Annotated in this window: 64 protein-coding genes and 1 tRNA gene (1 of these 65 running past the window's edge); 42 read left to right on the forward strand and 23 right to left on the reverse strand. The window is 29.2% G+C overall.

Translation table 11 applies throughout. The features are described 5' to 3' along the window. Positions 1-62 precede the first annotated feature (62 nt). Genes L8X33_RS05725 through mog form a run of 6 tightly spaced genes read left to right on the forward strand, consistent with a single transcriptional unit; the run spans position 63 to position 7,432 of the window. Positions 63-1,469 carry a COG3400 family protein gene (locus tag L8X33_RS05725; protein ID WP_263670207.1) on the forward strand — a complete coding sequence of 469 codons (1,407 nt, stop codon included), beginning with the start codon at positions 63-65 and terminating at the stop codon, positions 1,467-1,469. 7 nt (positions 1,470-1,476) lie between these two features. Next, positions 1,477-2,535: a 3-dehydroquinate synthase gene (gene aroB, locus L8X33_RS05730; RefSeq protein ID WP_263670208.1), complete on the forward strand. Its 1,059-nt coding sequence runs from the start codon at positions 1,477-1,479 to the stop codon at positions 2,533-2,535. Continuing rightward, positions 2,532-4,061: a mechanosensitive ion channel family protein gene (locus L8X33_RS05735; RefSeq protein ID WP_263659670.1), complete on the forward strand. Its 1,530-nt coding sequence runs from the start codon at positions 2,532-2,534 to the stop codon at positions 4,059-4,061. Before aroB ends, L8X33_RS05735 begins: the two co-directional genes overlap by 4 nt. Beyond that, the gene (gene mtaB / locus L8X33_RS05740) at positions 4,058-5,314 is read left to right on the forward strand and encodes a tRNA (N(6)-L-threonylcarbamoyladenosine(37)-C(2))-methylthiotransferase MtaB (protein ID WP_263662417.1); all 1,257 of its coding nucleotides are present in this window, start codon (positions 4,058-4,060) and stop codon (positions 5,312-5,314) included. The genes L8X33_RS05735 and mtaB overlap by 4 nt, the downstream gene beginning before the upstream one ends. After that, positions 5,304-6,902 (forward strand): AAA family ATPase, encoded by a 1,599-nt coding sequence (locus tag L8X33_RS05745; RefSeq protein WP_220566232.1) that lies wholly within the window; start codon positions 5,304-5,306, stop codon positions 6,900-6,902. The genes mtaB and L8X33_RS05745 overlap by 11 nt, the downstream gene beginning before the upstream one ends. Positions 6,903-6,904: 2 nt before the next feature. Next, a complete protein-coding gene (gene mog, locus L8X33_RS05750) occupies positions 6,905-7,432 on the forward strand; it encodes a molybdopterin adenylyltransferase (protein WP_039618174.1) in 528 nt (175 codons plus the stop codon). A 12-nt stretch (positions 7,433-7,444) separates the two neighbouring features. On the opposite strand, the gene L8X33_RS05755 is transcribed toward mog, so the two are convergent. From L8X33_RS05755 to L8X33_RS05800, 10 genes are read right to left on the reverse strand one after another with little or no spacing between them, the layout of a single operon-like run. Continuing rightward, complete coding sequence (locus L8X33_RS05755; protein WP_263660306.1) at positions 7,445-7,822, reverse strand: rhodanese-like domain-containing protein; 378 nt, start codon at positions 7,820-7,822, stop codon at positions 7,445-7,447. Next, positions 7,822-8,157, reverse strand: coding sequence for a rhodanese-like domain-containing protein (locus L8X33_RS05760; protein ID WP_263660307.1), 336 nt, complete (start codon positions 8,155-8,157; stop codon positions 7,822-7,824). Before L8X33_RS05760 ends, L8X33_RS05755 begins: the two co-directional genes overlap by 1 nt. Next, positions 8,154-9,983 carry a molecular chaperone HtpG gene (gene htpG / locus L8X33_RS05765; RefSeq protein ID WP_263670210.1) on the reverse strand — a complete coding sequence of 610 codons (1,830 nt, stop codon included), beginning with the start codon at positions 9,981-9,983 and terminating at the stop codon, positions 8,154-8,156. Before htpG ends, L8X33_RS05760 begins: the two co-directional genes overlap by 4 nt. 11 nt (positions 9,984-9,994) lie before the next feature. Further along, positions 9,995-10,363 (reverse strand): fluoride efflux transporter CrcB, encoded by a 369-nt coding sequence (crcB, locus tag L8X33_RS05770; protein ID WP_263666563.1) that lies wholly within the window; start codon positions 10,361-10,363, stop codon positions 9,995-9,997. Further along, complete coding sequence (locus tag L8X33_RS05775; RefSeq protein ID WP_263666562.1) at positions 10,360-11,049, reverse strand: lysophospholipid acyltransferase family protein; 690 nt, start codon at positions 11,047-11,049, stop codon at positions 10,360-10,362. The genes crcB and L8X33_RS05775 overlap by 4 nt, the downstream gene beginning before the upstream one ends. Continuing rightward, positions 11,027-12,232 (reverse strand): hypothetical protein, encoded by a 1,206-nt coding sequence (locus L8X33_RS05780; protein ID WP_263670212.1) that lies wholly within the window; start codon positions 12,230-12,232, stop codon positions 11,027-11,029. Before L8X33_RS05780 ends, L8X33_RS05775 begins: the two co-directional genes overlap by 23 nt. Then, the gene (gene purQ, locus L8X33_RS05785) at positions 12,226-12,876 is read right to left on the reverse strand and encodes a phosphoribosylformylglycinamidine synthase subunit PurQ (RefSeq protein ID WP_263666561.1); all 651 of its coding nucleotides are present in this window, start codon (positions 12,874-12,876) and stop codon (positions 12,226-12,228) included. The genes L8X33_RS05780 and purQ overlap by 7 nt, the downstream gene beginning before the upstream one ends. After that, complete coding sequence (gene purS / locus L8X33_RS05790; RefSeq protein ID WP_220566240.1) at positions 12,873-13,109, reverse strand: phosphoribosylformylglycinamidine synthase subunit PurS; 237 nt, start codon at positions 13,107-13,109, stop codon at positions 12,873-12,875. Before purS ends, purQ begins: the two co-directional genes overlap by 4 nt. A gap of 8 nt (positions 13,110-13,117) precedes the next feature. Then, positions 13,118-13,825: a phosphoribosylaminoimidazolesuccinocarboxamide synthase gene (gene purC / locus L8X33_RS05795; RefSeq protein WP_133318981.1), complete on the reverse strand. Its 708-nt coding sequence runs from the start codon at positions 13,823-13,825 to the stop codon at positions 13,118-13,120. A 7-nt stretch (positions 13,826-13,832) separates the two neighbouring features. After that, positions 13,833-15,149 carry a S41 family peptidase gene (locus tag L8X33_RS05800; RefSeq protein WP_318529721.1) on the reverse strand — a complete coding sequence of 439 codons (1,317 nt, stop codon included), beginning with the start codon at positions 15,147-15,149 and terminating at the stop codon, positions 13,833-13,835. Positions 15,150-15,355: 206 nt separating this feature from the next. Here L8X33_RS05800 and L8X33_RS05805 point away from each other — a divergent pair, with 206 nt between their 5' ends. The 5 genes from L8X33_RS05805 (at position 15,356) to L8X33_RS05825 (ending at position 22,184) form a co-directional block, all read left to right on the forward strand. Then, entirely contained in the window at positions 15,356-17,929 is a 2,574-nt protein-coding gene (locus L8X33_RS05805) for an ATP-dependent Clp protease ATP-binding subunit (protein ID WP_263660313.1), read from the forward strand. Positions 17,930-18,088: 159 nt separating this feature from the next. Next, on the forward strand, positions 18,089-19,228 hold the full coding sequence (locus L8X33_RS05810) for a hydrogenase small subunit (protein ID WP_133318935.1): 1,140 nt from the start codon (positions 18,089-18,091) through the stop codon (positions 19,226-19,228). A 2-nt stretch (positions 19,229-19,230) separates the two neighbouring features. Beyond that, positions 19,231-20,946: a nickel-dependent hydrogenase large subunit gene (locus L8X33_RS05815; protein ID WP_220566244.1), complete on the forward strand. Its 1,716-nt coding sequence runs from the start codon at positions 19,231-19,233 to the stop codon at positions 20,944-20,946. Between the two features lie 15 nt (positions 20,947-20,961). After that, a complete protein-coding gene (cybH, locus tag L8X33_RS05820) occupies positions 20,962-21,654 on the forward strand; it encodes a Ni/Fe-hydrogenase, b-type cytochrome subunit (protein WP_263670213.1) in 693 nt (230 codons plus the stop codon). Continuing rightward, positions 21,651-22,184, forward strand: coding sequence for a HyaD/HybD family hydrogenase maturation endopeptidase (locus L8X33_RS05825; protein WP_263670215.1), 534 nt, complete (start codon positions 21,651-21,653; stop codon positions 22,182-22,184). Before cybH ends, L8X33_RS05825 begins: the two co-directional genes overlap by 4 nt. 21 nt (positions 22,185-22,205) lie before the next feature. Here the strand turns inward: L8X33_RS05825 and L8X33_RS05830 are convergent, their stop codons facing one another. Next, positions 22,206-22,628: a PepSY-like domain-containing protein gene (locus tag L8X33_RS05830; RefSeq protein ID WP_263670216.1), complete on the reverse strand. Its 423-nt coding sequence runs from the start codon at positions 22,626-22,628 to the stop codon at positions 22,206-22,208. A gap of 126 nt (positions 22,629-22,754) precedes the next feature. On the opposite strand from L8X33_RS05830, the gene gltX reads away from it, so the two are divergent. Genes gltX through L8X33_RS05845 form a run of 3 tightly spaced genes read left to right on the forward strand, consistent with a single transcriptional unit; the run spans position 22,755 to position 25,977 of the window. Beyond that, entirely contained in the window at positions 22,755-24,050 is a 1,296-nt protein-coding gene (gene gltX, locus L8X33_RS05835; RefSeq protein ID WP_263670217.1) for a glutamate--tRNA ligase, read from the forward strand. Between the two features lies 1 nt (position 24,051). Next, entirely contained in the window at positions 24,052-24,339 is a 288-nt protein-coding gene (locus tag L8X33_RS05840; protein ID WP_012661430.1) for a YggT family protein, read from the forward strand. After that, entirely contained in the window at positions 24,340-25,977 is a 1,638-nt protein-coding gene (locus L8X33_RS05845; protein WP_263670218.1) for a lytic transglycosylase domain-containing protein, read from the forward strand. On the opposite strand, the gene L8X33_RS05850 is transcribed toward L8X33_RS05845, so the two are convergent. After that, a complete protein-coding gene (locus tag L8X33_RS05850) occupies positions 25,865-26,359 on the reverse strand; it encodes a hypothetical protein (RefSeq protein ID WP_263670219.1) in 495 nt (164 codons plus the stop codon). The genes L8X33_RS05845 and L8X33_RS05850 overlap by 113 nt on opposite strands. A gap of 87 nt (positions 26,360-26,446) precedes the next feature. Between L8X33_RS05850 and mobB the strand changes: the two genes are divergently transcribed. From mobB to L8X33_RS05880, 6 genes are all read left to right on the forward strand, one after another. Continuing rightward, entirely contained in the window at positions 26,447-26,926 is a 480-nt protein-coding gene (mobB, locus tag L8X33_RS05855) for a molybdopterin-guanine dinucleotide biosynthesis protein B (protein ID WP_220566249.1), read from the forward strand. Between the two features lie 9 nt (positions 26,927-26,935). Continuing rightward, positions 26,936-27,784, forward strand: coding sequence for a class 1 fructose-bisphosphatase (locus tag L8X33_RS05860; RefSeq protein ID WP_263670220.1), 849 nt, complete (start codon positions 26,936-26,938; stop codon positions 27,782-27,784). Then, complete coding sequence (locus L8X33_RS05865; RefSeq protein WP_133318925.1) at positions 27,784-27,978, forward strand: hypothetical protein; 195 nt, start codon at positions 27,784-27,786, stop codon at positions 27,976-27,978. The genes L8X33_RS05860 and L8X33_RS05865 overlap by 1 nt, the downstream gene beginning before the upstream one ends. A 12-nt stretch (positions 27,979-27,990) precedes the next feature. Continuing rightward, positions 27,991-29,877, forward strand: coding sequence for a methionine--tRNA ligase (gene metG / locus L8X33_RS05870; protein ID WP_263670221.1), 1,887 nt, complete (start codon positions 27,991-27,993; stop codon positions 29,875-29,877). Further along, positions 29,878-30,819 (forward strand): hypothetical protein, encoded by a 942-nt coding sequence (locus tag L8X33_RS05875; RefSeq protein ID WP_263670222.1) that lies wholly within the window; start codon positions 29,878-29,880, stop codon positions 30,817-30,819. A 61-nt stretch (positions 30,820-30,880) separates the two neighbouring features. Continuing rightward, a complete protein-coding gene (locus tag L8X33_RS05880) occupies positions 30,881-31,624 on the forward strand; it encodes a substrate-binding domain-containing protein (RefSeq protein WP_263661339.1) in 744 nt (247 codons plus the stop codon). Positions 31,625-31,665: 41 nt separating this feature from the next. On the opposite strand, the gene L8X33_RS05885 is transcribed toward L8X33_RS05880, so the two are convergent. Together L8X33_RS05885 and queC are read right to left on the reverse strand one after the other, a co-directional pair. Beyond that, the gene (locus L8X33_RS05885) at positions 31,666-32,238 is read right to left on the reverse strand and encodes a YceI family protein (RefSeq protein WP_263666556.1); all 573 of its coding nucleotides are present in this window, start codon (positions 32,236-32,238) and stop codon (positions 31,666-31,668) included. 62 nt (positions 32,239-32,300) lie between these two features. Continuing rightward, positions 32,301-32,966, reverse strand: coding sequence for a 7-cyano-7-deazaguanine synthase QueC (gene queC, locus L8X33_RS05890; RefSeq protein WP_133318920.1), 666 nt, complete (start codon positions 32,964-32,966; stop codon positions 32,301-32,303). Between the two features lie 53 nt (positions 32,967-33,019). Between queC and ybeY the strand changes: the two genes are divergently transcribed. Continuing rightward, positions 33,020-33,430: an rRNA maturation RNase YbeY gene (gene ybeY / locus L8X33_RS05895; RefSeq protein WP_220566256.1), complete on the forward strand. Its 411-nt coding sequence runs from the start codon at positions 33,020-33,022 to the stop codon at positions 33,428-33,430. 294 nt (positions 33,431-33,724) lie between these two features. On the opposite strand, the gene L8X33_RS05900 is transcribed toward ybeY, so the two are convergent. Beyond that, entirely contained in the window at positions 33,725-34,135 is a 411-nt protein-coding gene (locus L8X33_RS05900) for a PepSY-like domain-containing protein (protein WP_133318918.1), read from the reverse strand. Positions 34,136-34,248: 113 nt separating this feature from the next. Here L8X33_RS05900 and L8X33_RS05905 point away from each other — a divergent pair, with 113 nt between their 5' ends. Together L8X33_RS05905 and L8X33_RS05910 are read left to right on the forward strand one after the other, a co-directional pair. Continuing rightward, on the forward strand, positions 34,249-34,779 hold the full coding sequence (locus tag L8X33_RS05905) for a rhomboid family intramembrane serine protease (protein ID WP_133318917.1): 531 nt from the start codon (positions 34,249-34,251) through the stop codon (positions 34,777-34,779). Further along, positions 34,776-35,267, forward strand: coding sequence for a SixA phosphatase family protein (locus tag L8X33_RS05910; protein ID WP_133318916.1), 492 nt, complete (start codon positions 34,776-34,778; stop codon positions 35,265-35,267). The genes L8X33_RS05905 and L8X33_RS05910 overlap by 4 nt, the downstream gene beginning before the upstream one ends. A 421-nt stretch (positions 35,268-35,688) precedes the next feature. Here the strand turns inward: L8X33_RS05910 and L8X33_RS05915 are convergent, their stop codons facing one another. Continuing rightward, positions 35,689-35,889 carry a molybdenum cofactor biosynthesis protein gene (locus tag L8X33_RS05915; protein ID WP_263670223.1) on the reverse strand — a complete coding sequence of 67 codons (201 nt, stop codon included), beginning with the start codon at positions 35,887-35,889 and terminating at the stop codon, positions 35,689-35,691. A 93-nt stretch (positions 35,890-35,982) separates the two neighbouring features. Here L8X33_RS05915 and L8X33_RS05920 point away from each other — a divergent pair, with 93 nt between their 5' ends. Further along, the gene (locus tag L8X33_RS05920) at positions 35,983-36,666 is read left to right on the forward strand and encodes an aspartate/glutamate racemase family protein (RefSeq protein WP_263670224.1); all 684 of its coding nucleotides are present in this window, start codon (positions 35,983-35,985) and stop codon (positions 36,664-36,666) included. Continuing rightward, entirely contained in the window at positions 36,666-37,733 is a 1,068-nt protein-coding gene (locus L8X33_RS05925; protein ID WP_263670225.1) for a tyrosine-type recombinase/integrase, read from the forward strand. The genes L8X33_RS05920 and L8X33_RS05925 overlap by 1 nt, the downstream gene beginning before the upstream one ends. 34 nt (positions 37,734-37,767) lie before the next feature. Here the strand turns inward: L8X33_RS05925 and L8X33_RS05930 are convergent, their stop codons facing one another. After that, the gene (locus L8X33_RS05930) at positions 37,768-38,625 is read right to left on the reverse strand and encodes a DMT family transporter (protein ID WP_263670226.1); all 858 of its coding nucleotides are present in this window, start codon (positions 38,623-38,625) and stop codon (positions 37,768-37,770) included. An 86-nt stretch (positions 38,626-38,711) separates the two neighbouring features. Here L8X33_RS05930 and murA point away from each other — a divergent pair, with 86 nt between their 5' ends. Together murA and L8X33_RS05940 are read left to right on the forward strand one after the other, a co-directional pair. Continuing rightward, positions 38,712-39,968: a UDP-N-acetylglucosamine 1-carboxyvinyltransferase gene (gene murA, locus L8X33_RS05935; RefSeq protein ID WP_133318912.1), complete on the forward strand. Its 1,257-nt coding sequence runs from the start codon at positions 38,712-38,714 to the stop codon at positions 39,966-39,968. Then, positions 39,965-41,125, forward strand: coding sequence for a molybdopterin molybdotransferase MoeA (locus L8X33_RS05940; RefSeq protein WP_263670227.1), 1,161 nt, complete (start codon positions 39,965-39,967; stop codon positions 41,123-41,125). Before murA ends, L8X33_RS05940 begins: the two co-directional genes overlap by 4 nt. 30 nt (positions 41,126-41,155) lie before the next feature. On the opposite strand, the gene L8X33_RS05945 is transcribed toward L8X33_RS05940, so the two are convergent. Beyond that, complete coding sequence (locus tag L8X33_RS05945; protein WP_039668370.1) at positions 41,156-41,452, reverse strand: invasion antigen C; 297 nt, start codon at positions 41,450-41,452, stop codon at positions 41,156-41,158. A 108-nt stretch (positions 41,453-41,560) separates the two neighbouring features. Between L8X33_RS05945 and L8X33_RS05950 the strand changes: the two genes are divergently transcribed. The 9 genes from L8X33_RS05950 (at position 41,561) to L8X33_RS05990 (ending at position 48,677) form a co-directional block, all read left to right on the forward strand. Further along, positions 41,561-41,635: transfer RNA gene (locus tag L8X33_RS05950), tRNA-Gly, on the forward strand. A gap of 72 nt (positions 41,636-41,707) precedes the next feature. Then, the gene (flgA, locus tag L8X33_RS05955; RefSeq protein WP_263662435.1) at positions 41,708-42,376 is read left to right on the forward strand and encodes a flagellar basal body P-ring formation chaperone FlgA; all 669 of its coding nucleotides are present in this window, start codon (positions 41,708-41,710) and stop codon (positions 42,374-42,376) included. Next, on the forward strand, positions 42,373-42,951 hold the full coding sequence (locus L8X33_RS05960; RefSeq protein WP_263670228.1) for a UbiX family flavin prenyltransferase: 579 nt from the start codon (positions 42,373-42,375) through the stop codon (positions 42,949-42,951). The genes flgA and L8X33_RS05960 overlap by 4 nt, the downstream gene beginning before the upstream one ends. After that, on the forward strand, positions 42,951-43,430 hold the full coding sequence (coaD, locus tag L8X33_RS05965; RefSeq protein WP_263661347.1) for a pantetheine-phosphate adenylyltransferase: 480 nt from the start codon (positions 42,951-42,953) through the stop codon (positions 43,428-43,430). Before L8X33_RS05960 ends, coaD begins: the two co-directional genes overlap by 1 nt. Further along, the gene (gene tmk / locus L8X33_RS05970) at positions 43,421-44,005 is read left to right on the forward strand and encodes a dTMP kinase (RefSeq protein WP_133318908.1); all 585 of its coding nucleotides are present in this window, start codon (positions 43,421-43,423) and stop codon (positions 44,003-44,005) included. The genes coaD and tmk overlap by 10 nt, the downstream gene beginning before the upstream one ends. Beyond that, a complete protein-coding gene (hisS, locus tag L8X33_RS05975; protein ID WP_263670230.1) occupies positions 43,998-45,224 on the forward strand; it encodes a histidine--tRNA ligase in 1,227 nt (408 codons plus the stop codon). The genes tmk and hisS overlap by 8 nt, the downstream gene beginning before the upstream one ends. Beyond that, complete coding sequence (gene speA / locus L8X33_RS05980; RefSeq protein ID WP_263659697.1) at positions 45,221-47,050, forward strand: biosynthetic arginine decarboxylase; 1,830 nt, start codon at positions 45,221-45,223, stop codon at positions 47,048-47,050. The genes hisS and speA overlap by 4 nt, the downstream gene beginning before the upstream one ends. Then, complete coding sequence (cysE, locus tag L8X33_RS05985) at positions 47,047-47,649, forward strand: serine O-acetyltransferase (protein ID WP_133318905.1); 603 nt, start codon at positions 47,047-47,049, stop codon at positions 47,647-47,649. Before speA ends, cysE begins: the two co-directional genes overlap by 4 nt. Beyond that, positions 47,646-48,677 (forward strand): UDP-N-acetylglucosamine--N-acetylmuramyl-(pentapeptide) pyrophosphoryl-undecaprenol N-acetylglucosamine transferase, encoded by a 1,032-nt coding sequence (locus L8X33_RS05990; RefSeq protein WP_263662439.1) that lies wholly within the window; start codon positions 47,646-47,648, stop codon positions 48,675-48,677. Before cysE ends, L8X33_RS05990 begins: the two co-directional genes overlap by 4 nt. Here L8X33_RS05990 and L8X33_RS05995 read toward each other — a convergent pair. The 5 genes from L8X33_RS05995 to L8X33_RS06015 are packed head-to-tail and all read right to left on the reverse strand — an operon-like array spanning position 48,670 to position 51,911. Then, on the reverse strand, positions 48,670-49,287 hold the full coding sequence (locus L8X33_RS05995) for a YggS family pyridoxal phosphate-dependent enzyme (RefSeq protein WP_263662440.1): 618 nt from the start codon (positions 49,285-49,287) through the stop codon (positions 48,670-48,672). The two genes, L8X33_RS05990 and L8X33_RS05995, sit on opposite strands and share 8 nt — an antisense overlap. A 6-nt stretch (positions 49,288-49,293) precedes the next feature. Beyond that, positions 49,294-50,541, reverse strand: a complete 1,248-nt coding sequence (locus tag L8X33_RS06000; RefSeq protein WP_133318902.1) for an RNA polymerase factor sigma-54 — start codon at positions 50,539-50,541, stop codon at positions 49,294-49,296. Next, on the reverse strand, positions 50,541-51,266 hold the full coding sequence (gene lptB, locus L8X33_RS06005) for an LPS export ABC transporter ATP-binding protein (protein WP_039618272.1): 726 nt from the start codon (positions 51,264-51,266) through the stop codon (positions 50,541-50,543). Before lptB ends, L8X33_RS06000 begins: the two co-directional genes overlap by 1 nt. Then, on the reverse strand, positions 51,259-51,666 hold the full coding sequence (tsaE, locus tag L8X33_RS06010; RefSeq protein WP_263670231.1) for a tRNA (adenosine(37)-N6)-threonylcarbamoyltransferase complex ATPase subunit type 1 TsaE: 408 nt from the start codon (positions 51,664-51,666) through the stop codon (positions 51,259-51,261). Before tsaE ends, lptB begins: the two co-directional genes overlap by 8 nt. After that, positions 51,663-51,911: an RNA-binding S4 domain-containing protein gene (locus L8X33_RS06015; RefSeq protein ID WP_066007995.1), complete on the reverse strand. Its 249-nt coding sequence runs from the start codon at positions 51,909-51,911 to the stop codon at positions 51,663-51,665. The genes tsaE and L8X33_RS06015 overlap by 4 nt, the downstream gene beginning before the upstream one ends. A 115-nt stretch (positions 51,912-52,026) precedes the next feature. Between L8X33_RS06015 and L8X33_RS06020 the strand changes: the two genes are divergently transcribed. The 6 genes in view from L8X33_RS06020 to L8X33_RS06045 are tightly spaced (at most 11 nt apart) and all read left to right on the forward strand, a layout consistent with a single transcriptional unit that may run on beyond the window. Then, positions 52,027-53,247, forward strand: a complete 1,221-nt coding sequence (locus L8X33_RS06020) for an argininosuccinate synthase (RefSeq protein ID WP_263659699.1) — start codon at positions 52,027-52,029, stop codon at positions 53,245-53,247. A gap of 11 nt (positions 53,248-53,258) precedes the next feature. Next, entirely contained in the window at positions 53,259-53,702 is a 444-nt protein-coding gene (rplI, locus tag L8X33_RS06025) for a 50S ribosomal protein L9 (RefSeq protein ID WP_039618280.1), read from the forward strand. After that, a complete protein-coding gene (gene hslV, locus L8X33_RS06030; RefSeq protein WP_120759032.1) occupies positions 53,702-54,244 on the forward strand; it encodes an ATP-dependent protease subunit HslV in 543 nt (180 codons plus the stop codon). The genes rplI and hslV overlap by 1 nt, the downstream gene beginning before the upstream one ends. Continuing rightward, entirely contained in the window at positions 54,241-55,560 is a 1,320-nt protein-coding gene (gene hslU / locus L8X33_RS06035) for an ATP-dependent protease ATPase subunit HslU (RefSeq protein ID WP_133318898.1), read from the forward strand. The genes hslV and hslU overlap by 4 nt, the downstream gene beginning before the upstream one ends. Next, complete coding sequence (gene era, locus L8X33_RS06040) at positions 55,557-56,429, forward strand: GTPase Era (protein ID WP_263670233.1); 873 nt, start codon at positions 55,557-55,559, stop codon at positions 56,427-56,429. The genes hslU and era overlap by 4 nt, the downstream gene beginning before the upstream one ends. Then, a protein-coding gene (locus L8X33_RS06045) for a hypothetical protein (RefSeq protein WP_263670235.1) crosses the window boundary here: on the forward strand, positions 56,419-56,915 show its start. Its footprint extends 514 nt past the window's final position; the window shows 497 of its 1,011 coding nt (coding positions 1-497); it begins with the start codon at positions 56,419-56,421; its stop codon lies off the right edge, out of view. The genes era and L8X33_RS06045 overlap by 11 nt, the downstream gene beginning before the upstream one ends.

The raw sequence follows: 56,915 nt of genomic DNA on the forward strand, positions 1-56,915 counted from the left end.
TAAAACTTTAAAATATAAACTATAACTTTGCTATAATTATGCTTTATATTTTAGAGGTGTGAATGAATAAGATTTTATTACTAGCTGATGGACCTTTTGCGAAAGATTTTTTAAAGAAAATTTATAATAACAAAACCTTCAAAGAGTCTTTGAGTGTTGTGTATTATAATGATGATAGCGTAGACTTAGACTTAGAGAATGAACAAATTTCTTTTTTTAAATTTGATCCTACGAGTTTGATTAAGCTAGAAAATTTATTAAAAGAAAATTTTCATCAAGCTATTATTTATATGCAAGAAGAAGCAGATACATTAGCTTGCTATCAAAATTTAAGAAAATTACATCCAAGATTAAATATAGTTATTATGGATTTGTGGAATAGCCAAATTGATGATAATTTTTGTGAAGTAATTAATATTTATGATACTTTAAGCACAAGATTAACAGGTTGTTTGGATAATATGCCATCAACTGCTCAATTTATAGGACTTGGGCAAGGTGAGATTATGGAGGTTAAAATTCCTGCAGGGTCAAGCTTTGCTTATAGACACATAAGCTCTATTAGCCAAAAACGCTTTAAAATCGTAATGGTTTATAGAAATAATGAATTTATTCTGGCAAGACCTGGGCTTATTTTAATGCCAAATGATAGCATTTTAATCGTGGGTGATCCTAAAGTTTTGCAAAGTGTTTTTACTAATGTTAAAACAAGCTTAGGACGCTTTCCATCGCCTTTTGGAGATAATATACTTTGTATTATAGATATGAAAAAAATGAGTGAGTTTGCTATAGAAAAGCTTATTTTTGCAAGCTTGCTTTTGCATGTAAGAATTAATAGCAAAAAACTTTATTTTAAGGTGATTAATCCTACTTTAACTCCTATGTATTATAAACTTAAATCCTTGCATAAAAATAGCACTGAAGTGATATTTGACTTTGAAAGCACAAATATAAAAAACATTAAACCTTTTGTGGAAAATACTAGCATAGGTTTACTAGTGGTGGAGGATTATCTTTTTGAAAAAGAAAAAAGTTTTCTTTTTACTTTAAAACTTCCTGTGTTAAAAGCAGGTAAAGGGGATTTTGCAGATTTAAAATCTTCTGTAGTTTTAAGTTCAAATTTTGAAGATGTAGAGGGTATTGCTTCTATTATGCTTGATTTTAACAAGCAAATTCAACTAGGCCTTGCCTTGTATTACTATGCTTTAAAATTAAATAAAGCCGAAATTTTTGAATATCATCAGTATTTTGAAAGCCTTTCAAAACTTCATGATGAAAAATTACTTTTGATAGAAGAAAAAGAACATAATCCTATCAATAAATTTTCTTACAAACAAAATATATTGCATTTTGTACCATTTAATGAAAAAATTTTAGGAAACAATTTCAATAAAATTTTAAAAACGGATTTAAATACGATATATTATAAGATGAATAAAAATTATCAATTGTTTATACCATCATTGTGAGAAAATAATGCAAGTTAAGGTAAATTTAGATAAAAATACAAGTTATAATGTCTATATAAATGAGTTAGAAAAATTAAATTTTGATACTAAAGTAGTGATTTTAACTAATGAATTAGTTGCAAAACTACATTTGGATACACTTTTGAAAAAAATTCATGCTAAAGAACTTTTTGTTATAAAAATCAAAGATGGCGAAGAGTATAAAAATTTACAAACTATAGAATACATCTTAGATCAAATGTGTACTTATAGGCTAGATAGAAAAAGCTTACTCATAAGCTTTGGTGGTGGGGTGATCTCTGATATGGGTGGTTTTGTAGCAAGTATATATCAAAGAGGGATAGAATTTATCAATATCCCTACAACTTTACTAGCTTGCGTGGATGCAAGTGTGGGTGGTAAAACCGGAGTGAATAATAAATTTGGTAAAAACTTAATAGGCACTTTTTATCAGCCAAAAGCAGTGTATTGTGAGAGTGAGTTTTTAAAAACTTTACCTTTAAGAGAGCTAGCTGCAGGTATGGCTGAATTTATTAAAATGGCTGTGATTTTTGATGAAGCAATTTTATCTTTTTTGGAAAATTTGGACGAGGATAAAATTTTTAATGCTAAATTAGATGATATTATTTTAGCTCAAATCATCCAAAAAAGTATAGAACTTAAAGCTAATGTGGTTTCACAAGATGAAAAAGAAAGTGGCTTAAGAATGCTTTTAAATTATGGTCATACTTTTGCTCATGTTATAGAAAATCAAACAGGATATAAAAAGTACTTACATGGTGAAGCCGTGGCTATAGGTATGAACATGGCAAATATTCTAGCTTTAAATTTGGGGTTATTAAGCGAGCAAGAATGCCAAAGAGTACAAAAATTGCTTGTGAAATTTAAATTACCCATATCTTATAAAATTTCAAATATAGAAGAGTTTTATAATGCCTTTTTCTTAGATAAAAAAACACATTTTCAAAAGATTAATTTTGTTTTAGTTTGTGGTTTAGGAAAAGCTTGTATAAAAAATGATATATCTAAAGAAGATATTTTACACACTTTAGAGGTGTTTGCATGAAAAAAATTATATTGATTTTGCTCTTACCCTTTACATTACTTTTAGCGCAAGATGATATAGAGCATTTAGAACAAAAATTAAATGAATTACATAATAATTTAGCATATAATACTTGGATAATTAAATATAATAATTTTAACATTTACAGAAAAACTCAAGATGAAATTTTGGCTTTAGAAAAAGAAAGTTTAAAAGCTAATGAACGCAATAAAAGCATTATAGAAAGACAAATTTTAATTTTAAAAGAAAGACTAGAGCTTTTAAGTGAGTATAAAAGTGCAAATTTTTCTAAGATGGTTTTGGCACCTGAAGAAGTTGATAAAATAGATAAGCTAACTAATCCTTTAGCTATTATTTCAGCATACTCACATATAAAAAAATTAAGACGTGACAAAGAAGAATATGTCAATCTTTTAAATAGTTTTAAGCAAACTTTAGATGAGCTTATAAAAGAAAATGTTTTAGTAGCTGAAATAGCTAAATTATCTTCTAATAAAGAGCATGATGAATATTTAAAAATATCCAATCAAATGGTTAGAGATTTTTCACAAACTCTGCGTTTTGGAGAAATTTCTTATTCTGTGTATGAGAAAAAAATTCAAGAAGAGATTGAAAAAACGACAGCTTCAATTAAAATTCAGGGTGTAAGAGCTTTCAATATAGTTTTGGCTATTGTTATAGTTGTAGCCATAGCATTTTTACTCAAATTTATAGCTAGAAAATATATAGGCGATAATGATCGCTTTTATACAGCAAATAAAATCATTAATTTTATTAATATCAATGTAATTGTTTTAATTTTGCTTTTTGGATATATTGAAAATATTAGCTATTTAGTGACCGTTCTTGGTTTTGCTTCTGCTGGTTTGGCTATTGCTATGAAAGATATGTTTATGTCTATGCTTGGTTGGTGTGTGATAGTTTTTGGTGGAAGTTTTAGAGTGGGCGATAGGGTGAGAGTTTTTCAAAACAATACACATTATATCGGCGATATAATTGATATTTCGTTTTTAAGAATAACTTTGTATGAAGATATATCTTTATTAACTTATACAGATAATCGAAGAAGTGGTAGGATAATTTTCATACCAAATAACTTTATTTTTACCAATCTTATATCAAATTATACTCATCATGGGATGAAAACAATTTGGGATGGACTTGATATTACTTTAACTTTTGATTCAAATCATCAAAAAGCCTTAGATATAGTAGAAGAAATCGTTATAAAAGCTTCTAAAGGCTATACAAAAATTGCAAAAGAATCCATGAATAAATTAAGAAATGAATACAGCATTAGAAATCCTAAAGTAGAACCTAGGTTTTTTACATTTTTAGAAGGTTATGGTATGAGAATTTCTGCTTGGTATATGACAAATTCTTATGCGGCCTTGGTTTTAAGAAGTAATATAAGTAAAGAAATTATCAATGAATTTAATAAACATGATGATATAAAAATAGCCTATCCATCACAAAATTTATATATGGCAAAACATGAATTTATAGAAAATAAGGAAGATATTTGAAAAAAAAGGTATATTTTAAAACTTTTGGTTGTAGAACTAATATTTATGATACGCAATTATTAAAAACTTATATTAAAGATCATATTGTCACACAAAATGAACAAGAAGCTGATGTGATAGTTATAAATTCTTGCACGGTTACAAATGGTGCTGATAGTGGGCTTAGAAGTTATATTAATAGTGTAAAAAAAAATGGAGTTAAGGTTATACTTACAGGCTGTGGTGCTGTAAGTAAGGGAAAGGATTTTTTTGATAAAAAAGAAATTTTTGGAGTTTTAGGAGCTTCTAATAAAGATAAAATTAACGAGTTAATCTCACAGGATAAAGCCTTTTATGAGCTTGGAAATTTACGCTTTATCGATACAAAAATCGTAAGTAATTATGAAAATCACACTAAAGCTTTTGTAAAAATTCAAGAAGGATGTGACTTTGCTTGTAGTTATTGCATAATCCCAAGTGTTAGGGGTAAATCAAGAAGTATGCCAAGTGAGGAAATAATAAAACAAATCAAACTTTTGGCTCAAAATGGTTATAGTGAAGTAGTTTTAACGGGTACTAATATAGGAAGTTATGGTTTAAAAGATAAAACTACACTTGGAAAGTTACTGCAAGAAATAGGCAAGATTAATGGTATAAAAAGAGTAAGACTTGGGAGTTTAGAACCTGCTCAAATTGATGAGAGTTTTAAAGAAATTTTAGATGAACCTTGGCTTGAAAAGCATTTACATATTGCCCTGCAACACACTCATGAAAAAATGCTACGCATCATGCGTAGAAGATCACATACGCAAAATGATTTAGCATTGTTTAATGAATTAAATCAAAAAGGTTTTGCTTTAGGAACAGACTTTATCGTGGCACATCCTGGGGAAAGTGAGTTGATATGGCAAGAAGCTTTAGAAAATTTCAAACAATTTAAACTCACACATATTCATGCTTTTATTTTCTCACCACGCGATGGAACGCATTCTGCTTCTATGAGTGAGCGAATTAATGGTGATATAGCCAAAGAAAGATTAAATATTTTAAAAGATATAGTCGCACAAAATAATTATGAGTTTAGAAAAAACCAAAAAAATATTTTAGAAATTTTAGTCGAGAGTAAAAAAGATGGTTTTTATGAAGGCTATGATCAATTTTTTAATAAAATCAAAATTACAAGCAAAGAAGATATTGCTAAACAATGGATAAGTATTGAAAAATATGAATGCAAAGAAGATTGTAACTATGTAAGGTTAGAGGATGAAAAATAAAAAGATTATCTTAGCTTCATTTTTATTGCTTTGTGTTTTTATATTGATTGCATTTTTAAAAAATCAACCAGATTATATTAGCAAGGCTGCTTATGAAGAGCTTTTAGAACAAAATTTAATCCAAAAGGCTATAGTAGAAAATAATGAAATATTATTAAAAAGCAAAGAAGGAAATTTTTTAATCGCTAAAGATGTAGTGGATTTAAATGCTTTGTGGCAAAAAATTCCTTTAGAATATGCTAAAGATTATGATTTGAGTGAGTTTTTTTTGATATTTATTTTACTTGCTTTTCTCATAAGCTTTTTACTCTTTCTTAATAAAAAAAACAAAGATAGGCAAAATTTACTTTCTTTAGAAAAAAATATTTTAGAAAAAAATGAACAAAATAATACCATACAAGATGTAGTAAGTGAAGTTAAATTTAAAGATGTAGCAGGGGTTGATGAGGCTAAGGTAGAGCTTTTAGAAATCGTTGATTTTTTAAAAAATCCTCAAAAATATAAAGATTTTGGTGTGAAAATGCCAAAAGGGGTTTTGCTAGTAGGGCCTCCTGGAGTGGGTAAAACCTTGATAGCAAAAGCAGTAGCAGGTGAAGCTGGGGTGCCATTTTTTTATCAAAGTGGGGCTAGTTTTGTAGAAATTTATGTAGGTATGGGTGCAAAAAGAGTTAGAGAGCTTTTTTTAAAAGCTAAATCAAAAGCTCCAAGTATTATTTTTATAGATGAAATTGACGCAGTTGGTAAAAGTAGAGGGGATTTTTCTAATGTAGAAAGAGATAATACTCTAAATCAACTTTTAACTCAAATGGATGGATTTGAAGATAATAGTGGTGTTATAGTGATGGCTGCTACAAATAAAATCGACCTTATGGATAATGCGTTACTAAGATCTGGGCGTTTTGATAGAAGAATTTTTATATCTTTGCCTGATTTCAAAGATAGAATGCATATTTTGCAAAATTATATGAAAGAAAAAAAATCTAGCGTAGATTTAGAAAAAATTGCAAAAGCTAGTGTGGGTTTTAGTGGAGCTGCTTTGGAGACTTTAGTTAATGAAGCGGCTATTAATGCTATAAGAAGAAAATCAGATTTAATAGAAGAAAATGATTTTTTTGCAGTGCTTAATAAAGTTTTAATGGGTAAAAAAAAGATTTTTTCTCTAAGCGACAAGGAAAGAAAAATTCAAGCCACATATCAAGCAGCTAAAGCCTTGTGTGCTTTTTATTTTGATGTTAAATTTGAAAAAATTACCCTAATTGAAGATAGGTTTAAAGAATATGAAAATACTATCAAATCAAAATCAGAATTATTAAATAAAATAAAAGTTTTTTTAGCAGGTTCAGTTGCTATGGAGCTTATTTTTAATGAAAGTTACACTAATGCACAAAGTGATCTTTTAAAGGTTAAAGAATTGCTCGTTTTTATGGAAACTTTCGCCATGGCAAATGAGGGTTTATTACAAGAGCAAAAGCAAGAAGTGAAAGAATTTTTAGAATTAATGAAAGAAAAAGTAGTGAGATTAGCTAGTATTCTTTTAGAAAATGAAAAAATAGAAAAACAAGATATAGAAAAAATCATAATGGAGTGAAAATGGTAAAAATAGGAATTTTAGTACTTTCAGATAGAGCAAGTAGCGGAGTTTATGAGGATAAATCCGGAGTAGAGATAGAAAAAATTTTAGATTCTTATATAAAAAATGAAAAAAGCTTTTATTATGAGCTAATTCCTGATGAGTATGATTTAATCATAGAAAAATTAGCTTATTTGGCAGATGAAGTAAAATGTGATTTGATTTTTACTACAGGAGGTACAGGGCCTGCTTTGCGTGATGTGACACCAGAAGCAACACAAGCAGTGTGTGATAAAATGCTTCCAGGTTTTGGGGAGTTAATGCGTGCAAAAAGCTTAGAATATGTGCCAACGGCTATACTTTCAAGACAAAGCGCAGGTATAAAAGGAAAATCATTAATTATTAACTTACCGGGTAATCCAAAAGCTATAAGAGAATGTATTGAGCCTATATTTCCTGCTATTCCTTATTGTGTAGATTTGATAGGTGGAGCTTATATTGAAAATAATGAAGAAGTAATTTCTGTGTTTAGACCAAAGAAAAAATAAGTCTAGTTAGACTTATTTTGAGGTTTCATAACCTTGTGATAAAAGTGCATTCATACCACCTTTTAAATTAGTAACTTCTATGTCATTTTGATCTAGTAAAGCAGAAGCTTTAGCACTTCTTGCTCCACTTCTGCAAACTATAGCGATAGGTTTTTTACTTGAAATCTTTTTAATTTCCTCGACGAAATTTTTATTTATACTGCCATCTTCATTGTAAAAGCTAATTTTAATGGCATTTTTTATAGTACCAGTTTGTACCCATTCACTAGGTTTTCTAACATCAATTACTTGATAATTTTCCAAAATATCCGCATTAATATCGATATTTTTAACTTCTGCTAAAACAAAACTAGCACAAAGCATTAAAGATAAAAGTATTTTTTTTATCATTAATTTTCCTTTTTTGTAGCTTCATAACCTTGTGATAAAAGTGCAACCATGCCACCATCTAAATTAGTGCATTCTATACCTAGAGCATCTTCTATCATCATAGCAGTATGTTTGCTTCTTGAGCCTGTAGCGCACACAAAGGCTATGTTTTTATTTTGATAATCTACTTTTTCTTTAAACTCTTGGATAAAGTTTTCATTCATAAAGCCATTATCATCGCAAAGTGCGATGAGTATAGCTTCTTTTATAACCCCATTTTTCCATTCGCTTGGGGTTCTTACATCTATAATGCAAAATTCGTGCAAAATATCTTTAGAAATAGCTATATTTTTCATTTTTCTAAAGCCTTGGAAACGATTTTGCTTAAGGCATTGTTAAATTCGCTAGGGTTATCTATACCCATACCTTCACTAAGTTTAGCCATATTTAGAAGAATATGTGCCATTTCATTAGCTAAGGTATCATTTTCTTTTAAGGCTTTTAAAATTTCATGATTAGGATTGATTTCAAGTATAGGTTTAACTTGCTGTTCTTGCCCCATTTGTTTAAGAATTTGTTGCATAGCAAAATCAGGTTTATTTTGATCATAAACAATACAACTTGGACTATTTGAAAGTCTTTGGCTAAGTTTTACCTCTTCAACTTCATCTTTTAAAACTTCTTTTATTTTGATGAGTAAGCTTGCAAATTCAGCCTTTTGTTCTTCGCTAGTTTCTTCACTAGCTAGATGGTTAATAGCGCTAAATTTTAAACCTTCAAATTCATTCATCATAGGCATAACTATGGTATCAATTTCCTCATCAAGCAATAAAACATTGATATTTTTTTGTTTATAGCTTTCAAGTAATGGAGAATTTCTTAAAAGTTTTTCATTTTTTCCGCTAATATAAAAAATTTCATTTTGACCTTCAGCTAGGTTTTGTTTATACTCTTCAAGATCAATTAATTCTTCTTTGTTTGAGTTTTTAAAGTATAAAAGCTTAGCTATAGCGTCTTTATTTTCGCCAAAACCATATAAACCCTCTTTTAAAACTTTTCCAAAATTTTCATGGAATTTAAGATAATTTTCTTTATCTTTTTCTTTGAATTTTTTAAGTTCAGCTAGGATTTTTTTAACACTTGCTTCTTGAACGCTTTTTAAGATTTTATTTTCTTGTAAGATTTCACGACTAACATTAAGCGGTAAATCTTCTACATCAATAATCCCACGCACAAATCTTAGATAAGTTGGTAATAATTCTTTATCATCATCACTTATAAAAACTCTTTTAACATAAAGTTTTAAACCACTTTTATAATCTACTCTATAAAGATCAAATGGAGCTTGTGCAGGTATAAAGAATAAAGAATTGTACTCTATAGAACCTTCAGCTTTTGTGTGGATATAAAGCATAGGTTTGTTTGAATCATGGAAGTTTTGTTCATAAAATCTTTCATAATCCTCAGCTTTTAAATTTGCTTTATTTTGTCTCCATAAGGCACTTGCTGTATTAATTTGAGTGTTTTTTAATTCTTTTTTAGGTTCTTTTTCGCCTTCTTCTAGTGGTAAATATTCTTCTTTTTCCATGAAAATAGGAAATTGTATATGATTTGAATATTTTTCTACTATGCTTTCAATGCGGTATGAGTTTAAAAACTCTTCATCTTTTAAATGCAAGATTATGCAAGTGCCTTGTTCATCTTTATTTGCATCTTCTATTTCATAACCACTTGCATCAGAAGTCCAAAGATAAGCTTTATCATCTAATGCTTTTTTGCTTAAAACTTCTATTTTAGAAGCTACCATAAAAGCAGAGTAAAAGCCTACACCAAATTGTCCTATAAGTTGAGAGTCTTTTTTGGCATCACCACTTAAGTTTTCTAAAAAGCTTTTTGTACCACTTTTAGCAATGGTTCCAAGATGATTGATTAAATCGTCTTTATTCATACCTATACCATTATCACTTATAGTTAAGGTTTTTGCTTCTTGATTGAAATTAATTTGAATTTTTGGCTCAAATTTTAAATTTTTATAAGCATCATCACTCACGCTTAAATAACTAAGTTTATCAAGTGCATCACTTGCATTAGAAATAAGCTCTCTTAAAAAAATTTCTTTGTTAGAATACAAAGAATGAATCATAAGTTGTAAAAGTTGATTAACTTCAGTTTGAAATTGCATTTATATCTCCTTTATTTAAAAATTAAAAAACCAATCCATACTGCCAAAAGACAAAGGATAACATTTAAAATAATATTTAGAAAAAAGTGAAAATAATCACCATTTTGCAAAAATAACAAATTTTCATAAGAAAAAGTTGAAAAAGTTGTAAAGGCACCCAAAAAACCAGTGCTAATTAAATTTTTAGTAAAAATATGCACACCTTTAGAATTTGCATAAGAAAAAAATAAACCTATTAAAAATGATCCTATTATATTGACCATTAATGTCCCATAAGGAAAGTTATGAGGAATGATTTTATTAAAAAAGTTGCTAGTAAGCATTCTGGATATGGCCCCTAAAAAGCCTCCAAAACCTACAGCTAAAATTGTACCAATCAAGCTTGTGACCTTTCGCTATCTAAGATTGTTTGCATTTTTTCTCTAGTTTGCTCAAGCCAATCATCTTTACTTGTATCGACAAGATCTAGAAATACCACTTTTAAAACACCACTATTTGCACTAAAATTTTGGGTGTCTAAAATTTTAGCTGAATCAACAATTACCACAGGCTGGACTTTTAACTTAAGCTTTTCACTTAAAATTTTAGCTCCGACTTTAAATTTTAAAAGTTTTTGTGTTTTAGATCTTGTACCCTCTGGAAAAATGGCTAAAATTCTATCCTCATTTAATCTTTCTTTGGCTTCTTTTAAAAGCTTTACTAGACCCTTTGGACTTCTATCTATACAAATAATTTTTGGTTTTTTAATCAAAGTTTTAAAAACAGGGAGTTCGCCTAGTTCTTTTTTAGCTATCCAAGATATATTTTTTGGACATAAATCTTCCAAAACAACTATATCTAGCAAGCTTTGATGATTGATTAAAAGCAAATTAGCTTGAGGGTGTATAGAACCTTGGGTTTGAATTTTATAGTTTATTATATATTTTTGCAGTTTTGACCATACTTTTCTGATTTTCCAAATTTTTTCTTGCGATTGCAATAATAAAAAGGCAATACATAAAAAAATAATAGATAAAATAAATTCTACCCAAAATATTAAAGCTTTAAATCTTTGATAAATCTTCACTTTTCACCCAGCCTATTTTTCCATTATTAAATAAAATTTTTTTATATTCATCTCTTGAATCTAACACTTCTACTTCTTGTTTGTATTTCCCAGAATAAAAATGAGTTGAGTTTAGAGTTGGTAAAATTTGTACTTTACTTTCAGCTTTTAATATAGCTTTATATATGTTATTTTGAGCTAAAAAACTTGCTATTAGAGCCAAAATTGCCAAACCTAAAGCTGTGTAGCTTTTTTTAAATACAAACCATAAAGCGAAAATACCACACAAGCTCCATAAAAAAACTTGTTTGTAAAAATTAAAATCATTAGTTTTTGGATTTAAATCACTTTGTGTACTTATACTATCTTCTTTAAGTTCTATTTTTAAGGAAAAATCTTTTAATTCTTTAGAATTTAAATTAAAGTAAGAAAAATCAAAACGCGTTTTACTTTTATCTAAAATAGCATAATAAAATCCACTTTGTTTTTCAAAATCGCCTTTAATAGCCTCTACACCTTGTTTTTGGATATCTTTTATGTTAAAACTTGCTAGATTTGTGTTTTCTCCCGCAAGTTCTATAAATAAAATTATACTATCATTATCAAAACTACTCGCTTTTACTTGTTTAACTTCCAAATTGCTTGCAACTATATGTGAGTATTTATTAGAAGGAGCATCGATTTTTTTAAGTTTAATGGGCTTTATAATTAATGATGAGCTTTGAAAAATATGATCATTTCTACTTAATGAAACGATGATTTTGTTTAAACTAGCATTTAAACTTTTAGCTTCAAACCATAATTTTGTATGATATGAATTAGCCTTTTGTTCCCAAATAGGATTAGGATTGATCCAAAGCATATCATCACTTTTTTCAAAACTCACATTTAAATCAAAACTCACATTAGTTGTGGTAATAACCTCAAGATCTATAGCAAAAGCTTCATCTATGAAAGCTTCATCAGTGTATTCTTTTGCGTTTAATACTAAAGAACCTTGAGGGATGAAATTTTCATCATCGATTTTACTTTCATAATTACTCTCATCACTTGGAGCGATGGTTTGATAAATTTGCTTAGCTTGATCATCTAATTGATTGTAATTTTTTTCTAAAGTGTTATAATCTTCAAAAACACTATTTTCTTGAGCATATAAGTTAAAAGTTAGTAAAAAAAGACAAAAAAATTTGAAGATTTTTAGCAATTTAAAAATCCTTCAAACATTTTAAGTCCTACTTTTGATCCAAGAATATCATCGCACATTCTTTCAGGATGTGGCATTAATCCAAAGACTTTTTTATTTTCATCACAAATTCCTGCTATATCGTTTAAAGAGCCATTTGGATTGTTGATATATCTTAGTAAGATCATATCTTTATCTTCTAGCATTTTAATATCATCTTCGCTATTAAAATAATTTCCTTCTCCATGGGCAATAGGTAATTCTATGATATCATTTTTTTGAAAATTTTTCAAAAAAGCATTATTATTTGATACTACTTGCAATGCTTGCATTTTAGAAATAAAACTTAAACTATTGTTATGTTTCATAGCTCCTTTTAAAAGTCCAAGTTCTAATAAAATTTGAAAGCCGTTACATATGCCTAGAACATATCCACCTTTTTGAACATGCTCTTTAAGTGTTTTTATAGCAGGAGCAAGTTTTGCAATAGCAGCACATCTTAAATAATCTCCATAAGAAAAACCTCCAGGTAATACGATTAAATCTGCACTAAAATCTTGTCTTTCATGCCAAATGATTTCAGTTTTTATCCCTAATTTTTCAAAGGCATAAGCTGTATCAAACTCACAATTAGTTCCAGGAAAACGAATAATAGCTACTTTCATAATATTATCTCATAATCTTCTATCACAGTATTTGCAAGTAATTCTTTACACATTAAATCAACTTGTTTAAAAACTTCTTCTTTATCATCACAAGCTATATCAAAACTAATTTGTTTTGAGGTTTTAACATTTGCAATATTATTAAAATCCAAAGAATGCAAAGCCTTTTCTATGGCTTTGCCTTGAGGATCTAAAACCCCATTTTTAAGTGTGATATTTATAGTTACTTTCATTATTTTTCCTAACTTAAAATTCTTTTTAAGACTTCTTCGTAAGCCATTTTTACATTACCTAAGTCTTGTCTAAAGCGATCTTTGTCTAATTTTTCATTAGTTTTACTATCCCAAAATCTACAACTATCAGGACTAATTTCATCAGCTAAGATCATATTTCCTTCATTATCAATACCAAATTCTAATTTAAAGTCAATCAATCTTAAGCCTTTAGATTCAAAGAATTTTACTAGAATAGAATTGATATGTCTTGCGGTATTTTTGATTAATTCTAAATCTTTTTCACTTTTTACTAGATTTAAAATCAAACAATGCTCATCGTTGATAATAGGATCACCTAAATCATCATTTTTATAACAAAACTCAACTACAGCAAAAGGTAAAATCGTGCCTTCTTTAATGCCTAATCTTTTTGTTAAAGATCCTGTAGCTACATTTCTAGTAATAACTTCAATGGGTATAATATTACATTTTTTAACAATTTGTTCTTTTTCACTGATGGTTTCTACTAGATGGGTTTTAATGCCTTCTTTTTCTAAGAGATGAAAAATTTCAGTACTAATTTTACAATTTAATGCACCTTTTCCTGCTTCATTACCCTTTTTTTCTGCATTAAAAGCTGTTAAATCATCTTTAAATTCTGTGATGAGTAAATTCTCATCATCAGTTTTAAACATTTTTTTACCTTTTCCTTCATATAAAAGATCTAATTTCATAGCTATTTTACTCTCCTTTTGTAATGTTTAAAATTTTAATTGCATCTATTGCGGTTTTTAGTTGTATGTCATTATTAATTTGTTCTTTGGTAATGATATTTCTATCTTCTTTGTTGTCTTTTTTCTTTTCTTGATGTCCGATTTTATCTAGTTCAGCTTGTAAGTGTTTTTTAAGATCACTTTCTTTGATTTCAAAGCCGTGATTTTCTTCTTTACTTACTTTTCCTGGAAATACTTCTATATCAGGATTAACTCCAACAGCTTGTATAGTTCTACCACTTGGTAAATAATATTTTGCTATAGTAAGTCTCAAGCCTTCTTTACCTTTTTCATCCATAGGTAATATAAGTTGCACACTACCTTTTCCAAAGGTTTTTTCTCCTATGATAATAGCGCGTTTAAAATCCTGCAAAGCCCCACTTACAATCTCGCTCGCACTTGCACTGCCACCATTTACAAGCACTACTAAAGGTGCATTAGTGATTTTTTTACTAGGATTTGCTTTAAATTCTACATTCTCGCTTTCAATTTTACCTTTTTGTGAAACGATTACTCCTTTATCTACAAAAAGATTTACTAAACCCACTGCTTGATTTAAAATACCGCCTGGATTGGTTCTAAGATCTAGTATAATTCCTTTTGTATCAGAATGTTTTTTGATCGCTTTACTAGCTTCATCTACAACATTTTTATCAAAATTAGTCACTCTTAAATAAAGTAAATTTTCATTTTCAATTAATTTTGTATAAACACTATCTACTTTTATGATATCTCTTTTTAAATTTACATCAAATGGCTTTGCATCGCCTTTTCTATAAATAGTTAGAGTAACCTTTGTTTTAGGCTCTCCACGCATTTTAGAAACAGCTTCATTTAAAGTCATACCTAAAGTTGATTCGTTATTAATTCTTAAGATAATATCATCAGTTTTAATACCTGCCTTATCCGCTGGACTTCCTTCTATAGGAGCTACAACACTAATTGCTCCATCTTTTTGGGTAATAGTAAAGCCAAGTCCACCAAATTCCCCATTAGTTTGTTCTTTAAGCTCTTTATAACCTTTTTCATCTAAGAAGGAAGAGTGGGCATCTAAATTTGTAAGTAAACCTGCTATGGATTTATCAACCAAATCTGTATAATTAACATCATCAACATAATATTGTTCTATGATAGACATAGTTCTTGTAAGTTTAGATAAAGCTTCTATTTTTTTTTCTGCTTCGCTAGGAGCAGGATTTTTAGCTTGCAAGTTAGTAAAAATAAAAGAAGCGGTTATTAAACTACAAATGCTAGCTGCGATAATAAGATTTCTTTTTGTCTTCAAAGGAAAAACTCCAAAATAAATATGAATTCATAAAATAATTATCTAATTTTAGTTATTTTTGCTTAAAAAATCGTAAATAAAGTAAATATTTTTATGATATTAGCGTGTATATATAAAAAATTATTTATAAATATAACTAAATAAACTTGACAATAATAGACTAAAGTTATATAATACACTTCATATAAAAGTAAAAAGGAGTAAAAATGGCAAATATACAAGATTTTTTAACAGATTCTATGCTTTCAAATATAGAAAGTACAATTTCTTTGGCCATTCATTCTAAGAATAGTGAAATAAAACCTTTGCATTTATTATGGGCTTTAAGTGTTGATAGCTCCAGTTTGCTTAATCAAGTTTTTAATAAATTAAATGTTTCTAAAGAGGCATTTGAGTTAGAAGTAAAAAGTAAAATTTCATCTTTTCCTACTAGCTCAAATGTAAATAAAGACAATATTAAATTTTCAAATGAATTTATTAATTCTTTAGAAAAAGCAAAAGGCTTGGCTTTAGAAAATAAAGATAGTTATTTAGCTGTGGATATGTGGCTTGTTTCAGAAAGTGCTAGCGGGGTTATTAAGGAACTTTTGTCTAAATTTGTAGATTTAAATGAGTTTAAAAAAGAATTGGAATTTATTAGAGCAGGAGCTAAAATAGAAACTAAAACAAGTGATGAAACACTTGATTCTTTATCTAAATTTGGTATTGATTTGACTATGAAAGCTAAAAACAATGAGCTTGATCCTGTTATAGGTAGGGAAGAAGAAATTCAAAGATTAATGCAAATTTTAATCAGAAAAACTAAAAATAATCCTATTTTATTAGGTGAGCCAGGGGTAGGAAAAACTGCTGTGGTGGAAGCTTTAGCACAAAGGATAGTAAAAAAAGATGTTCCTACTTCATTGCAAAATAAAAAAGTTATAGCTTTAGATATGAGTGCTTTAATAGCAGGAGCAAAATACAGAGGTGAATTTGAAGATAGATTAAAAGCTGTTGTAAATGAAGTAATAAAACATAAGAATGTAATTTTATTTATAGATGAAATTCACACCATTGTAGGTGCAGGTGCAAATGAAGGGAGCATGGATGCAGCAAATATTTTAAAACCTGCTTTAGCAAGAGGTGAACTCCATACTATAGGTGCTACAACCTTAAAAGAATATAGAAAATATTTTGAAAAAGATGCAGCTTTACAAAGAAGATTTCAGCCTGTAAATGTAGCTGAACCTAGTGTAAATGAAGCTTTGGCTATGCTTAGAGGTATAAAAGAAAAATTAGAAATTCATCATAATGTAACTATTAATGATAGTGCTTTAGTGGCAGCTGCAAAGCTATCTAAGCGTTATATAGCTAATAGATTTTTACCTGATAAAGCGATTGATTTAATTGATGAGGCTGCAGCGGAATTAAAAATGCAAATAGAAAGTGAGCCAAATTCTTTAAGAAAGGTTAGAAAGCAAATTGAAAGTTTGGAAGTAGAAAATGAAGCTTTAAAAATGGAAGAAAATGAAGCTAATGAAAAAAGATTGGAAGAGATTAAAAAAGAATTAGCAAATTTAAAAGAAGAGCAAATCAAACTTAATGCCAAATTTGAAAATGAAAAAGCAGTATTTAATGGCATAAGTGCAAAGAAAAAAGAAATCGATACTTTAAAAAATGAAGCTATTTTGGCTAAAAATAAAGGAGATTTTCAAAAGGCTGCTGAAATAGAATATGGCAAAATTTTAGAGTGCGAAAAAGAGGTTTTAAATTTAGAAGAAAAATGGAAACAAATGACCCAAGAAGGAGTTTTGCTTAAAAATCAAGTAGATGAGGATTTAGTAGCTGGTATTTTAAGTAAATGGACAGGCATTAGTGTGCAAAAAATGCTCACTTCTGAAAAACAAAAATATTTACATATTCAAGAGTATTTACAAGAAAGCGTCATAGGGCAAGATGAGGCTTTGAGTGCTTTAGCTAAAGCTATTAAGCGTAACAAAGCAGGGTTAAATCAAGCAACTAAGCCTATAGGAAGCTTTTTATTTTTAGGGCCAACTGGAGTAGGTAAAACAGAAAGTGCGAAGGCTTTGGCTAAATTTTTATTTGATGATGAAAAAGCTATGGTGCGTTTTGATATGAGTGAATTTATGGAAAAACACAGTGTATCAAGACTTTTAGGTGCACCTCCAGGATATATAGGGCATGAAGAAGGTGGGGAATTAACTGAAGCTGTTAGAAGAAAGCCTTATAGTGTGATTTTATTTGATGAAGTAGAAAAAGCCCATAAAGATGTATTTAATATACTTTTGGGAATTTTAGATGATGGTAGGGCTACAGATAGTAAAGGCGTAACGATTGATTTTACTAATACTATCATTATCTTAACTTCTAATATAGGTGCAAATTTTATTATGGAGTTAAAGGGCGAAGAAAAAGAAAAAGCTATCAAAGAAGCTCTTAGAAACTTTTTTAGACCGGAGTTTTTAAATCGTTTAGATGATATTATCACTTTTAACCCTTTGGGAGAAAGTGAAGCTAAAAAAATAGTTAAATTGCTTTTTAATACCTTGCAAAAAAGTCTTGAAAATAGGGGTATTAAAGCAAGCTTGAGTGATAATGCTGCTAGTTTAATAGCAAAAGTTGGTTTTGATGTAGATTTTGGCGCAAGACCATTAAAAAGAGCTTTGTATGATATGGTAGAAGATAAATTAAGTGATATGATATTATCGGATGAATTAAATGAAAATGATGAGATTATTATAGATTCTAAAGATGATGAAATCATCATTGTTAAACAATAAGCAAGTGTAATACTTGCTTATTTAGAGTAAAATTATCTTAATAATACTAAATTGTAAATACTTCGTATATTTGATTAAAAAATTATCATTTTTTATCTATTCTTAACAATAAATATTTTAAAATCTTTAATGATATTTCTATAATTTAAGGAACAACAAATGAGTGATTTAGATATTTTTAATCGCCGTTTAGACGCATTAGAAAAACTTCCTCTTTTGAAAAATGAGATTTCTATCTCTAAAGCCTTAGAGCAATCAGGTTTTTCAAGAAGAGATTTTATGAAATGGGCTAGTGCTATGACTGCATTTTTAGCATTACCTGCTAGCTTTACTCCAGTAGTTGCAAGAGCTGCTGAGCTCAGTGATAGACTTCCAGTGATTTGGCTTCATATGGCTGAATGTACAGGATGTTCTGAAAGTTTATTAAGAAGTGATGCTCCTACCATTGATAGTTTGATTTTTGATCATATTTCTTTAGAATATCATGAAACTATAATGGGTGCTGCAGGTTGGCAAGCTGAACATAATCTTGAAGCTGCTATGGAAAAATATAAAGGTAGATATATCTTAATGGTAGAAGGTGGTATACCAACAGGTGCTACAGAAAACTTTTTAACTATAGGACCACATGGAAAAACAGGAAGACAATTAGCAGAACAAGCCTGTAATGATGCTTTAGCTATTTTTGCTATAGGTACTTGTTCAGCTTTTGGTGGTATCCAAGCTGCTAGACCTAATCCAAGCAATGCTGTAAGCTTAAGTAAAGTAACAAATAAAACAGTTATCAATGTACCAGGTTGTCCTCCAAGTGAAAAAAATATTATAGGTAATGTGATTCATTACATATTGTATCAAACATTGCCAGCACTTGATGCCTATAATAGACCAAAATGGGCTTATGGGTTAAGAATTCATGATCTTTGTGAAAGAAGAGGACGCTTTGATGCGGGTGAATTTGTGCAACAATTTGGTGATGAGGGAGCAAAAAAAGGATATTGTCTTTATAAAGTAGGTTGTAAAGGCCCTTATACTTTTAATAATTGCTCAAGAGAGAGATTTAATCAACATACTTCATGGCCAATCCAAGCAGGACATGGTTGTATAGGCTGTTCTGAACCTGATTTTTGGGATACTATGGGACCTTTTGAAGAAGTGATGGCAGGAAGATTATTTGATACTGTTTATGGCTTGGGTGCTGATAGCATTTCAGATAAAATTGGTATAGGTGTGCTTTGTGTAACAGGCGTAGCTGTTGCTGCGCATGCTGTAATTGCTTCATTAGAAAAAAATAAGGATTAAAAATGTCAAAAAGAATTATTATAGATCCACTTACTAGAATAGAAGGACATTTAAGAGTTGAAGTAGTGGTTGATGAAAATAATGTCATTAAAGAAGCATATTCAGGATCGACTTTATGGAGAGGGATTGAAACTATTGTAAAAGGTCGTGATCCAAGAGATGCAGGCTTTTTAACTCAAAGAATTTGTGGTGTTTGTACTTTTTCACATTATAGAGCAGGGATTATCGCAGTAGAAAATGCTTTAGGTATTACTCCGCCACTAAATGCAGTTTTAACTAGAACTTTAATGAATGCAGCTTTATACATGCATGATCATCCTGTACATTTTTATCAACTTCATGGTCTTGATTTTGTTGATGTTGTAAGTGCTTTAAGTGCTGATGTAAAAAAAGCAAGTGATGAAGCATTTAAATATACTGATATGCCTTATGCAACAGGTGCAGATAAGCTTTTAGAAGTTCAGCAAAGACTAAAAACCTTTGTAGATAAAGGAAATCTTGGACCATTTGCAAATGCTTATTATGGACACGCAACTTATCGCTTTACTCCTGAGCAAAACCTTATTGCACTTTCGCATTATTTAGAATGTTTAAGAATTCAAAGAACAATAGCTCAAGCTATGGCGATTTTTGGTGCTAAAAATCCTCATCCACAAAGTTTAACAGTAGGTGGTGTAACTTGTGTTATGGATCTTTTAAACCCATCAAGAATGGCTGAATATATGACTAAATTCCAAGAAGTAGCTGATTTTATTAATCGTGCTTATTATCCGGATTTAATCATGGCAGCTAAAGCTTACTCTAAAGAAGCAAGTGTATTAAATGATGTAGGGGTAAATAACTTTTATACTGAGAGAGAATTCCAAATTTCAAGTGATGAATGGTTGTTTGAAGGTGGTATTATTAGAAATGGTGATTTGAGTAAGGTTGAAGAAGTAGATGAAGCTAAAATCACCGAAGAAGCTACAAGATCATGGTATGCAGACAATGAAGCTTTACATCCTTATGATGGTAAAACTAATCCAAACTATACAGGCTTAATTGATGGTGAAAGCATTGATGATAAAGGCAATATGGTTCATAGTAAGGTATTTGATATTAAAGGCAAATATAGCTGGATTAAAGCTCCAAGATATGAAAATTCGCCTATGCAAGTTGGGCCATTAGCAAATATTTTAGTAAATTATGCTAAGGGTAATAAAATTGTAGTAGAAGCGGTTGATTCTTTCTTAAAAGCTACGAATTTACCAGTTCAAGCACTTATGAGCACTTTAGGAAGAACAGGAGCTAGAGCAATTGAAGCTAAAATTATTGCTGATCATGGTTTAAAAGCATTTGATTCTTTGGTTGAAAATTTAAAAACAGATGAAAGCACTTGTACTACTTATGTAATTGATAAAAACAAAGAATACAAAGGTAGATTTATGGGAAGTGCACCTCGTGGTGCGTTAAGCCATTGGTGTAGGATTAAAAATGGTGTAATTGAAAATTGGCAAGCAGTAGTTCCTTCTACTTGGAATGCAAGTCCAAAAGATGCAAATGGAGTAGGTGGTAGCTATGAACAATGTCTTATTGGTATGAAACTAGCTGATGTTAAACAGCCTTTAGAAGTAATAAGAGCTATTCACTCTTATGATCCTTGTATAGCATGTGCAGTACATGTAATGGATACTAAAGGTAATAATCTTAGCGAGTATAAAGTTAATGTAAATTTATAAGGAAAGGACTTTAGTATGGATTCTAAACATTCCTTAAAATCAAACAGAAAGGCTGAATACGAATTTAGTATCGGTCTTCGTTTTACACATTGGTTAAGAGCGGTTGCAATCGTGATTTTAGTGGGGACTGGGTATTATATTTCTTATGTATTTCAATCTCCATCTATTTCATCTGAACCGACTTTATTTATGCAGGCAAAATATCGCATGGTGCACCAAATTTTTGGTTTTATCTTAATAGCTTGTGTGATTTTTAAAACATATTTGTTCTTTTTTGATTCAAAAAGTGATGGTGAGAGAAAGAGTATAAAAGATATTTTTAATGTAAAATTATGGATAGAGCAAATTAAATTTTACATTTTCTTAGGAAAGCACCCGCATTTACAAGGTGTATATAATCCTTTGCAATTTGCAACTTATTTTTTCTTTTATCTTGTTATGTTTGGGCTTATTTTAACGGGATTAATCCTTTATATGCATGTATATCATGAAGGCTTGGGCGGATTTTTATACAATATCTTAAGACCTATTGAGGTAATGTTAGGTGGATTAGCTGATGTTAGAACCTACCATAGAATTTTAATGTGGGTTGTGTTGATTTTTGTTCCAGTGCATATTTATATGGCTGTGTTTAACTCAGTTAAAGGTAAAGATGGTGCTTTAGATGCTATCTTTAGTGGTTATAAATTTGTAAGAGAAAATCATTGAAACTTCTAATTTTAGGCATTGGTAATATTATGTTTGCAGATGAGGGCTTAGGTGTTCATCTTTGCAAACTTTTAGAAAAAAATTATAAGTTTTATCACGAAAAAGACTCAGTGAGCTTTGTAGATGGTGGAACTTTGGCTTTACAACTTAGCTATATTATAGCTGAATATGATGAAATGGTTGTGATTGATTGTATTGCAGCAGATGATGCTAAGATCGGAGATATTTTTTTCTTTCCTTATGATGTAATGCCAAAAAAAGTTAATTGGAGTGGTAGCGCACATGAGGTTGAAATGCTTCAAACTTTACAATATATGGAGCTTATGGGAGATTTACCTAAAACTCAAATTTTAGCCTGTGTGCCAAAACGCATAGAACCATTGAGTTTTGAACTTTCAAAAGAAGTCTTAAATGCTTTAGAAAAAATGGAGAAAATTTTACTTGATTTTTTAGAGAAAAAAGGCTTTGCTTATGAGAGAGTTGCTAATTATAATATACAAGAGCTTGCTCTAAATTCTTATAAAAGCTAAGCAAAAAGCTTAGCTTAATTTTTAATCATCAAATTTTTGTCCTAAGAAATTTCCATTTACATCAGTATAAATTTCCATCATATTATTTAGTTTAAATTTATAACCTTGAATTTCTTTTTCAACTTTAATTATACTTGCATTTGGGTGCATTTTCTTAATCGTTGCTAAAACATTTGGACTTAAAAAAGAAGTATCAATTGGTCTGTATTTTGCATCAATTTCTTTCCAATCTCCATTGATGAAAAACTCAAGTTCAGTTCCATTATCTAAATAAACATCAAAACTATCAATATCTTGTTTAACTAAAGCAATGTTTGAGCCTGTAAAATGTTTTTGTATAAAATTTTTAGAATTTGCCGGTAAAGCATTTACACCTACAACTATATCTCTTGCAAAAACACAACTTGCTAGAGTTAATGCCGCTAAAGCTATTTTTAATTTCATTTTTTATCCTTTATGTTGAATTATTTATGAAATCATATTGCTATTGAGTGAATTTTGTGTGAACTTAAAAGAAATAGCAAGTATTTAATTGTATAATGATAAAAAAGTTTTTTAAAAGGATAAATAATGTATAGGTTTGCACCATCGCCTACTGGAGATATGCATATTGGAAATTTAAGAGCAGCTTTATTTAATTATATTAAAGCAAGACAAGAAAATTCTGATTTTATTTTGCGTATTGAAGATACGGATAATGCTAGAAATATAGCTGGAAAAGAAGAAGAAATAAAAGCTATTTTGAAAGAATTTGGTATAACTTGGCAGCATTATTATGTACAAAGTGAGAATTTGAAATTTCATCGTCAAATGGCTTTAAAGCTAGTAAGTGAAAAAAAAGCTTTTGCTTGTTTTTGTACCGAGGATGAATTAGCTCATAAAAAAGAACTAGCTAAAAGTAAAAATCAAGCATATAGATACGATGGTACTTGTGAAAAACTTGCAGATATTGATGTATTAAATTGTGAAAAACCTTTCGTAATCCGTCTTAAAAAACCTCAATCGCAAATGAAATTTATAGACTATATTAAAGGTGAGATTGGTTTTAATCCCGAAGATATTGATAGTTTTGTGATTATGAGGGCTGATAAAACCCCAACTTATAATTTTGCTTGTGCGGTTGATGATATGCTAGAAGGTGTTACTTGCATTATAAGGGGCGAAGATCATGTTTCAAATACTCCTAAGCAAGAACATATTAGAGCAAGTTTGGGTTATGATAAAAGCATGACTTATGCACATTTGCCTATCATTTTAAATGAAGAAGGTGTTAAAATGAGCAAAAGAGAGGCTCATTCTAGTGTAAAATGGATGCTTGATAATGGATATTTAGCAAGTGCTATTGCAAATTATTTAATACTTTTAGGTAATAAAACTCCAAAAGAGATTTTTACTTTAGAAGAAGCCATAGAATGGTTTGATTTGAAAAAAGTTTCAAAATCTCCTGCGAGGTTTGACACTAAGCGTTTAATGCAAATTAACCGTGAGCATATAAAAATGCTTGATAATGATAAATTAAATTCTTTATTAAATTTAGGCAAAGATGTAGCTGAGCTTGCAAAATTTTATACTCAAGAAGCTAGCACGCTAAATGAGATAAGAGAAAAAATACAAGCAATTTTTGCAGTTAAAAATTATAATGAATTTGAAAATGAATGTAAGCTAATTAAAGAGATTTTAAAAGATTTGGATTTACCTCAAGAATATGATGAGTTTAAAAAGATTTTGATGGAAAAAACAAATTTAAAAGGTAAAAATTTCTTTATGCCTTTGCGTTTAGTATTAACAGGGGTTACTCATGGACCTGAAATGAGTGAAATTTATACTTTAATTAAGCCTTTTGTTAAAGAAATTATAAAGGAGTAAAATGGGAGTTGGAACAAGTTTGATTGTATCTTTGGTGCAAATTTTTTCTTTAGTTATTGAAATTTATGTATGGATTATAATCATTGCAGCATTGATTTCTTGGGTAAGGCCTGATCCATATAATCCTATAGTGCAAATTTTATATCGTTTAACTAATCCTGCTTATGCTTTTGTAAGAAGGTTTATTCCTACTACTATAGGGAGTATTGATTTAGCACCTTTGATTATTATTTTAGGATTAAAATTTATCCAAATATTTTTATCAAATTTAATTTTAGGAAGTTTATAAGTGTTGAAAAAAAGTGTAGTGTTACTTTTAGCTGGAGTGGTTTTTGCAAATAGTGCGATGTATTCTTATAAAGAATTAGAGCAAAGACCAAATTCTTTAGCTAAGGATTATTATTTATATCGTTTATTAGAAAAAAATGAATTTAAAAAAGAAGAAGTTGAAGGTTTAAAAGAACATATTTATCGTTATGCAGGGCGTATTAAAAATGCCATTGAAGCTATTATTCCGCCTTTGGGGTATAATAAAGAATATGAAGCTTGTTATAAATTTAATACGCAAAATATCTTAGATGCTAATGCTACTTGTCAGCTTATAAGATTAAATAGTTTAACTTTTATACAAGATCTTAATGCTTCAGTGCGTAATGAGATGAAAAAAAATATCCCACAGGATAATCCAAATTTAACAAAACTTTTAGAAGCTTTTGATGCTAAAGATCCTCTAAGTTATGCGGTTTTAAATTATGATAGTGCTAATTTTTATAAAATCTATAATTTCTTAAAAGATAAAAAAGATTTTTTCTTAGAAAAAGATTTTGTAAATGAATTAGCTAAAGAAAAAGAATTTACAAATTTTGTAAAAGAAATTATCATTAAGAAAAAAAGTCCATTGATAAGAAAATCTCTAGTCAATGTAGATGCAAATTTAACTTTTCAAGATAATGCTTTTTATCTAGGTGTAAATGCTATTTTAGAAAATGACGATAAAAAAGCATTGGAATTTTTTCAAGTAGCAAAAGATACTTTTAAAAGCAAACCTTTAGTAGATAATGCAAATTTTTGGCTATATTTGATCACTCAAGATAAAAAGTACATTGATGAGCTTGCTCAAAGTGATTCTTTAAATATTTATAGTCTTTATGCAAGAGAGTTAAAAGGCTTGCCTTTACCTAAAATAGAAGAATTAAAGCCAAAAAAACAAAAAAATGATTTTGATATGAAAGATCCTTTTGCTTGGCAAAAGCTCGCAAAAGAAATTGCAAAAGGCACTCCTAATGAGCTAGAAAAACTTGCAAAAGATTTTTATACCAAGGAAAATATCGCTATTTATGCCTATATTAAAGAAAGGGCCGAAGGTTTTAAAAAACATTATTTTATTATGCCTTATTTTGAATATTTAAAAGATTATTCTACGCAAAGAAAAGCTATGATTTTAGCTTTAGCTAGACAAGAAAGTCGTTTTATACCAACAGCCATTTCAACTTCTTATGCTTTGGGTATTATGCAATTTATTCCATTTTTAGCTAATCATATAGGCAATAAAGAACTGCAAATTCCAAATTTTGATCAAGATATGCTTTTTGAACCAAAAACAGCTTATACTTTTGCAAATCATCATTTAGATTATTTAGAATCTAAACTTAATTCCCCGGTTTTTGTGGCTTATGCTTATAATGGAGGTATAGGATTTACCACTAGAATGCTCAAAAGAGAAGATATGTTTAGAGCGGGAAAATATGAGCCATTTTTATCAATGGAGCTTGTTCCTTATGCAGAAAGCAGGGTATATGCTAAGAAAGTTTTAGCTAATTATGTTGTTTATTTGCATCTTCTGAACGATAATACACCGATTTCGAAATTTTTTGAAACTTTAACTCAAAACACTGATTCTCAAAACACAAATCAAGTTTTAAAATAGGTTTTTGCACTAATTCATCAAGAGTGATTTTGTAATAACTTGCATAATCACTTTTGATGATATATTTAAATAATTTATCATTTTGATCTAAGGTTTTTATATTAGTTTTTTCTCCATCTATGAGTATTGAAATTTGCTCTTGTTTGATGTTGATATTTGGCAAAAAACTAAGTACAAAAACTTCTTTTTGACTTTTTTCATCTAATACAGGGTTTAAATAGCTCAATAAAGCAACTACTCTATTATCTTTATAATTAAAATTAATTTTTTGTGCATACATCAGAGTTTGACTTTTTAAATTAATTTCACTTTGCTCTTGGGTTTTATTAGAGCATGCGGTAAAAATAAGTGTTAAAAAAACAATCATATAAACTTTTTTCATATTTTTGTTCCTAATTTTTTTATAATTATAAGCTTTTAACTTTTAAAAAGATATAATTTCATTTATTTTATTTGATTTAAGGAAGTTATGAAAAGATTAGCAATGGCTTTTAGCGGGCCTTCCAATTCAGGTAAAACGACTTTGATTACTCAAGTTGCTAAGTATTTTATGGAGCAAAATTATAAAGTATGCATTATAAAACATGATCCAAAAGATAAAGCAAGCTTTGATATAGCAAAAAAAGATAGTTTTAAATTTTTTCAAAGTGGTGCTGATGTAATGGTTTTAAGTCCCACAAGGACAACTTTATTTACACATTCTCCAAGTACTTTAGATGAAGCTATTTCTAAACTAGGAGAATTTGATTTTTTATTTATAGAGGGCTTAAAAACCTTAGATATGCCAAGAATTAGCGTTTTTTGTAAAGAAGTAGATGAGAGCTATTTTGCTTATTCTAAGGCTATTGCAAGCTATGAGAAAATTGAAAATAAAAATTTAACTTGGCTTTATTTGGATGATTTGGAAAGTATTTGTGATTTTATATTAAAAAATTCAAAAAAAGTATAGAGGTAAAATATGCAAGAATTAATTGACGATATACAAAAAGCAGTGATTGAAATTTCAAAAGAACTTAGATATTTAAAAGATTTTGATTATACCACTTCTCAAAATGCCACAGGAGATAATCAATTAAAACTTGATGTGAAAAGCGATGAGATTATCACTAGAATTTTAAAGCAAAGCAAAGGTTTAAAAAGCTTAATTAGCGAGGAAAAACAAGAGCAATTGCTAATCAATGAAAATGAAAAATATGTTGTTGCTTATGATCCTTTAGATGGTTCTTCTTTAGTAGATGTGAATTTTGCTATAGGTTCTATTTTTGCTATTTATGAGCAAAAGGCTAGTGCAAAAAATCTAAAAGCAGCAATTTATGCTATTTATGGCGTGCGTTTAGAGCTTATAGTGTGTATAGACACTCCTAAGCTTTATAGATTAAATGAAAAAGATGAATTTGTTTTTGTTAAGGATTTGAGATTAAATGAAAAAGGCAAATTAAATGCAAGCGGTGGGACACAAAAAAATTGGTCAAATACTCATAGAGCCTTTATAAAAGCTTTATTTGATGAGGGTTATCGCTTGAGATATTCTGGTGCTATGGTGAGTGATTTGCACCAAATTTTACTCAAAGGTGGAGGGTTGTTTTCATATCCTGCAACAAGCGATGCACCAAATGGAAAATTAAGAGCATATTTTGAGGTGTTTCCTTTTGCTTTTATTTTTGAAAAAGCAGGAGGATTTTCTACCAATGGAGAAAATAATTCTTTACTTGATTTAGAATTTGAAAAAATTCATGCAAGTACGCCATGCTTTTTGGGTTCTAAATATGAAATTGAAAAACTAAAACAAGCTTATAAAGGTTTTTAATGGCTGAAGTTAAAGATGAATTTGAGTTGGCTTTAGAAGTTAAAAAAAATGAACTTCAAGCTTGTCAAAACGAAAAAAAAATAAAATCTTGTTTACCTTGCTCTATGATTTTTGAGTGCTCTTTAAGAAAAGAGTATATAGAAGCAGTTTATAAGAGTATGTCTAAAGGTAAAGAAGGTGGATTTGATTTTTAATAAAGGTTGAAAATGCGTTATATTACTACCCCGATATATTATGTAAATGATGTGGCTCATATTGGTCATGCTTACACTACGATTATAGCAGATACTTTGGCTAGATTTTATCGCTTACAGGGAGAAAAAACATTCTTTTTAACAGGCACAGATGAACATGGTCAAAAAATAGAGCAAGCTGCTAGCGTTAGAAATTTTACCCCTAAAGAATATGCAGATGAAATTAGTGCTAAGTTTAAAAAACTTTGGGATGAGTTTGGAATTTCTTATGATTATTTCATTAGAACTACGGATGAAAATCACAAATTAAGCGTTCAAAAAGCATTTAAAAAAATGTATGATAAAGGTGATATTTACAAAGGCACTTATGAAGGCTTTTATTGTGTTTCTTGTGAGAGTTATTTTACCCAAACTCAGCTTGTAAATGAGTGTCATTGTCCAGATTGTGGTAAGAAAACACAGCTTTTAAAAGAAGAAAGTTATTTTTTCAAGCTTTCTAAATATCAAGATCAAATTCTTAAATGGTACAAAGAAAAAGAGCCGATTTTACCTAAAAATAAGGCTAATGAGTTGATTTATTTTGTAGAAGGTGGCTTAAAAGATCTTTCCATTACAAGAACGAGTTTTGAATGGGGTATAAAGCTTCCAAAAGAACTAAATGATGAAAAACATGTGGTGTATGTTTGGCTTGATGCTTTGATGAATTATGTGAGTGCTTTGGGCTATGGACTTGATGATGAAAATATGGATCTTTGGCCTGCTCATATACACTTTGTAGGCAAAGATATTTTGCGTTTTCATGCAGTGTATTGGCCTGCGTTTTTGATGAGTTTAGAACTTCCTTTACCTAAATTTATAGCAGCACATGGTTGGTGGACTAAAGATGGTGAAAAAATGAGCAAATCTAAAGGCAATGTTGTAGCGCCTAAAGAAGTAGCAGATACTTTTGGTTTAGAGGCTTTTAGATATTTTTTACTCAGAGAAGTTCCTTTTGGTAATGATGGAGATTTTTCGCAAAAAGCATTAATCACTAGAATCAATGCAGAATTGAGCAATGAGCTTGGAAATTTATTAAATAGAATTATCGGTATGAGTGCTAAGTATTCTCAAAATATTATTGAGTGTAAAGATGTGAATTTGTATTTTAATCAAGAATTAAATGAATGCAAAGAGTATTTAGATAATGCAATCAATGCTTTGGAAAATATCCAGCCAAATCGCTATTTAGAGGAACTTTTTAAGGCTTTATCTTTAGCAAATTTAAGTATTAGTAAATATGAGCCTTGGAATTTGATTAAAAATAATCAAACGCAAAAAGCTAATGCTTTAGTGGCTTTATGTGCTAATATTTTAACAAAAGCAACTATTTTACTTTCAGCTGCTATGCCAAAGACAGCATTAAAAATTGCAAAGGCTTTAAATTTTGAAATATCAAACGAAAATTATCAAAAACTAATTTTAAATAATCAATTATGTGATTTAAAATCAAGTGCATGTGAAGCTTTGTTTCCAAAAGTTGAATTAACCCAAGAAAATAAAAAAGAAGAAAAATTAGAAGAGAAGTCAAATTTAGCTCAAATTAAAATAGATGATTTTAGAAAAATCGAAATCAAAGTAGCATTAGTAAAAGATTGTCAGAATATAGAAGGCAGTGAAAAGCTTTTAAAATTTCAACTTGAACTTGAAAATGGCGAACTAAGACAAGTGCTTTCAGGTATTGCTAAATTTTATAAAGCTAGTGAGTTAATAGGCAAGCAAGTTTGCGTAATTACAAATCTAAAAAAAGCTAAAATTTTTGGTCATGAAAGCCAAGGTATGATTTTAAGTGCTCAAAAAGATGAAAAATTAGTTTTGATAAGCCCGCAAGGCTTTATCGAAAATGGAGCTTTAATAGGCTAGATGAATATTTCTAACTTTATCGAACTTATTAATGCTCGAGTTTTAAATTATGGAGCAACTTCTAGTGTTTATGATTTTAGTATAGATTTAAACAAAGTCAAACAAGCAAGTGTTTTTTTTGCTAAAAATAATGAACAAGCAAGCTTTGCTATAAAACTTGGTGCTTATGTTATAGTAAGTGAGGAAAGATTAAAACTTGAAGATAAAGATGTGTTTTATCTTCAAGTTGATGATTTAGAAGCAACTATTTTTAGACTTTTTAGATTTTTAAGTGAAGAAAAATCTTATGAATTTATATATTGCAATCATGTAGAATTAAAATTTGCAAAGGCATTTAATTTTAAAGTCTTAAATTCAAATATTTTATTAGATTTTGATCTTTTAAAAAATTCAAAAGAAAAAACTTTCTTTTGCTCTGATGATGAAAAATTTATTTTAAAACTTAAATCAAATTTTCATGCTTTAAAAGCATGTAAATACGAAATTTTAGGCTCTAAATCTTTATTTCAAACAAGTTTGCTTTGTAAAAATTTGTATTTTAAAGATTTAAAATTTGCATTTTTTTATGCAGATATTTTTGCTAGATTTATTGATTTTGCTGAAAAGCAAAATCTATCTTTTAATTTTAATGAAAAAAAGTTAGATCTTTTTAAGGCATATTTTTTAAACTCAAAAAATGAAATTTGTGTTTTTGGTGGAAGTTCTAGAGTAATTTTACTTGTGGAAAACGAAAAAGATTTTGAATTTATATGCCAAAAGCTCCAAGGCGTTAAAGATTTCAAAATAGCATTAAAAAATTCATTATTTTGTGATTTTTCTTATATAAATTTGAGTGAATTAAAGAATTTTTTTGATTTTAAATATTGCCTAATCAAAGAAAGCGAAGAAGAGTTTTTGGAGTATTTTTTAGCACAAGAGAAAAAAATTAGTTTATTTGATTAAAAAAATATCAACTTTAAAAAGATATATTTACGATTTTATTTTATTAATTTAAGGAAAAAATATGAAAAAATTTTTATTTTTAAGTTTATTTGCTGCAGCTGCATTAAATGCTGAAATTTTAGTTTATGGTCCAGGTGGTCCTGCTCCTGTTTTGAAAGAGCTTGCTAAGCAATTTGAAGAAAAACATGGAGAAAAAGTTATTATTAATGCAGGACCAACACCTAAATGGATAAAAAAAGCAAAAACAGATGCTGATATTATTTATTCAGGTAATACTTCTATGATGGATGGTTTTGTTAAAGCAATGCCAAAACAAATCAAAATACAAGATGTTCAAGTTTTAAATGCTAGAGGCTCGGGTATGATTGTAAGAGCAAATAATCCAAAAAAAATTAAAAAATTTGAAGATCTTTTAAAAGATGGTGTTAATGTTATGGTGGTTGATGGAGCAGGGCAGGTTGGCTTATATGAGGATATGGCTTTAAAAACAGGAAAAATTGAAAACCTAGAAAAATTAAGAAAAAACATTAAAGTATATGCTAAAAATTCAAAAGCAGCGGTTGATGAGTGGAAAAATAATCAAAAAATCGATGCTTTAATCATTTGGACACATTGGATTAAAGCAGTTGGAGAGAAAGAAAATAAATTTATTTTAGCGGATAAAAATTCAATCATTTACAGAGCGGCTGAAATAGTTCCAACGCAAAAAGGTTTAAAAAATCCAAAAGTAGCTGAATTCATCAAATTTACACAAAGTAAAGAAGCTCAAAAAATTTGGAAAAAAGAAGGTTGGGTAGCTAAATAAAAATCAAAGCATTTTACAAAAAGTAAAATGCTTTTATAATATTATTTTTCGTTGATTTCTGCTTCGATGCTAATTTGTACTTCATCGCTAAGTGTTAAGCTAGAAGTATCAGGAGCAAATTTGAAATCACTTCTTTTAATTTGTCCTTGTAGAGTAAAACCTGCTTTTTCTTTACCACTATCTGTTTTAATAACACCGCCAATTTCAGTATCTAAAACAACATCTTTGCTTATTCCAGCAATGCTTAATGAGCCATACATTTTACCTTTTTCATTAGAGATTTTTTCATATTTACTCATAGTAAAAGTAATGTTTGGATGAGTTTTTGCTTTAAAAAAATCATCTTGTTGTAAATGTGCATCTCTTGCTTTATTTTCTGTGTTTATAGAAGCAACTTTTATATTTGCTTGAAGTTTGTTAAATTCAAATTTAGCACTATCAAAATCAATTACTGCATCATAATCTTTAAAATTTCCATTTACATTGCTAATTTGTAAATGTTTGATTTTAAAAGCTACATTTGTGTGTGCTTTATCTAAGCTAAATTCTTTACTCAAAGCACTACTTGCCAAAATCGAAGCAGCTAAAAATGAACCAAATAATATTTTTTTCATGTTTTCTCCTTAATGTTTAAAAAAGCAAATTATACAAACTAAAATAAAATGAAAGTAAATTTTTAAACATATTCTATAAAATCTTTTACATTAGCCTCTTTAAAGCCTTTTAGTCTTAATAAACAACTATCACATTTACCACAAGCTTTATCTCCTCTTTCATAGCAAGACCAAGTATATTCTAAGGCTACCTTTTCTTTTAGGGCTAATTCAACTATTTGTCCTTTACTTAGATGAACTAATGGGGTTTTTATTTGTACTTTGCAAGTTTTTGTTGTTCCTTCATTGATAAATTCATTAGCTTTTTGTATAAATTTCGCACTACAATCAGGATAACCACTGCTATCTTCTTGTACCACTCCTATAAAAATACTTTCACAATTTTCCTTTTCAGCTATAGCACCTGCGATAGATAAAAAAATGCCATTTCTAAAAGGAACATAGGTGTTTGGGACTTCTTTTTCATGTAGTTTTTCTTTGGGAATTTCTAAATTTAAATCTGTTAATGAGTTTCCTCCAATATTTGCTATAAATGACACATCTAAAATATATTTTGTTTTTATGTTAAGTTTTTCACAAATTTTATTAAAACATTCCCTTTCTTTAAGCATGGTGCGTTGGTTATAGTCAAAATGTAAAGCAATGATCTCATATCCTTCTTTTTTAGCTAAATATGCACATAAAGTACTATCCATACCACCACTTATAATACAAAGAGCTTTTTTCATGCTTTTCCTTAATTTTGATATAATTTTGAAATTATAAAATCAAAAGGATAATAATGATTTTTTGTGAAGAAGAAATGGATATTTCTTTTCTTGAAAAAATAGCACAGAAAATGAGCGATCAAAATATAGAGCTTGTTTTGGTAGATGAAAGAGTTATGCGTGAGATTAATTTTAGTCAAAGAGGTATAGATAAAACTACAGATGTGTTATCTTTTCCTTTGATACAAAATTGTGAAAATTTACTTGGCAGTATTGTGATAAATTTAGATGAAGTAAGTAAAAAAGCAATGGAGTATAAACACAGTAATGAAGAAGAGATGGCATTACTTTTTATACATGCTATGCTTCATTTACAAGGATATGATCATGAGGTAGATCAAGGACAAATGAGACAAAAAGAACAAGAATGGATTGAATATTTTAAGCTACCAAAAAGCCTGATAGTAAGAGTGCAAGAGGAGTAAATATTTAAAAAATTTTAGCTTATGTGTGAGTTATATACCTATAATGAAAATACATTTATACTAAATATTTTAGGAAAAATTTGATATTTGTTTATCTAGTTTGACAAAGAGTAGTACTAATTATGATTTTGTCCAAACAAAGTAAAATCAATATTTAAGGTGAGAAAATCAATACGGAGCCTATGATAAAGCTCCTTATTCTGCCGGAGCAATTGAAATTTTTATAAGTTTTGATAAGGGTTAAAGCCTTTTTAGAAGAAAATTTAAAACTTGCTTATTTGATCTTAAACAATTTTAATCGTCAAATTTTTGTCTTAAAATAGTCCCATTATCATCAATATAAAGTTTCATTTGATTATTAAGTTCTATTTTGTAATATGAAATTTTTCTTTCTATTTCAATAATCGCTGCATTTGGATAGGTATTTTTAATGGTATTTTGTATTGCTAAAGGCAAAATAGCATAATTTAAAGATCTGAAATTTTCAGCTTCTTTAAATTCTCCATTGAGTGAAAACTCAATTTCACTTCCATCACTTAAATAAATTTCGTAAGAATATCCATCTTGTTCTACTAGACCAATCTCTGCATTAAAGTAATCTTTAATAAATTGTTTGATATTTACCGGCAAAGAATCAGGTGCTATGACTATACCAGCATTAAGAGTATTTAAACTAATCAAAAAAGCTAAAGCTAGTTTTTTCATTTTTAACCTTATTGTATTTTTGACGATATTGTATCTTATTAATGTGAATTTTATGTGTAAGCTAGAATTTAAATAGCTTTTTGTTATAATTATTAAAAATACAAAGTAGGGCAATGGTAGCTTCATTTTTAATCGCTTTTAATGTTATTGTATTTATTTTTGTAAATTATCTTTATTTTGGTTCTTTAAATTTAGATACTATTTTGGGTTTAAATTTATTTTTTTTTCAAGGATTTTACTGGCAAATTTTAAGCTCAATATTTATGCATGGAAATTGGCCTCATTTGATTTTAAATATGATAGTGCTTTTTCAATTTGGTTCTATGCTTGAAAAATACTTAAAAAGTTTTAAATTTGCCCTGCTTTATTTAATCGGTGGAATTCTTTGCTCTTTGCTTAGTGCTTTTTATGTGTATTTAAGTTTTGATGGTAGTTTTGTAAATGTAGTGGGTGCAAGTGGTGCTATATGTGTTTTAATGGGGTATTATGCATATTTGGATAAAACCGCCACCAAAGGACTTATCGTGGCTATATTATTAATGAGTTTTGTGCCTATTTTTATGGGTGTTAATATAGCTTGGTATGCACATATTTTTGGCTTTATATGTGGATATGCTTTGGGTAAATTTAAGGTTATAAGATGAAATATATCTATTTTATTCGTCATGCTAAAGCTCAAAAAGAAAATTACGATCAAGATTTACAACGAGAACTTAGTTCTAGTGGAAAAGATGATTTAAAAACTATGATTTATAGGATTAAGGATTTAGAATTTAAAGCCCAAAGCATTATCTCAAGTCCTGCTAAGCGCTGTATAAAAACAGCACAAAAACTCTGTAAAAGCTTTTCTTTAAAAGAAAAAGATATCAAGATAGAAAAAAGCTTTTATGATGGTAATTTAAAGGATGTGTTAAATTTTATAAAAGAATCAAAAGAGAGTAGGGTAGTGCTAATTATGCACAATCCTTTATTGCAAGAACTTTGTGAGTATCTAGCTCATATAGACTTAGAAAACTTTCCAACTTCTGCTATTTTATGTATGCAATTTGATATAAAAGAATTTAAAGATATAAAAGAACACAGCGGGGAAGTTGTGTTTTTTGATTATCCTAAAAGTCAAGAAAATAACTAATCTACATTTTTAAACTTCAAATTTATTTAAGCAAAAATATAAACTAAAATTTAGTTGAAATGAAAAATATACATCTTTAGTCTTTTATAGCTGCATAAAATAACTTATAATATTTTTCAAAAAATTATACTTATTTTTTTATGGATAAATTATTTTCATCCAAAAAATAAAATGCTTTAAAATACTATATTATAAGTATTTTTAAATATATTTTATTTATGTATAAACAGATAAATATAAAAGTTTGAAAATTATAGTTTTCAATACAAAATATATATAATTTCAAGATTTTACTATTTATCATATAATTTTACATATATATTAAGTTTAAGTTAAAATATTTTTATAGACTAAAAAAGCTAAAATGATGAGTAAAAAGGAAAATAAATATAAAAGTTTAGCTTGTATGAAATTTTTGGTTTTATTTGGATTTTTGGATTAATCTTGAAAGTTGTTTTGCTAAAAGTTTAGCACTATTTTCATCTTTGCTAAGTTTTTTCATATTTTCTCTAAATTCATAAAGCCTTTTTTCTTGTGCAAAGTCATTATTTAAAGTATTATCTTGTTTTGAAATATTGTTTTGTTTTACTTGCTTTTGCGCGGTTTTTTTCTTAAAAAACATATTATCACCCTATTTTGTTTTTATAATTATAGCTTGATATTTTTTAAGTAAGATTTTTTTATAATTTTTATATTAATTTTAAAAGGAAAAAAATTGAAAACCATAGGTTTAATAGGTGGAATGAGTTATGAAAGCACACTTAGTTATTATGAAATAATCAATAAACTAACAAATGAAAAATTAGGAAAATTACATAGTGCAAAGATAGTTTTAACTAGTGTTGATTTTGAAGAAATAGAAGAATGCCAACGAAAGAATGATTGGCAAAAAGCAAGTGAAATTTTAACCCAACATGCCCTACTTTTGCAAAAAAGTGGAGTTGATTTTATATTAATTTGCACTAATACTATGCATAAATGTTATGAAAATATACAAAAAAACATTCAAATTCCTATCTTACATATAGCTAAAGCTATGCTTTTAGAACTTCAAGAGCAAAATATCGATAAAGTGTTGTTATTGGGGACAAAATACACTATGCAAGAAGATTTTTATAAACAACTTTTAATTAACTCAAAGATTGAAGTTTTTATTCCCAAAAATGATGATATTTTAAAGCTTAATGACATTATTTTTAATGAACTTTGCAAAGGTATTATAAATGAAAAATCAAAAAGATATTTATGTCATTTGATTGCTCAATTTTCGGAGGTTCAAGGAGTGATTTTGGGTTGTACTGAACTTGGTTTGATTATAAAAGAAAGCTCTAAAAAGCTATTTGATAGTGCTTATATCCATGCTAAAATGGCTACTTTGAAAGCTTTGGAGAATGAGTGATGAAATATCCTCTAGATTGTGAAGAAAATTTTGAAAAGTCATTTTTATTTTGGCTTTGTAGATATGTGAAATTTAAACTAAATTCTTTATCAAATAAAGAATTAAAAGACCCCCAAGCTTTAGCTGTAGTAAATTTAGCCTTAAGTAAGGGTGTTAAAAATATACAAGAGCTTGATGCTTATGTAAAAAAAGCAAGAAATGCAGGACTTAGCGGTGTAAATACATATTTTAATCCTTTGAAAAAACTTTATGAGTATTTGTTATTTTATAAGCTTTATTCACTAAAACAAATCGATGAAGAGCTTTTAGTAGAAATTTTAGCAAGTATTAGTGCTTCTTTGTCTGATGCGAGTAAGAAAAACTACCGCATAGCTGTGATTAATTTTTTTGCATTTTTAGATAAACAAAATGAAGAAGATCAAAAAGCACATATTTTTGATATCAACCTTAAAAATTGGGCTGGTATAAGTGGTTCTAAGGGAGTTAAGCTACCTGAGTATATGAGTGAAGATGAAGTGAGTAAATTTTTAGATGCTATTGATAATACAGATTTTAAAAGTAATACCATACGCAATCGCTTGATTGTTAAAATCATCATTTTTACAGGAATTAGGGTTAGTGAAGCTATTAATATAAAATTAAAAGATATTAGCGAAGAAAATGATCTTTATATTATACGCATTAGAGCTAAAGGTAATAAATACCGCGTTGTGATGATTAAAAAAGAGCTTATAGAACATCTTTTAAAAGATGTAAGGGTAAATTATCTTTCTTATGATGGACTTTTATTTGTCAATCGCAATGGCAAAGCCCTAACCCAAGCTTATGTTTCGCGTATAGTAGAACAAATTTTATTTAAAGCAGGAATTCGCAAGCAAAAAAATGGAGCCCATATGCTAAGACATACTTTTGCTACCCTGCTTTATAAAAAACAAAAAGATTTAGTTTTAGTCCAAGAAGCACTAGGGCATGCGAGTTTAAATACTTCAAGAATTTATACGCACTTTGATAATGAAAAGCTAAAATTAGCTGCAGAGGTAGCCAAAAAACTTCACGATAGAACCTAGATAGTTTTATCTAGTATTTTTTAATCACTTATTCTTAGTGTTTTTTGGCATTTAAAAACACACTAAGAATGATCAAAGCAAAAGCAAAAAGATCAATCACGCTATAAATAGTTCCTAAAAATAAAAAACTCATAAAAGCAGCAGCCACAGGTTCTATACAAGCTATCATACTAGCTTTAAAAGCTCCTATTAATCCAACTCCTTTTAAATATAAACAAAAAGCCCCTATTGTACCTATAAATACAATCACGCTCATAGCCAAAAAGGAATTTAAAGAAAAATCATGTTTTGGGATATTTCCTTGCAATAATACAAAAAGCAAAAAAGAAGCAAATAAACTAGCTAAACCCATGATTAAAAATAAGCCATATTTTGCTATGATAAGCCTAGCACTCAAAGAATAAAACGCTACTCCAAGAGCTCCAAAAAAAGCCCAAATAACACCTCTTATATCAAGTTTTAATGTATTAATATCCCCATTTGTTATAAGTAAAAATAAGGCAAAAAGTATTAAAAACAAAACGATTAGCTCTATTTTTTTAGGAAAAATTTTATTTTTAAAACACATAAAAAGCATTATGATTAATGGTGCGTTGTATTGTATCATCGTGGCAGTTCCTGCATCGGTATAATAAATAGCTTTAAAATAACCATATTGAGTTATCAATAAACCAAAGATAGAAAAAATTAAAAGAGAGCTAAGTTCTTGTTTTTGCTTTAGCAATTTTAATTTGAAATTTTTTGCACCCAAAATTATTAAAATAACGCCGGTAAAAAGCAAACGATAAAAACTTACCCATTCAGCAGAATAATGATTTTTAAACAAATACTCAGCCAAAACTCCACTTATGGCCCAAAATATCCCACCAAGTATGACTAGAAAAACTCCCAAAAAACACCTTTAATCTTATTAATTTATATAATATTTGTAGTAAAATATTATTATATCATTAAATGTATATATTTCAAGGAAAATTAATGACTTATTTAGAGATTGATGGTGTTGAAAAATTAAATGGAGAAGTGATAATAAGTGGTGCAAAAAATGCAGCACTCCCTTTGATAGCTTCAAGTATTTTAGCTAAAAATGAAGTGCAAATTTCAAATTTACCAAATGTAGCAGATATTTGCACCTTACTTTCTTTGCTTGAAAATTTAGGAGCAAATTATACTTTTAAAGACAATTTTGCAAAAATAAATACAAAACATTTAAATAAAACCATAGCAAAATACGACATCGTGCGTAAAATGCGTGCTTCTATACTTACCTTAGGGCCTTTACTAGCTAGATTTGGAAATTGTGAAGTTTCTTTACCGGGAGGTTGTGCTATAGGCCAACGCCCTATTGATTTACACCTTTTAGCTTTAGAAAAAATGGGAGCTAATATTGAGATTAAACAAGGCTATGTAGTAGCTAGTGGAGGGCTTAAAGGTGCTGATGTGATGTTTGATAAAATCACTGTTACAGGCAGTGAAAATATCATTATGGCAGCAGCCCTAGCTCATGGTAAAACTAGACTTTTAAATGTTGCTAAAGAGCCTGAAGTGGTGCAACTTTGTGAGGTTTTAGCTAGAGCCGGGCTTGATATACAAGGCATAGGATCTTCTGAACTTGAAATTTATGGCACAAGTGGAGAACTTTTAGAATTTAAACCTTTTGAAATTATTCCTGATCGTATTGAAGCAGGAACTTATCTGTGTGCAGGAGCTATCACTAACTCAAAAATCACTCTAAAAAAAGTCAATGCAAGCCATCTTAGTGCAGTTTTGGCAAAGCTAGAGCAAATGGGCTTTAGTTTTGATATTAATGAAGATAGTATTAGTATAAATCCTGCTAAAGAAATCAAACCAGTTGAAATTTTAACTAGCGAATATCCAGGTTTTCCAACGGATATGCAAGCACAATTTATGGCTTTAGCTTTAAAAGCAAATGGTGCAAGTATTATTGATGAGAGATTATTTGAAAATCGTTTTATGCATGTAAGTGAGCTTTTAAGAATGGGAGCTGATATAAGGTTAAACGGGCATATTGCTACTATAAATGGCACTAAAGAGCTTTTGGGAGCTGATGTTATGGCTACTGATTTGCGTGCGTCTTCTGCTTTGATTTTAGCGGCTTTAGCAGCTAAAGGCACAAGTAAAATTCATAGAATTTATCATCTTGATAGAGGGTATGAAAATTTAGAAGAAAAATTTAAAAAACTAGGTGCAAGTATAAGAAGGCTTGAAGAATGAGAGATATTTTTGCAACTTTAGATTTTTTAAAAGAACAAATCAAAGCAAAAAATGAATTTCAAAAAGTAAATTTGACACAAGCTTTGGGGTGTATTTTATATGAAGATGTTTTTGTGAAAAAAAACCTACCCGCTTTTGATAATTCTGCCCTAGATGGCTATGCACTAAATTATACACATAAGAATGAATTGCTAGAAATAAAAGGAAGCATTTTAGCAGGCGATAAAAATGATTATATTATAGAAAAAAATGAATGCTATAAGATTATGACAGGAGCTAAAATTCCTCAAAATGCAAATACCATTTTAATGTTTGAAGAAGCTTTGCTTGAAGATGAAAAGCTCAATGTTAAAAATGCTAAAGAAAACAATGCCATCCGCTTTAAAGGCGAGGAAGCAAAGCTTGGAGAACTTTTGTTTAAAAAGGGGCAAAAAATCACTTCAGGTATGATAGCTATGCTTGCTGCTCAAGGAATTTATGAGCTAAAAGTAGTTAAAAAAATGCGTATTGGAATTTTTTCAAGTGGAGATGAGCTTGTAGAGCCTTGGGAAAATGCTGATGAATACAGCATATATAATGCAAATGCTTTTGGAATTTATGCTATTTTGCAAGATTATGCTGATGTTGAGTATTTAGGACTTATAAAAGATGATTTAAATGCATATAAAAAGCTTTTAGAAAATAAAGAATTTGATATGCTTGTAAGCAGTGGTGGAGCTAGCGTGGGTGAGGCTGATTTTATCAAACAAGCTTTACTTGAGTGTGATTTTAGCCCTATTTTTGAAAAAGTAAATGCTAAACTTTGTAAGCATGTAAAACTTTTTAGCAAAAGCGATATGCTTTTTCTAGCCCTACCAGGAAATCCTTTAGCCTCTTTAGTTTCAACGCATATTTTTGCAAAAAATATACTCAATTTACTTTATGGTAAAGAACTTTTGGAAATTGATAAAGCAAGATTGACTAAAGATTTAAATTTCAAAGGTCAAAGAAATGATTTTGCTTTTGGAAAATTAGTCGATGGGTATTTTAAACCAAGTGAAGCTAAATTTGGCTCAGGTATGCTAAAACCTTTATGTGAAAACACGCATATTTTAATCACGCAAATTGATGATACAAAATTAGTAAAAGATCAGGAAGTTAAAGTTTTAAAAATTTAATAGGGTGTTGCACTACCCTATTTTGAATGATTAACTTCTTGCTTTATCTAAAGTTTTAAAAAGATTGTTTAAGATATTTTCTTCATTTTTTTGGTATTTGCTTTGGCGTAATTTCTCCCAAGCATATACGCTATAATCTTTAGAAATTGAACCTATATTTAAATCTGTATTACTAAAAGCATTGTTGCTATCTTTTTTATACTCTTTTTCCTCTTTGTCTTTAAGTGCATTAAGTGTAGCTTGAAATTCATCTGAAGATGTGTTTTTTTCTTTGATTTTTGTCATATTGTTTAAGGCTAGCGGACTATTTTTATCATTTACTTGCATGAGTTGCTCCTTTTAAAATTTAATAATCACAAGCAAAAAACATTCCTTAATTTTAAAAACTTGACAATAAAATAAAGTTTTGATAAAATCACACTCTACTTTCAAAATGCGGGAATAGCTCAGGGGTAGAGCACAACCTTGCCAAGGTTGGGGTCGCGAGTTCGAATCTCGTTTCCCGCTCCACTTCTTTTAACTAAAATCAAACTTTTTTGATGTATTATATAATTAATATATTTTATATAAGAGGTTGCTGTATTGTTTTTTAAACAAATCATTCTAGTTTTATTTTTCTATACTTTAAGTTTTGCTTCGAATTTTGATGAAGTAAAATTAGCTTTGATTAAAGAATTTAAAATAAATTATCCGCAGTTAGAAATCATTTCTTTGGATCTTAACACTCAATCAAGTTTGCCTGCTGATTTTAATCAATATATTTTTTTAAAGCTAGGTAATCATAATTTTGATAGAGCCGATGGCTTTATAAAGGCTGAATTTAAAACTCCAGAGCAGTTTAAAAAAAATATATTTTTTAAGTATTTTTTAAAGGCAAAATTAGAAGTTTTGCAAACTACGCGTCCTATTTCGCGTAATGAAAATTTAAGTCCTGCTAGTTTTAAAATTTTAAAAATTCCTTTTGATAAAGCCCCTCAAGGTGTATTAAAAAAAGATGAAATCGCAAATTTAATAGCCAAAAGCAATATAAGAGAAAATATGATTTTAAAATATAATATGTTTAAAACCAAAACCCTTATACAAAGAAATGATTCTGTTTATGGTATTATCAAAGATGGGGATTTAAGCATGATGATAGAATTAAAAGCCTTGCAAAGTGGGAATTTAAACCAAAGAATTCGCCTTAAAAATAAAGATGGAAAAGTCGTGCATGGTAAAGTTATTAGTAAAAATTATGTGGAGCTAAAATGAGAAAAATTTTAGTAGGTATTAGCGGGGCTAGTTCTTGCGAGCTTGGCTTTTTATTATTAAAACATTTAAAAGAAAAAGGACAAATTTATGCTATTGTGAGTAAAAATGCAAAAATAAGCTTTATAAAAGAAAATTCCCTTTTGCAAAATATAGACTTTTTGCAACACATAAAAGATAAATTTGAGCTTGAACATGTAAATTTTTTAGATAATGAAGACATTAGTCAATGCGTAGCAAGCGGATCTTTTGGCATAGAAACGACTTTTATCACACCTTGCTCGATTAACACTTTAGCAAAAATTGCTTGCGGTATAAATGATACTTTACTTACAAGAGCTGCAGGAGTGGCTTTAAAAGAACGCAAAAAGCTCATACTTGGAGTAAGAGAAATGCCCTATTCTACTTTAAATTTAGAACAAATGGCTAAACTTTCTAGCCATGGAGTTATCATCGCTCCTCCTGTAATGGCAAGTTATGCTAAGATTGATAATTTAGAAAAATTATATGAATTTATCATAGGAAAGTGGCTTGATCTAGCAAATATCGAGCATAATTTATACCAAAGGTGGCAATGATGGCTAGTTGTATATACCCAGGAACATTTGATCCTATCACTAATGGACATTTAGATGTTATCATTAGAGCTAGCAAGATGTTTGAAGAGGTGGTAGTTGCTATAGCTAAAAGTGAAAGTAAAAAGCCTATGTTTAGCTTGGAACATAGAGAAAAAATGGTAAAAATTGCTACAAAAGACTTAAAAAATGTTAAAATTACAACTTTTGATAACTTACTAGTAGATCTTGCTAAAAATTTGCAAATAAATATCATTATAAGAGGCTTAAGAGCGGTGAGTGATTTTGAGTATGAATTACAACTTGGCTATGCAAATCACATGCTTTGGGAAGATTTTGAAACCATATATCTTATGCCAAATTTAAAAAATTCTTTTATTTCAAGCTCCATAGTAAGATCAATTTGTGCTCATAATGGTGATGTGAGCAAGCTTGTGCCAAAAGAAATTATACCTTTATTAAAGGAGAGAGATTGTATATAGCTTTTGAAGGGGTTGATTGTGTGGGTAAAAGCACACAGATAGAACTTTTAAAAAAATATTTTCATAATGCATTTTTTACTAAAGAACCAGGTGGAAGTGAGCTTGGAGTGCATTTGAGAAAAATTTTATTAGAAAGCAAAATACATTTTTCTAAAAAAACTGAGCTTTTGCTTTTTTTAGCAGATAGAGCAAATTTAATCGACATGCATTTAGCACAAAATAAAAACAAACTTATCATTTCAGATCGTAGTTTTATTTCTAATATGGCTTATGCAAGATGTGATTTTGATCAAAATATTTTATTTGAGTTAAATTCTTTTGCCACAGGCGGGGTTTTTCCGCAAAAGGTTATATTTTTGCATGGCTCTAAAGAGCTTATTGAACAAAGACTTTCTAAAAAAGATCTAGATAGTATTGAAAAAAGAGGGGTTGAATATTTTTTAAATATACAAAATGCCCTAGAAGAAACTTTAGAGTTTTTAAAAACTAAGATAGATATAAAAATTTTAAAATTAGATGCTTCTTTGAGTATTGAAATTTTACATGAAAAAATTAAGGATTTTATAGATGATTAATGCTTTAAAAGGAATGAAAGATTTACAAGATGATCAAGCTACTCTTTATGAAAAAGTGGTAAAAACTTGTGAAAAAGTAGCTAAAAACTATGGTTTTACTTTTATTAATTGTCCGCATTTAGAACTTACTAAGCTTTTTAAAAGAAGTGTTGGAGAAAGCTCTGATATAGTTGGCAAAGAAATGTATGAATTTGTTGATAAAGCAGGCAATGATGTGTGTTTAAGGCCTGAAGGGACAGCTGGGGTGGTAAGATCATACATAGAAGCTAAAATGGACAAGGCTCAAAGTGTTAAAAGATGGTTTTATCATGGCTCTATGTTTCGCTATGAAAGGCCACAAAAAGGAAGATTGCGTGAATTTCATCAATTTGGAGTAGAAAGCTTTGGCATAGCAAGTGTGTATGAGGATGCGAGCATTATTTTAATGCTAAATGAAATTTTTAAACGCTTAGAAATTCATACAAGCTTGAAAATTAATTCTTTAGGCTGTAAAGAATGTATGGGTGTATATAAAGAAAAACTCATAGATTTTTTAAATTCTAAAGAAGGTTTTTGTGAGGATTGTTTAAGAAGAAAAGACTTAAATCCTATTAGAGTGCTTGATTGCAAAAATGATCATTGTCAAAGTTTAATCGAAAATGCACCAAAACTAAGTGAAAATTTATGCTCATGTTGTAAGAAAGATTATGAAAAATTGCAAAAACTTTTAAAAGAAAATGATGTTGAATTTGAATGTGATGAAAAATTAGTGCGTGGGCTTGATTATTATTCTAAAAGTGCATTTGAGTTTGTTAGCGATGAAATCGGTGCAAAAGCTGCCGTAGCAGGTGGTGGAAGATATGATAGATTGATTGAATATTTAGATGGTAAAAGTGGTTATGGTGTGGGTTTTGCTATGGGTATAGAAAGGATTATGGCTATTTTAGAGCAAAAACAAAGCGTAAAATCAAGAGAAGGAATTTATCTTTGTGCTATGGATGAAGCTTATATAGATACTATTTTTAAATTAGCAAATACTTTAAGAAAAAAACATAAGGTATATTTAAGCTATGAAGCAAAAAAACTTGCAAAGCATTTAAACCAAGCAGATAATGCTAATGCTGAAATCTTTTTGTGTATAGGCGAAGATGAAATGCAAAAAGAAGAGATTTTTTATAAAAATTTAGATAGTAAAGAAAATAAAAATATAAAATTAGCAAATTTGGAGAATGAGTTATGATTGATTATGGTATTAATATTTGGGGTGCAAATAATTTTATCATTGAAAATGGCAAAGTATGTGTAAATCATGGTAAAAAACCTGCCATTATAGATATAGTAAATACTTTACGCGATGATGGTTATAAGGGGCCACTGTTGCTTCGTTTTCCTCATTTAATCCATAAGCAAATTGAGCAAATTTATAATAAATTTGCTAAAGCAAAAAAAGAATTTAACTATAAAGGTTCTTTTAACGCTGTATATCCTTTAAAAGTCAATCAATATCCAGGTTTTGTAAAAAATTTAGTTAATCTAGGTAAAGAATACAACTATGGCTTAGAGGCAGGAAGTAAGGCTGAGCTTTTGCTAGCTATGGCTTATAACAATGAAGGTGCACCTATAACAGTTAATGGCTTTAAAGATAAAGAACTCATAAATATGGGCTTTATAGCGTGTGAAATGGGTCATAATATCACTTTAACTATGGAAGGACTTAATGAGCTTGAAGCAATGATTGAAATTGCTAAAAATCGTTTTAAGCCAAAGCCAAATATAGGCTTAAGGGTGCGTTTGCATTCAGCTGGAGTAGGAATTTGGGCAAAAAGTGGTGGTATAAATTCAAAGTTTGGTTTAACATCTACTGAGCTTATTGAAGCGGTAAATCTTTTAAAAGCTAATAAACTTTTAGAGCAATTTACTATGATACATTTTCATTTAGGCTCACAAATTACTGAAATTCATCCTTTGAAAAAAGCTCTAAATGAAGCGGGTAATATCTACACCGAGCTTAGAAAAATGGGGGCAAAAAATTTAAAAGCTATTAATCTTGGTGGAGGTTTAGCGGTAGAATACTCTCAGTTTAAAAACGAAACAAGCAGAAATTACACCTTAAGTGAGTATGCAAACGATGTTGTGTTTATTTTAAAAGGTATTGCAGAACAAAAAAAAGATTTAGAGCCTGATATTTTTATAGAAAGTGGGCGTTTTGTAGCAGCTAATCATGCTGTTTTAGTAGCACCTGTTTTAGAGCTTTTTTCTCAAGAATACACAGAAAGCAAGCTTTTATTAAAAGATAAAAACCCAAAACTTATTGATGAACTTTATGATTTGTATAAAAACATTAAAGCTTCTAATGCACTTGAGTATTTACATGATAGCATTGATCATATGGAGAGTATTTTAACCTTGTTTGATTTGGGTTATGTAGATTTACAAGATCGCTCAAATAGTGAAATTTTAGTACATTTGATTATGAGAAAAGCTATTTCTTTGGTGGGTGATCAAGCTGATTTATCGAGTTTGCAAAATGAAGTGCAAGAAAAATATTTAGTGAATTTTTCAGTATTTCAGTCTTTACCTGATTTTTGGGGTTTAGAGCAAAATTTCCCTATCATGCCACTTGATAGACTCAATAAAAAGCCAACTAGAAGTGCAAGTATATGGGATATAACTTGTGATAGCGATGGAGAAATTTCTTATTCTAAAGATAATCCTTTGTTTTTACATGATATTGATGTAGAAGCTGAAGATTATTTTTTAGGATTTTTCCTAGTGGGAGCTTATCAAGAAGTGCTTGGCATGAAGCATAATCTTTTTACACATCCAACTGAAGCTTGTATAAGTATTAATGAAAAGGGTTTTGAAGTAGAAAGCGTGCTAGAGGCTCAATCTATTTTAGATACCTTAGAAGATCTTGATTATGATGTGCATGCAATTATGGACAATATTAATGAAAAAATTTATGCTTCAAAACTTGTAAATGAAAATCAAAAAAAACATATTTTGGGTGAAATTTATTTATTTTTAAATGATAATGGATACTTAAAAAGTATAGGTTCTAAATGAGTATTTTTAAACTAATCAAAGAAGATTTTTCTATGCCAAAACAAAAAGATCCTGCATATAGATCTTGGGTGGAATTAGTTTTTAACTATCCTGGTGTTTGGGCTGTGGTAAATTATCGTTTTGCGCATTTTTTTTATATCAAAAATTATAAACGCATAGCAAGAATGATTAGTGGAATTTCTCAGTTTTTAACAGGGGTTGATTTGCATCCTGGAGCTACGCTAGGTAGAAGGATATTCATAGATCATGCAATAGGTGTGGTAGTAGGTGAAACAGCTATAATTGGTAATGATGTGATTATCTATCAAGGAGTAACCTTAGGTGGCACAAGTTTAGATAAAAATACCAAAAGACATCCTACTATAGAAGATGGTGTGATCATAGGCTCTGGGGCTAAAATTTTAGGTAATATTACCATAGGTAAAAATGCAAAAATAGGTTCAAATGCAGTTGTATTAAAAGATGTTGGGGCAAATTTAACAGCTATTGGTATACCTGCTTATATTAAAGAATTTCAAATAAGTCAAAAAGAGAGAATTCAAAAACTAGAGGAAAGAATTAAATTTTTAGAAGAAAAACTAAATAAAGAGGACAAATGATAGCAATTACAGGTGGAGGCACGGGAGGGCATTTGGCTATAGCTAGATGTTTATTGCAAAGTGCAAGAAAACAAGGCATAGAATGTATTTACATAGGAAGTGAAAATGGCCAAGATAGACTTTGGTTTGAAAATGAAAATGGTTTTTATAAAAAATATTTTCTAAGCTCTCAAGGCGTTGTTAATAAAAAAGGCTTAGCTAAAGTTCAATCATTTTTACATATTTTAAAACTTGCAAGAAAAACAAAACAAATTTTAAAAGAACATAATATTAAAGCAGTTTTTAGTGTGGGTGGATATAGCAGTGCCCCAGGCGCTTTTGGTGCTTTAATGGCAAATACTCCACTTTTAATCCATGAGCAAAATTCAAAAATAGGAAGTTTAAATTCACTTTTAAAACCTTTTTCTAAAGCTTTTTTTACTGCTTTTGATGATCAAATTAACAAAACAAATACTTTCTTTTGTCCTTATCCTATTAGCGAGATTTTTTCTCAAAAAGCAAGAGTGAGAAAAGAATTAAAAAATATTATTTTTCTTGGCGGCTCTCAAGGGGCTAAATTTATTAATGACCTTGCTTTAGAAAATGCTTTATACTTTAAAGAAAAAGGTATAAATATCATTCATCAATGTGGTAAGAATGATCATGAAAGATGTAAAAAAGCTTATGAGGATTTAAATGTCAAAGTAGAGCTTTTTGATTTTGATAAAAACATTATAGATAAAATTTCTAAAGCAGATTTAGCTATATCAAGATCAGGTGCAAGTAGTCTTTTTGAGCTTAGTGCAAATTTACTTCCTTGTATTTTTATTCCTTATCCATATGCGGCTAAAAATCATCAATATTTTAATGCTTTGTATTTAAAAGAGCGTAATTTATGTGAAATTTTAACCCAAGAAGAAAAACATCAATTTTTAAATTTAGTAGAAAATTTCTCATTAGAAGAAAAATCTATAGCCTTGCAAGGATTAAAAAGCGAAAATGGCGCAGATTTTATGATAGAAAAAGCAAAACAAATGGGGTTTATTTAAATAAAATACCCCCCAAACGCACCATATTTGAACCACATTTTATAGCTAGTTCAAAATCCCCACTCATACCCATGGAGCAAATTTTTGCCCCGTGTTTTTGTAAAATTTCATAGATTTTAAAAGTTTGCTCAAAGCTTTCTTGAACTTTTTCCTCATCCATAGAGCCTATACACATAATGCCTGTAAGGTTTAAATTTTTACACTCTTCTTGTATTTGTAAATACTCTTCTATGGCCTTATTTTGCTCTATACCACTTTTAGAACTTTCATTAGCAGTATTAATTTCTAATAAAGTATCTAATTTATAATCAAGTCTTTTATCTATAGCTTTGGCGATTTTTAAGCCATTGCAAGATTGCCAAAGTAACGGGTTTTGTTTGATTAAAAGATTGATTTTGTTACTTTGAAGATTGCCTATAAAATGCCATTTGATTTCTAAATCTTGAAGTTTTTCTTTTTTTAAAGCTAAAGCTTGGACTTGATTTTCTCCAAACTCTATAACACCTTGCTTAAAAAGCTCTCGAATTTGTTCATCTTGAACATACTTGCTAGCTGCTACTAAACGCACATTTTGTTTTATGGTTTTTTCAAAAATACTTTCTAAATTCATCTTTTCCTACATCAATTCATATAATTTTTTACGCTCACTTGAGCTTCCTATACCAAGTTGCATACGATATTTAGTGATAGTCCTACGCCCTAGTTGCACACTTGGGAATTCTTTTTGAGTGAGTTCAAGAATTTTCAAATCACTCAAAGGTTTTTTAGGATTTTCTTTTTTAATTAAATTGCTAAGAAAATCTTTGATTGTAGCATTAGAAGTTTCGCCATCATCAACTGCGGTGGTAAAGAAAGATTTTAAAGGTATTAAACCTCTATCACAACTTAAGTATTTGTTTGCAATTGCTCTTGAAATGGTAGAAGCATTTCTTTCAAGATCTTGTGCTAAATCTTTAAGTTGCATAGGTTTGATGTCCCCACCCATGAAAAAATCATATTGATATTCTATAATCATAAGCCCTAGTTTATAAAGGGTAGCTTTACGCATAGCTAGTGCATCGATTAAATTTTTTGCATCTTTTAAATAAGCACTTAAAAACTCATGATCTAAACCATCTGCTTCAAAAGCAATTTCAGGATAATAATCATCATTAATTTTAATTTTAATTTCACCATTTTCTTGATAAATAAATATATCAGGAATAATTTCCATGCTCTCTTCAAAATACTCCAAAAAAGGTGGAATGGAGATTTTTTTAATTATCGCTATAGCCTTTTTATACAAAGGATCTTTGATAAAATCTTTTGCATTTTCTAAATTTAAAATTAACATTTTGCAAAACTCATAAAGCTCATCATCTAAGTCAAAATGCTCTAATGCAAAAATAAAAGCTTCTTGATTGTCTTTTGCACCTACTCCAATAGGCTCAAGATACTTAAATCTTTGTCTGATTTTTTCTACTTCTAAAGGATCAAATTCACCTAAAATTTCTTCATCATATTCAAAATAACCTTCATGATTTAAACATTCTATGATTTTTTCAGCAATGGTTTGGGATTTTTTAGTGGGAAAAAATGGTGGTATGATTTGCTCGCTTAAAAGTTCATATACATTTTTTACTTCCAAGCTTTTTGCATCAATCATTTGCGTAGTGGTATTTTTACTAAAATACTCTTGATAATACTTGTTTTGATTGTTTGTAATGCTTGAGTTTTCTTTGATCTCTATAAAAGGATTTTCTTTAGCAAATTCATCTAAACTTTCTTTTAGATCTTCAATATTAGCTTGCAATATAGGAAGCCAAGATCTTAAGGTTTGTGATAGTTTTGCTTTTTGTGTTATAGAGGTTTTTTGTTTAAGCATTATTCAAGTCTAAACTCACTTCCAAGATAATATTTTTTAACATCTTCATTATGCGCAATTTCATTAGCATTACCACTAGCTAGCAACCTTCCACTTCTAATCACATAAGCTCTATCGCAAATTGCTAAAGTTTCTCTTACATTATGATCAGTGATTAAAACACCTATATTCATAGCTTTTAAATCATTAATCAAGCTTTGAATTTCACTCACTGCGATAGGATCAACCCCAGCAAATGGTTCATCTAAAAGTAAAAATTTAGGATCACACATAAGTGATCTTGCGATTTCACAACGCCTTCTTTCACCCCCGCTTAAGCTCATACCTTTTCTGTGCCTAATAGGCTCTATGCTAAGTAATTCTAGCATTTGTTCTATCTTTTGTTCTAATAAATTTTTATCCTTATATATTACTTGGGCGGCTAAAAGTAAATTTTCTTCTACGCTTAAGTCTTTAAAAACACTACTTTCTTGAGGTAAATACCCAATGCCAAGCTTTGCTCTTTTATTAAGCGGTTCTTTTGTGATATCTTGTGAGTCTAAAAACACCTGTCCACTTGTTGGTAAAATAAGCCCACATATCATATAAAAACTCGTAGTTTTTCCTGCTCCATTAGGCCCTAAAAGTCCTACAACTTCTCCACTTTGCACTTCTAGCGAAACATCGTGTATGATTTTAGTTTTTTTAATGATTTTTTCTAAATTTCTAGCTTCTAGCTTACTCATGTATTATATACTTTCTTTTATTTTCATAAGGAATGATTTGTAAAATTATATTAAAAATTTGATATTTATCTAAATATTTTTTTAATTTTTCATCACCCCACTCTACCAAATGCAAACCCTCTTCAAAAAAAATTTCAATCAAGCCATTTTTTAAAAGCCCATCAAAACCTTCTTGATAAATATCATAATGATACATTTTACCTTGTTGAAAATCATACTCTTGCATGATAGAAAATGTAGGAGAATTAAGCGTTTTTTCTACTCCAAGAAATTGAGCATAATTTTGTACTAAAGTAGTTTTACCGCTTGCTAAATCCCCTTGAAGTAAAATAACTCCATTTTTAGGTAAAATTTCACAAAGCTTATAAAGCTCATTTTGGCTTAAAATCATTTCTTTCATTGGATTTTTACCACATATTTTTCTTGCATAGCTTTTGGTATGCTTTTGGTTGTTGGTATATCTAAGACTTTATAGGTATTGGTATATTCTATAAATTTAATGCTTATTTCATCGCCAATTTTTACTTCTTTACTAGCTTTAACTACTTGATTATTTATACTTACTACACCACTTTTACACATATCTTCTGAAATAGCACGACGCTTAGTAATATTAACTACATTTAAAAATTTATCTATTCTCATAAAAATATTTTATCAAAAAATACAAGAAAATGTTATAAAATGTCTAAATATTTTACATTATATTAAGCTAAATTCGTTAAATTTTACAATCATTTTTTTACAAAGAGGAAAGACAATGAAAAAAGATATTAAAAAAGTAGTTTTAGCATATTCTGGCGGACTTGATACAAGTATAATTTTAAAATGGCTACAAGATGAGTATAAATGTGAAGTAGTAACTTTCACAGCAGATATTGGACAAGGCGAAGAGCTTGAACCTGCTAGAAAAAAAGCGCTTTCTTTGGGTGTAAAAGAAGAAAATATTTTTATTCAAGATTTAAAAGATGAATTTGTAAAAGATTATGTGTTTCCTATGTTTAGAGCAAATGCTATTTATGAAGGAGAATATTTACTAGGTACAAGTATAGCAAGACCTTTGATAGCAAAAGCTTTAGTAGAAATAGCAAATAAAACTAATGCAGATGCTATTAGTCATGGAGCAACAGGTAAAGGAAATGATCAAGTGCGTTTTGAATTAGGTGCTTTGGCGCTAAATCCAAATTTAGCCATTATTGCTCCTTGGAGAGAATGGGATTTAAATAGCCGTGAAAAACTTTTAGCTTATGCGCAAAAACATGGTATTGATATAGCTAAAAAGCCAGGTAAGTCACCTTATTCTATGGATGCAAATTTATTGCATATTTCTTATGAGGGTTTAGTACTTGAAGATCCTGCTGCTAAACCTGAAGCGGATATGTGGCGTTGGGTGAAAGATTTAAAAGAAACTCCAAATGAAAGCGAAGTGATAGAGCTTGAGTTTAGTAAAGGCGATTTATGTGCTATTAATGGAGAAAAAATGTCTCCCGCACAACTTTTGGCAAAACTTAATGAGCTTGGTGTAAAACATGGTATAGGTCGTCTTGATATTGTTGAAAATCGCTATGTGGGTATGAAAAGTAGAGGTTGTTATGAAACTCCGGGTGGAAGCATACTTTTAAAAGCACACCGTGCTATAGAAAGTATCACTCTTGATAGAGAGGCAGCACATTTAAAAGATGAATTAATGCCAAAATATGCAAGTTTAATTTATAATGGCTATTGGTTCTCGCCTGAAAGATTAATGCTTCAAGCCTTAATTGATGAGTCACAAAAATATGTAAATGGCAAAGTTAAACTTGAATTATATAAAGGTAATGTAATGGTAATAGGCAGAGAAAGTGCGAATGATAGCTTATTTAGCGAGGCTTATTGTACTTTTGAAGAAGATGCTGTGTATGATCAAAAAGATGCAGCAGGCTTTATAAGATTAAATGCTTTGAGATTTATCATCGCAGGTAAAAATGGAAGAAAATTTTAAAAAGGAAAACAATGAAAGTATTATTAATTAAAGATGTAAAAAGCTTAGGAAAAGCAGGAGAAGTTAAAGAAGTAAAAGATGGATATGGACAAAATTTTTTAATTGCCAAAGGTTTTGCCAAAGCTGCTACGCATGAAGTTTTAAAACAATATGAAGCAGAGCAAAAGAAAAAGGCTGAAAATTTAAGATTTGAACTTGCAAATTTGGAAAAATTAAAAGAGGAATTATCTAAAATCACTATTTGTATAGCTAAGCCTGTGGGAGCTAATGGAAGCTTGTTTGGTGGGGTTACTAAAGATGAAATCGCACATGCATTAAAAGATCAAAAAGGTATAGAGCTTGATAAAAAAAGCTTAGAATGTGATACCATAAAAGAGCTTGGTGTGCATGAAATTTCAGCAAAATTAGGCCATGCAATTCACGCTGTATTTAAGCTAGAAGTTAAAGGAGAATAATGTTTCACGCAACTACAATTTTAGCTTATAAAGGTAAAAATAAATCTGTAATTGGTGGAGATGGGCAAGTAAGTTTTGGAAACACTGTTTTAAAAAACAATGCAGTTAAAATTAGAAAATTAAACAATGGAAAAGTATTAGCAGGTTTTGCAGGAAGCACCGCTGATGCTTTTAATCTTTTTGACATGTTTGAAAAACTACTTTCTAGTTCTAAGGGTGATTTATTAAAAGCTGCAATAGATTTTTCAAAAGAATGGCGTAAGGATAAATACCTAAGAAAACTTGAAGCAATGATGTTGGTATTAGATAGAGATCATATATTTTTACTTTCAGGAACTGGAGATGTAGTTGAGCCTGAAGATGGTGCTATAGCCGCTATTGGTAGTGGGGGTAATTATGCACTTTCTGCTGCAAGAGCTTTAGCTAAACACTCAAGTTTAGATGAAGAAGAATTAGTCAAAGAAAGCTTGCAAATAGCTGGTGAAATTTGCATTTATACTAATACAAATATTAAAACTTATGTAATTGAGGATGATAAATGAATTTAACTCCAAAAGAGATTGTAAAATTTTTAGATGATTATGTAATTGGGCAAAAAAATGCTAAAAAAATCATAGCAATTGCTTTAAGAAATCGTTATAGAAGAATGCAGCTTAGCCCTGAACTTCAAGATGATATCATGCCAAAAAATATTTTAATGATAGGATCAACTGGGGTTGGTAAAACAGAGATTGCAAGACGCCTTGCTAAGATGATGGGACTTCCTTTTGTAAAAGTTGAAGCAAGTAAATATACTGAAGTTGGTTTTGTTGGGCGTGATGTAGAAAGCATGGTTAGAGATTTAGCTAATGCTGCTTTAAATTTAGTAAAAAACGAAGAAAAAGAAAAAAATAAAGATAAAATTAATGAATTTATAGAAAATAAAATTTTAGAAAAACTTTTACCACCTTTACCAAAGGGTGTTAGTGAAGAAAAACAAGAAGAGTATCAAAATTCTTTAGAAAAAATGCGCGTGAAATTAAAAGCTGGTGATTTAGATGATAGCACAATAGAAGTTGAAATTTCACAAAGCGTGTTTGATACTAATCCAAATTTACCACCTGAAATGGGTGCTATGCAAGATATAGTAAAAGTTATTGGCGTGGGTAATAAAAAAGTTAAAAAAGAAATGAAAGTAAAAGATGCAAGAATAGCTTTAGCTCAAGAAGCAAGTGAAAAAATTCTTGATATGGAAAGTATTAAAGGCGAGGCTTTAAGAAGAGCTGAAAATGAAGGGATTATTTTTATTGATGAGATAGATAAAGTAGCAGTTTCAAGCTCAAATTCAAACCGCCAAGATCCAAGTAAAGAAGGGGTGCAAAGGGATTTGCTTCCTATAGTTGAAGGTAGTACTATACAAACTAAATTTGGACCTTTAAAAACTGATCATATTTTATTTATCGCAGCAGGTGCTTTTCATTTAAGCAAGCCAAGTGATTTAATCCCTGAACTTCAAGGGCGTTTTCCTTTAAGGGTTGAGCTTGATTCGCTAGATGAGGATGCTTTATATGCTATTTTAACAAGACCTAAAAATTCATTACTAACACAATACATTGAGCTTTTAAAAACTGAAAATGTAGAGCTTGTTTTTGAAGATGAGGCTATTAGAGAAATAGCAAAAATAGCAAGCAAGGCTAACGAAGAAATGCAAGATATTGGCGCAAGACGCTTACACACGGTGGTGGAAAAACTTTTGGAAGATATTAGTTTTGAAGCAGATGAATATGCTGGAAAAGTTTATAAAATAGATGATTTTAAAGTGCAAGTTAAACTTGGAGATATCATAGAAAATAAAGATTTAGCTAGGTATATCTTGTGAAAAGTGGCTTTATAAGCATAGTAGGTAGAACTAATGCAGGAAAAAGTTCTATCCTTAATTCTTTATTAGAAGAAAAAGTGGCTATGGTTTCTCATAAGCAAAATGCTACAAGAAGAAAGATTAATGCAATTATAATGCATGAGAATCATCAGCTTATTTTTATAGATACACCAGGCTTACATGCAAGCTCTAAAGCTATGAATCAGCTTATGATTGATTTGGCGATTAAAAGCATTGCAGATTGTGATGTGATTTTATTTGTAGCTAGTATTTATGATGATATTAAAGATTATGAAAATTTTTTAAGTTTAAATCCTAAAGTGCCGCATATTGTATTAATCAATAAGGTTGATTTGGTAAAAAAAGAAGTCTTACTTAAAAAATTAAGCGAGTATTCTCAGTTTAACTCGCATTTTAGCGCTATTATCCCCTATTCTGCTAAGCAAAAATTTTATAAAAAAATTCTCTTAGATGAGATGATTAAGTATTTGCCTGAACATCCGTATTATTTTGATCCTGAGTTTATTACTACCACAAATGAAAAGGATATCTATAGAGATTTTATTTTAGAAGCCATATATGAAAATTTAAGTGATGAAATTCCTTATAGCACTGAAGTAAAAATAGAAAAAATCAAAGAGCTTGAGCAAATTTATTATATTAACGCTATCATCATTACAGATAGTAATTCTCATAAAGGAATGATACTAGGTAAAGATGGAGCTGCAATTAAGCGTATAGGTAAAGAAGCTAGGATGAAAATAGAAAAATTAGCTCAAAAAAAGGTAATGCTAAAATTGTTCGTTCAATTAGAAAAAAATTGGCATAAAAACGAGCAAAATCTCAAAAAAATCCTTTATGATGAGTAAGAAAATCATCAAAAAAGATTTTCTTACTTATGAAAAACTTTTATATGTAAAACTTACAAATCCTATTAGTGAAGATGAAATCTTAAAAAAGAGCTTTGAGGAACTTGGTCTTAAAGATGATTTTTCATATGAGCTAAAGTATTTTCAAGATAAATCTTTTACTCATGTATTTTTGTGTAAATATGAAGATATTTTAGATATTGATTATGTAATCCCAGAACCCCTACTCTTTGAAGTGTATTTTAAGAATGATACAAATAGTGAAAATCTTGCATTATTATTTAAGAAAAAATACATAGTTTTAGTGGAGTATTTGGGATGTGAATTTCAAAATTGCAAAGTTATGCCATTAAATACTTATAGTAAAATATATGATGAAAAATTAAAAAATACATATAAAAACATTATAAGTATAGACGATACTCAAAATCTTAGCAGTTTTGATAAATTTAATAGTAATATTTTCTATCAAAAATTATTAAAAAA

Source organism: Campylobacter sp. CNRCH_2014_2849 (genome assembly GCF_025772845.1).
Taxonomy (GTDB): Bacteria; Campylobacterota; Campylobacteria; order Campylobacterales; family Campylobacteraceae; genus Campylobacter_D; species Campylobacter_D lari_D.

Coding starts and splice junctions, on each gene's coding strand:
- L8X33_RS05725 (WP_263670207.1), top strand. CDS start 63: ATGAATAAGATTTTATTACTAGCTGATGGACCTTTTGCGAAAGATTTT.
- aroB (WP_263670208.1), top strand. CDS start 1,477: ATGCAAGTTAAGGTAAATTTAGATAAAAATACAAGTTATAATGTCTAT.
- L8X33_RS05735 (WP_263659670.1), top strand. CDS start 2,532: ATGAAAAAAATTATATTGATTTTGCTCTTACCCTTTACATTACTTTTA.
- L8X33_RS05745 (WP_220566232.1), top strand. CDS start 5,304: ATGAAAAATAAAAAGATTATCTTAGCTTCATTTTTATTGCTTTGTGTT.
- mog (WP_039618174.1), top strand. CDS start 6,905: ATGGTAAAAATAGGAATTTTAGTACTTTCAGATAGAGCAAGTAGCGGA.
- L8X33_RS05755 (WP_263660306.1), bottom strand. CDS start 7,822: ATGATAAAAAAAATACTTTTATCTTTAATGCTTTGTGCTAGTTTTGTT.
- L8X33_RS05760 (WP_263660307.1), bottom strand. CDS start 8,157: ATGAAAAATATAGCTATTTCTAAAGATATTTTGCACGAATTTTGCATT.
- htpG (WP_263670210.1), bottom strand. CDS start 9,983: ATGCAATTTCAAACTGAAGTTAATCAACTTTTACAACTTATGATTCAT.
- purQ (WP_263666561.1), bottom strand. CDS start 12,876: ATGAAAGTAGCTATTATTCGTTTTCCTGGAACTAATTGTGAGTTTGAT.
- purS (WP_220566240.1), bottom strand. CDS start 13,109: ATGAAAGTAACTATAAATATCACACTTAAAAATGGGGTTTTAGATCCT.
- purC (WP_133318981.1), bottom strand. CDS start 13,825: ATGAAATTAGATCTTTTATATGAAGGAAAAGGTAAAAAAATGTTTAAA.
- L8X33_RS05805 (WP_263660313.1), top strand. CDS start 15,356: ATGGCAAATATACAAGATTTTTTAACAGATTCTATGCTTTCAAATATA.
- L8X33_RS05810 (WP_133318935.1), top strand. CDS start 18,089: ATGAGTGATTTAGATATTTTTAATCGCCGTTTAGACGCATTAGAAAAA.
- L8X33_RS05815 (WP_220566244.1), top strand. CDS start 19,231: ATGTCAAAAAGAATTATTATAGATCCACTTACTAGAATAGAAGGACAT.
- cybH (WP_263670213.1), top strand. CDS start 20,962: ATGGATTCTAAACATTCCTTAAAATCAAACAGAAAGGCTGAATACGAA.
- L8X33_RS05830 (WP_263670216.1), bottom strand. CDS start 22,628: ATGAAATTAAAAATAGCTTTAGCGGCATTAACTCTAGCAAGTTGTGTT.
- gltX (WP_263670217.1), top strand. CDS start 22,755: ATGTATAGGTTTGCACCATCGCCTACTGGAGATATGCATATTGGAAAT.
- L8X33_RS05840 (WP_012661430.1), top strand. CDS start 24,052: ATGGGAGTTGGAACAAGTTTGATTGTATCTTTGGTGCAAATTTTTTCT.
- L8X33_RS05850 (WP_263670219.1), bottom strand. CDS start 26,359: ATGAAAAAAGTTTATATGATTGTTTTTTTAACACTTATTTTTACCGCA.
- mobB (WP_220566249.1), top strand. CDS start 26,447: ATGAAAAGATTAGCAATGGCTTTTAGCGGGCCTTCCAATTCAGGTAAA.
- L8X33_RS05860 (WP_263670220.1), top strand. CDS start 26,936: ATGCAAGAATTAATTGACGATATACAAAAAGCAGTGATTGAAATTTCA.
- L8X33_RS05865 (WP_133318925.1), top strand. CDS start 27,784: ATGGCTGAAGTTAAAGATGAATTTGAGTTGGCTTTAGAAGTTAAAAAA.
- metG (WP_263670221.1), top strand. CDS start 27,991: ATGCGTTATATTACTACCCCGATATATTATGTAAATGATGTGGCTCAT.
- L8X33_RS05875 (WP_263670222.1), top strand. CDS start 29,878: ATGAATATTTCTAACTTTATCGAACTTATTAATGCTCGAGTTTTAAAT.
- L8X33_RS05880 (WP_263661339.1), top strand. CDS start 30,881: ATGAAAAAATTTTTATTTTTAAGTTTATTTGCTGCAGCTGCATTAAAT.
- L8X33_RS05885 (WP_263666556.1), bottom strand. CDS start 32,238: ATGAAAAAAATATTATTTGGTTCATTTTTAGCTGCTTCGATTTTGGCA.
- queC (WP_133318920.1), bottom strand. CDS start 32,966: ATGAAAAAAGCTCTTTGTATTATAAGTGGTGGTATGGATAGTACTTTA.
- ybeY (WP_220566256.1), top strand. CDS start 33,020: ATGATTTTTTGTGAAGAAGAAATGGATATTTCTTTTCTTGAAAAAATA.
- L8X33_RS05900 (WP_133318918.1), bottom strand. CDS start 34,135: ATGAAAAAACTAGCTTTAGCTTTTTTGATTAGTTTAAATACTCTTAAT.
- L8X33_RS05905 (WP_133318917.1), top strand. CDS start 34,249: ATGGTAGCTTCATTTTTAATCGCTTTTAATGTTATTGTATTTATTTTT.
- L8X33_RS05910 (WP_133318916.1), top strand. CDS start 34,776: ATGAAATATATCTATTTTATTCGTCATGCTAAAGCTCAAAAAGAAAAT.
- L8X33_RS05915 (WP_263670223.1), bottom strand. CDS start 35,889: ATGTTTTTTAAGAAAAAAACCGCGCAAAAGCAAGTAAAACAAAACAAT.
- L8X33_RS05925 (WP_263670225.1), top strand. CDS start 36,666: ATGAAATATCCTCTAGATTGTGAAGAAAATTTTGAAAAGTCATTTTTA.
- murA (WP_133318912.1), top strand. CDS start 38,712: ATGACTTATTTAGAGATTGATGGTGTTGAAAAATTAAATGGAGAAGTG.
- L8X33_RS05940 (WP_263670227.1), top strand. CDS start 39,965: ATGAGAGATATTTTTGCAACTTTAGATTTTTTAAAAGAACAAATCAAA.
- L8X33_RS05945 (WP_039668370.1), bottom strand. CDS start 41,452: ATGCAAGTAAATGATAAAAATAGTCCGCTAGCCTTAAACAATATGACA.
- L8X33_RS05960 (WP_263670228.1), top strand. CDS start 42,373: ATGAGAAAAATTTTAGTAGGTATTAGCGGGGCTAGTTCTTGCGAGCTT.
- coaD (WP_263661347.1), top strand. CDS start 42,951: ATGGCTAGTTGTATATACCCAGGAACATTTGATCCTATCACTAATGGA.
- hisS (WP_263670230.1), top strand. CDS start 43,998: ATGATTAATGCTTTAAAAGGAATGAAAGATTTACAAGATGATCAAGCT.
- speA (WP_263659697.1), top strand. CDS start 45,221: ATGATTGATTATGGTATTAATATTTGGGGTGCAAATAATTTTATCATT.
- cysE (WP_133318905.1), top strand. CDS start 47,047: ATGAGTATTTTTAAACTAATCAAAGAAGATTTTTCTATGCCAAAACAA.
- L8X33_RS05990 (WP_263662439.1), top strand. CDS start 47,646: ATGATAGCAATTACAGGTGGAGGCACGGGAGGGCATTTGGCTATAGCT.
- L8X33_RS05995 (WP_263662440.1), bottom strand. CDS start 49,287: ATGAATTTAGAAAGTATTTTTGAAAAAACCATAAAACAAAATGTGCGT.
- L8X33_RS06000 (WP_133318902.1), bottom strand. CDS start 50,541: ATGCTTAAACAAAAAACCTCTATAACACAAAAAGCAAAACTATCACAA.
- lptB (WP_039618272.1), bottom strand. CDS start 51,266: ATGAGTAAGCTAGAAGCTAGAAATTTAGAAAAAATCATTAAAAAAACT.
- tsaE (WP_263670231.1), bottom strand. CDS start 51,666: ATGAAAGAAATGATTTTAAGCCAAAATGAGCTTTATAAGCTTTGTGAA.
- L8X33_RS06015 (WP_066007995.1), bottom strand. CDS start 51,911: ATGAGAATAGATAAATTTTTAAATGTAGTTAATATTACTAAGCGTCGT.
- L8X33_RS06020 (WP_263659699.1), top strand. CDS start 52,027: ATGAAAAAAGATATTAAAAAAGTAGTTTTAGCATATTCTGGCGGACTT.
- rplI (WP_039618280.1), top strand. CDS start 53,259: ATGAAAGTATTATTAATTAAAGATGTAAAAAGCTTAGGAAAAGCAGGA.
- hslV (WP_120759032.1), top strand. CDS start 53,702: ATGTTTCACGCAACTACAATTTTAGCTTATAAAGGTAAAAATAAATCT.
- hslU (WP_133318898.1), top strand. CDS start 54,241: ATGAATTTAACTCCAAAAGAGATTGTAAAATTTTTAGATGATTATGTA.